Raw genomic sequence first — 57,671 nt, 5'->3', positions numbered from 1 at the left:
TAGGTATTTACTTAATGATATTTAATGTGTTAGGGTTTATTGCATTGGCATTTTTAGTCAAGACTCGAACTCCTATTTTGTTAATAACGAACTTATATGTCTTGGTTGGAGGGGTAGCAGTGGTTGCATTGACATACTTTTCAGGAGGCATTTGGTCAGCCATTTACCCATGGATAATATCTATTCCAGTACTCGCATTGTTGGTTGTCAATAGAAATTTTGGAATAGCCTGGGGCATACTTTCTTTTTTAATTATGGTGTGGTTCGGTTGGCTAGAGTTACAGGGAGTACAATTACCTATACACTACAATGCTGATTTAAAATCAGAATGGTTTGTCTCAGTTTTGCCGGGACTACTTTTGATTATTCTGGTAATCTCTGTCGTTTTTGAATCTACCCAAACAAGTGCTTTAAAAAACCTACACATTCAAAATAAGCAGCTTGCTCAACAAAAACAGACAATTAGTGATCAATCTAAAAAATTAGAAAAGCTCATAGATGATAAGGATCATATTATACGGATTTTGGCCCATGATCTGAAAAACCCGCTGGCCAGTATCACTACTATCTCAAATATTCTTAAGGAAGAACATGCCGCAGATCAGCAAAGGAAGTTTATTGAAATGATAGAAAAAGTTTCAGCGCAGGCACAGGGACTGGTCAATAACGTTCTTGATTTGGCAACCATGGAACAAGGAGCTATTCGGCTGAAAACTGAAGTGTTGTCAATAAAGTCAGTAGTTAATAAGGCTCTGGATGTTTTATCTGAGCAGGCAAAACAAAAGGATATTAGCTTATCGATCTCTGGAGAAGATGCCAACGTCAACACAGATCAAACCTACTTACAGTTGATTTTTGAGAACCTGATTTCCAATGCAGTAAAGTTTACACCTCCCGGGAAAAGTGTGAAAATTAACATTGATGTTAATAAAGGAAGTGTTCAAGTTAAAATCATGGATGAAGGCCCTGGTGTTTTACCGGAGGAGGAAGATAAATTATTCATGAAATTTGCAAAACTTAGCGCCAGACCTACCGGTCAGGAAAGTTCCTCTGGTCTTGGTCTCGCTTTAGTAAAAAGGTATGTGGAAGAAATAGGGGGTAAGGTATGGTTTGAAAGAGGGTTCTCTTCAGGAGCAACATTTATTGTTGAATTGCCTACAGTTTGAGTTTTTGAATTGATGGTTTAGTTTTTGCCATAAACTTTTTTACAGGTTAAATGTTTAATCAATAGAATAGGAATTTGGGGCTTATGAAGCTTAGAATCACATGTGTATCCTTACTTGTTCTAAGCACTATATCAATTGCTGTTTCACAACCGGTCAAAAGACAAAAGCTGGTAGCGGCCTACATTTACTCTTTTGCTCAAAATATAGAATGGCCCACTGATGATGATTCATTTAGAATTCATGCCATTACTAACGATGGTATGATCATCGATGAACTCAATAATTTAAGCAGAAAAAGAGAAGTAAACGGACGACCAATAACGATAAGCACCTCTACAGGTTTAGTATCATTTAATGATATCGATCTTGTCTATGTTTCTCCGGAATTTCGATCGTTGCAGCGTGCCATTTTAAATCGAATTGAAGAAAGGCCAGTGCTGATTGTCAGTGACGGATATAATGATCAGCGATATGTAATGATTAATTTTTTCTCCTCAGAAAACCAACTAGTGTTTGAAATCAATCGGGCCAACATTCTAAACCAAAATTTGAGTATCGATGAAAATATGGTATTACTAGGAGGAAGTGAGATAGATGTCGCTCGACTATACAAAGAGGCTCAGGTATCTGTTATCGAAATGGAAAACAAAATCATCGATCTCCAAAAAAAATATGATGAGCTTGACTCTAAAGTCCAAGAAACAGAAGATATCATTAATGATCAGCAACAGATCATTTTGAGTCAGACAAATGAGATTGAGTTGAAGCAAAAGACAGTCAGTCTACAAAAGCAGTATTTAGATAGTTTACAATATCAATTTTCGTCCACAAAGAATCAGTTTGATAGTTTAAGGGGATTGTATGATCGACTTCAAACCGGTGTTGCATCTTTGGAGGAAGAAATACAATCTCAACGTCAAAGACTAGATGAGGGTCGACAGAAATTGGAATCCCAAGATGATTTGATCGTCCAGAAAGAAGAAGAAATACAACAGCGAGAAAAAAGTTTAGAGGAGATGGGATCAATAGTTGATTCACAAAAGAATACACTTTTTTCTCTTACTATATTCCTGGCCTTATTCACCATTTTTTTAGTTTTCTTAATAATGGCTTACCGAGCCAGAAAAAGGGATGCAGTTAAGCTTGCAAAGCTTCTTAGCGAATTGAAAGATACTCAATCACAACTCGTTCAATCTGAAAAAATGGCTTCCTTAGGGGTGCTTACTGCTGGAATTGCACATGAGATTAACAATGCAATAAACTTTGTTTATTCAGGGATTCATATTCTTAATGATAAGTTTAGAGAAATAAAGCCAGTGATGAATAAAGTGAAGAAGCTTAAAAAAGTTAAGGCCGATTCTAATCAACTAGATACGATCATTGATGAAAAAGAAAAGGTAGGATATGATGAGGCAGAATCCACGATCGAGTTAATGATGAAAAATATTCAGATAGGTGCAGAACGAACTGCTGAGATTGTTAAGGGTTTGAGAACTTTTTCTCGATTTGATTCTGAGAAAATCTCAAAAGTGAATGTGCATAAAGACATTGAGGTGGCGTTGTTGCTTTTGCAAAGCAGATATAAGGATATCGTAAAAGTTGAAAAAAAACTCATGAACAATATCCCGGAGATTGAGGGTTATAAAGGGGAGTTGAGTCAGGCATTTCTCAATATTATTGGTAACGCTCTCGATGCACTTGAAACAACACAAGCTAAAGGAATAATTGTCATTAAGACCGCCAAGGTTAAAAACGGAGTTAAGATTACCATCAAGGATAATGGAGAAGGAATAGAGGAGGAAAAGCTAGAGAAGATATTTGATCCATTTTTTACAACCAAAAAAGTTGGTTCAGGAACCGGACTGGGTCTTTCAATCACATATGGAATTGTTGAAAAACATGAAGGAACTATTGATGTGAAGTCTACACGGGGTAAAGGAACCGAATTCACCATAATACTTCCACTTACATTAAATAAGCAAATGGAAGCAGCTATAGCTTAAAAGAAATACCCCCTGTGATTCTAATTGGATTTTGTGGCGCACCACCGGAGAATTCAACCGATCCTGATCCTGTGCCGCCATCATCTTCTGGACTGGCTCCTATATTGATATTCCTGTATTTCTGATTGGTTATATTCCTTCCTGAGATAGAAAAAGTTATTCGATCAGAAAGAATGTATCTAAGATGCGCATTAAGCAGTAGGTACCCATCAATTTCTTGATAAACAGAGGGGTCTGATTGCTTCACCGTACTTGGACCAATGGTGTGCTGTTTTGAAACAATATTTAATCGAGTATCTAAATGCAAGCTGCCAAATCTCAATGTGGATCCAATTTTCACCATGTGCGGAGAAACCCCAGGTAAATTTCTCTTTTGAATAGGACCTTCTTCATCTATGTCAAGCGTCCCTGTTATGTAGCTATAGTTGACAAAAGCATGATTCAATACACCTATTGGATTTTTATAGTTGAGGCTTATTGATGATCCTATAATAATAGATTCACCGAGATTGTCATTGATTTCAATTAGATCAATTGGATAGCTCTGTCCGGCAATTTCATATTCGTTGTTAGGGTAAAGTGTCATTATACGATCAGGATGTTCACCACTGTTAATTTGTGTAATTAGGTTTTTAACATCAGAATAATAGGCTGAAGCATCTACCGTGAAGTTTTCATCCAAAAATATTTTACCGCTCAATTCTACTGTTGAAACAGTCTGAGGTTTCAGGTTTGGGTTAGGTAAATGATAGAAACTTGCAGCATAAGTCTGACCATCGTCCTGTGTGCTAAATGTTCCAAATCGGTCGAAAATATTCTGCGGTGATGGTGCTAAGAATGCTCGCCCAAAAGTTCCTTTCACGACATAGCTTTTTCCATCCGGATGATAAACAAATCCAAGCCGAGGATTAAAGGTTGCAGAAAACCTATCGTCACGATCTAGTCGACCACCTACAATAGCATCCCAGTTTGTCATATTCCATCTAAACTGTACCAACCCACCGATGTTAGTATAAGTTGTTTCAATAAGTTCTGCAGGTATTCCATCAGGATTATTTGGAGCAATGCTGTTTACAATTATGGCATCTTCAAGATTGTCCATAGATATCGGAAACTGGAGATCGCCACTTCTGGGGATTGAATGAAATCTTTCATAGGTTGCTCCGGATGTAATTTTAAAATTCGAATTAATACTCCATGTCAGCAACTGTTCAAATTTTAACTTGTTGCTAGCGGAAAACTTATATGCCGGTTCCATGGCAGTAAAAACGTTTCTGAAATTGGAATTTTGGTCAAGGTCATAGTCGCTATAAGTCGCTTGTGAATTGGATAAGATTTTATCATTTAAGTTCAGTTTATAATTCGCAGTAACCATTTTAATATCATGTCCAAAAAATTGTTCTTCATTGTAGACAGCATTGCTTGGTGAATTAGCTGTAGTGGATGGTACATGAATATGATTCATAAATCCGCCAATGGATAGATTTTTATACCCTATTCGTGCGTTCAGTGCCCTTGCTTCTATTGGGTATGCTTTTTCTGGATCTACCGGTGTTGAAGGTGTAATAGGTCCAAAGATTGTATTAAAAGTGCCATTTTTTAATTCATTTTCCATACCTAAATATTCGGATTTATAAACTTTTGCTAGGTCGGGTTGTTCGTCTACGTGACCATGCATTCCAACAGTAATACTTAAGTCATCATTCAGTTCTTTAGAAAGGTAAAGATTGACAGTGCCAGTGTTGTACATTCCTCCGTTAATTGAACCTGACACTTCATTTTTAGAGGTTCTTGTAATTATATTGATTACACCAGCAAATGCATCTGCGCCATAAAGAGCAGACGCTGGCCCTTTTATGATTTCGATTTGCCTGGCATGATGAATCGGATAATTATGTGATACAGGAACAATTTCGTTTGTTGGAGAGGAAATACGGATTCCATCCTGAAGAATGATTAATTTATCCATGTACCTGATGCCCCTGAGCGTAATGTCATTCAGCCACCTTGGGTCAACATTGCGATCAATTTTAAAGTCCGGTAAGTCTTCTAAAACATCAATTATGTTCTCATAACCTCTTCGTTTTATTTGTTCCTGAGTGATGATTGTAATATTGGCTGCTGCATATCTTGCATTCTGGAATTCAGTTCTTGAAGTTGAAAAAACCTCAAGTTGGCTGAGCTGCTCCAGGGAAAGGTCATAGATATCCAGAGAGTCAGCATCCTGGCTGTATGCGTATCTCAAGAAGGCCACAAAGGTGAAGAAGTATGTGAGAAATTTAATCATACACTTATATCTTAAAATAATAGATTTTATTTAAGACATGTGCATACTTCATTCATTAAATCATTAAAAAAGGATATAGAACAACTATTCTATAAAATGCTGATCGATGATGTGTTCAATTGTACGGTCAATGAATTCTTTTTTGAAAGCCATATTTTCAGAAGGATTTAAAATGGTACTAGAGGCCCTCCAAATTACCGTCTCTTCATTTTCTTCATGCTTTTCCTTCAGATCATAGAGTGATCCTATCATGAAATACTTGTCAGGCCTTTCATAGTAATTTGAATTATATGTATGAAATGACCTCCTTCTGAAATACAATTTTTTGAATTTTTTATAGTCCTCCGGCATCATGTAATCATCGTCATTTTCATGTAGAATTTTTATTACCAATACGGCATCCACATTATTCGCAACGATAAGATGAGAAATGCTGTCCTGATTATGATCCAATTCTGTTACCTCTTGAGGAAATATAGAGAGTCCTTCAATGGCTTCAAATCCAGCTTTTCTCAATTCTGCTACAGCTTCTTTTTCATAGAATTTACGAGTGTCTAAATCATGGGAAAGGCCTACTACAACAAGTTTTTTGAAATGTGAACCTTCATACGGAATCCTTTTCCACTCATTATCGAAATCAGATGAACATGATGCTAGGGATAGAATAAGGGTGATGAACAAGAACCGGCGTATCATATTGAAAAATTATAAAATTTCACTTAATTGTATGTTAATATCAAGTAATACTCAAAAAGTTACCAATTACACGCCTGATGAGACTCTTACTTTATTTCCTCCTTTTTTCTTCTATATCCCTCATTTCTGCTCAAAACCTACTTGAAACTGAAAAGTTTAAGAAATTTTTCTCTGAACGTCTTTTTTTGACCAAAGCGGTAGAAATCAATGATGAGACATTTTGGGATGTGGATTCAAGATACACTTATTATACCTCTTATCCTGTCTTACTAATCTATGCTGATGGAGGAACAAGAGAAATCAATTGGTCCTATAGTGGACTTCCTAGTCTTATCAATAAAAAAGAAGCTTTTGAAGATGTAAATTTCGAGCGATACGAAAAGGAGAACGTCCTTTATATAGTCTTTGATGGCTTTTTATTTAAAAATCCTGAAATAGAAAATGCAATAGAAGGAGACTTTATGCTGGTGTATGAAAAAGGTCCACTTAGTGTCTATCGGGAGTACATAACCAATCCAATTACCCGGGATAATCTGGAATCAATCTTTGTGTTTTACAAGGAAGGGCAGAGAGACGATACTTTCTATTTAGGAAAATTTGAAAAAAAGGCCGCTAAACTGGTGGATGATTATCCAATTCTGGCTCAAAAAATAGAGGATCGCATTATCGGATATAGATTCGAAGAAGATGATATGGTTAGGATTGCTAAAGAGTACAATACATTCGTTAAAGAGAACAATCCTTATCGGCACGATGATTATTTTCTGTTTTTTTGGCAGAGTTGGTATTAAGCTATAAATGCAAAATTGCATTCACTTTGTCGAAGAAGGTTTTGTATTTGTACCTGTTTTTAGAAATACTAACAGTTAAAAAAATGATATCTTAGATGCAATCATGAAATACACACTCTTTTTGATATTTATCGTTTCTGGTTTTTTTTCTCAAAGCCAAGAGAATGTTGATATAGTACAAGTAATCGATGATTTGACTGTCAAATGGGACATGACAGCCATCAAGATGAAAAACTACCAGGGAATTCAGGAATTCTGCCTTACAGAAGATTATAAGACAGAAACCATTGAGCTATTGGATAACATTCATCATTGGGATACCACCCTCTATTTTATCGTTCAGGAAAAGTTCGATACCAATAGTGACAAAGAGGTGGCAGCAACACTTGAAGATATTGAAAAATTAGAAACAGAATATTCTACGGAGAACTTTAAGGACTTTATTGTGGCTGAGTGTGATATGCTAAAAGTGATCGAAGAAAGCTTTGATGCTGAAACAGTCAAGCAATACGAAAAAGATATTAAGAAATTCGAAAAGGAATTAGTCAAGTACCTCAATAGTATTACTTATCGTATTGATATTATTGATGAACACATTCATCACTTGAACTTTGATTGAAAATACTAACGAATCAGCATTGCTCCCATTTTTTCAGAATGTCTTTTTGCTCTAGGTTATAAAGTGAAGATTATCTTGAAATAATTTTTAGGATTTAAATTGCTTAGAGTGGAGTAGAATTTTGACAATCGCATGAGCGCAAGAACATTGGTAATGGGTGATATTCATGGAAATTTCAAAGCCATGATGCAATGTTTCGAGAGATGCGATTTCGATCAATCAAAAGACGTCTTGATTCAACTTGGAGATGTATGTGATAGACATTCAGATACAGCATTAGTAATAGAAACACTACTGTCTATTCCATCCTTAATAGCACTTCGCGGGAATCATGATCCATGGTTGGCACATTGGCTTAAGAATAATGGAATGAAGGCAGGATGGGCCGAAAATGGTGGTATATCGACCGTCCAATCATACATTGATATGGGGGATAAAATAGATAGAAGTAAACACTTGACCTTTTTAGAAGATGTTCAAGGGGACTTTCACATTGATGATCATAACAGGCTATTTGTCCATGCTGGATATACTCATCCGGATGGACCGGTAAACGAAGAACCATCCAGTAATTGCTATTGGGATAGGAGTTTATGGACTGAAACATTAGATGCGCTTAAAATTAATCGTGCACCGGAACGAACTCAGCAATTCAATGAGATATTCATTGGTCATACACCTACCATAAAGGAAGATACTCCAATGCAGGCGTTTAATGTCTGGAACATCGACACAGGTGCTGGTTGGAACGGTAAGTTGACTATTATGGATATAGAAACAAAAGAGTATTGGCAGTCTGATGCTACTGACAAACTCTATTAGTCTACTTTAGTTGCTCTTCAAAAAAGGTGATCGTTCTTTTCCAGGCCAACTCAGCCGCTTCCTTATCAAACCTTCCAGTTGTATCATTGTGAAATCCGTGATTTGCATTGGGATACATATGAGCGGTATACGCTTTACCATTTGCTTTTAAAGCCTCCTCGTAGGCAGGCCATCCAGCATTTACACGTTTATCCAATTCTCCAAAATGCAACAATAGCGGAGCGTTAATATTTGGTACCATTTCGGCAGAAGGTTGGTCACCATAAAATGGAACTACTGCCTTAAGATTCGGTACTTTCACTGCCATCATATTGGAGATCCAACCTCCAAAACAAAAACCAACCACTCCAACATTTCCGGAACACTCTGAATGAGTTCTTAAATACTCGAATCCGGCGATGAAATCTTCCAGCATTTCGTTTCGATCCCTTTGTCTTTGTAAAGCTCTACCCTCATCATCATTTCCCGGATATCCTCCTAGAGGAGTTAAAGCGTCTGGTGATAAAGAGATAAAACCAGCCATCGCAGCACGTCTGCCTACATCTGCAATATGAGGGTTCAGTCCTCTGTTTTCATGTACCACTACGATTCCCGGTAATTTTCCTTTTGCGTCTTTAGGTCTGGATAGTTGTCCCTTGATCGTCCCACCACCTTTTGATGACTCATAGGATATCGTTTCTGTATTGAGGTTTGGATTGTCTTGTGAAATCTGAATGGCCGAATAATCCGGCATAATTGAGCTCATGAGCGAGGTGAGAGTTAGTCCACCGACAGCATAAATGGATAGCTTTTCAATAAACTCCCGACGCTCCATCCGATTGTGTGCATAATCATCATACAATCTAAATACTTGAGGATCTATCTCCTCTTTGTTGATTTTTTTCATGGTGAGAAGGTCTTATTCCTATTAAAGATAATCAGGAAAGACTATCTCAGCGCCAATCATGTTTTTTCAAGACTTAGTTGCAAGCGATTTTGAACATAATCAATTTCCTCGTCTGTGAGTCGTGTTGAGCGTTTCTTTATGATGGAATTGACTTTGGCTAAGTCTTCGTAATATGACGATTCTACTCCATATTCCTCTTTTTTCAGAACAAAATCATAAGGGCCCCTCTGAGAAATTAGTTTCACGAATACAGGAGCAGTTTCTACCGCTAGAAATAGGAGAATAATAAAAATATGAGCTGCCCAGATAGCACTACTTTTATTTGTCAGTCGATCCAGCGCTTCGATTCTTGAAGCCAGTCCGGTTAGTTCACTTTTCTGCATTTGGCTGAGTTCATCACTCTCTTGTTGTGCTAATTCTGTCAGACTTTTTTCTTTGCTAGTGATCAGTTCCCCATTCTGAACCAGAAGTACTTGCAATTCTTCATCGACACGGTCAGCATCTGCTTTCTTGATTGCATAAATTGGCCCTGCGTTTCTTTGCCTGGTTCCCCCAGTTCCATCAGCTTCTTTTTGAGCGATATCTCTTAGCTCGTCTCGCTTAGCTGTCTTCTGAATAACTTCATTCTTAAGCATTTGAATCTCATCATTGAGACGATTTCTATCCGCTTGAAATCTGGCCTTTACTGTGGATTCCTGATTGGCTAGATCCTCCTGGATCATGTGTGATATTTCTGCATTCACTTCTTTCTCAAAGACTTTCAGTTCCAGAGGCTTTGCAATCACAATAGAGATAATGATTGCCAGAATCAATCTGGGAATAGCACTCATCCATTCCTGCTTCGCATCCCCATTTTTTCGCATACTGGAAACGATAAATCGATCCAGATTAAAAATCATTAGTCCCCATATAATGGCAAAGAATGAGGCTATCAAATAGTTGTCAAAGATGGTATAGAGTGCATATCCACCTGCTAAAGCTGCAAATATTCCCGTGAAGAATATGGTGGCTCCAATGCCTACGTATTTACTGGATTCAGAGGGGCAATTTTGAAGGATAGATTTATTTACTCCGGCACATAGCCAGAAAAATTCTTTTAAGCGATTCATAAAAATTTCAACGCTGAGGCTGAATGAATGTTATCAAGTGGGGTGAATTTGCCATCACTCCACTTTATATTAAACTATTTTTTAGGCCTGCTCGGATAATTTTTAGTGGCAAGAATTGAAGGGGATAAGTCGAAGTACGCTTTGACTTCCTCATAGTTGGAATAATCTATGCGCCCGGAAAATTGTGCCGGTACAACCACTACCCTTGCAATCCAATTATCTGTGAGATCAGCACCTAGTCCATTCAAATTGACAGTTCCATCTAAAAAGACGTTTGCGTCAAACTTTGTGAAGTCATAATTGTATGCCAACAGTCCATCAGAGAAGTAGAGTGTCTGTGGTAGTGCTCTCCATACTTCTACATTTTCTTCAGTTATCTCCCAAAGGAAATAAACCAACATGACGTCAGAGTCACGCATTTCAAAGTCATTAGGAAGCAATAGAAGCTGACTGTAGTCTGGTGCTGTAAAGCTGAATTGATATTCAAAAACGTATCCTTCCTCACCATTTATTCCATCAATTCCGTCTCGTCCATCAAAACCTCTTGGACCAATAGGCCCCTGGCAGCCAAATAAAACAAGACCTGATAATAAGAGTGTGTATAGCCTTTTCATATGCATTCATTTTTGATCCTGATGACATAAAAGGAAAAATGATGCCAGAAATGAATTTGTAGATTAAAATAGGTGTGATATCATTATGTTATTTGGGGCTCTCAATTAGATCAAAAACTACTCCGATCGTAGACTATTCACTGGATTTGAAGTGGCAGCTTTTATTGAATGATAGCTGACTGTAGAAATGGCGATCACTCCTGCAATAAAGCTTCCGACAACAAAAAAGGACCAACTTAGATCTATTCTAAAAGCAAAATTTGAAAGCCACTCGCTCATGAAATAGTAGGCAATTGGAATACCAATGAGTGTGGCAATCCCAACCAATCGCAGGAAGTCTTTGGATAGCATTCCAATAATGGAACGCTCGTGAGCTCCCAACACTTTCCTTACAGCGATTTCTTTGATTCGTTGCTCCGCCACAAAAGCTGATAGTCCATACAGGCCTAGGCATGCGATGGCTATGGCTAACATGCAAAAGATGATGATGAATTGATTGAACTGTTCTTCATCCTTATAGGCCTCCTCAAAGTATTCGTCCAGAAATTGATAATTAAAATCAGATGGTGCGTTCCATTTTACCCACAATTCTTCAATGCCAGATAGCACTTCATTGGTTTTATCCGCTTGTACTTTTACCATTAACTTCCGGCTTGGCGAATGATGGATTACAAGGGGATCGATGGGTTGCTCGAGTGAATGATGATGAAAATCTTTAACGATTCCAATAACGACTCCCCTCTTATCCATTGCCCAATCTCCACTATGAGTGGTATAATATTCAATCGATTTACCAATTGGATCATTCCAACTTTCTCCATATTCTTCAATGGCTCTTTTCCATCCACTTTCGTTGAGGATAAATGCGGAACTGTCTGTCGGAATATCTTCTGAAAAAGTTCTGCCAAGCACCATCTCAACCCCAAGCGCATCAAGTGTGTTATGCCCAACATAGTACCCTAACCAAGCATCTCCGTAAGGGTCTTCATAATCAGAAAAATCTTCAAACTTGTAACCCCAATAGAATGCATTATCCCCGGGGATATGCCTACTTGCCATGACAGATTTTACGCCTTGAACAGACTGAACCTGATCTTTGATGATGTTCCATTTTCTTTGAAGTGCATCCGAACTGCCAAAATTCATCACGATCGTATTTTCAGGTTCAAAACCCAAATCTTTTTGTTTGACAAAAAGCATTTGTTTGTACACAACAAGAGCTCCAATTATTAATGCTATTGAAATGGTAAACTGAAAAATGACCAATGATTTGCGAACCCAACCTTTACCTCCTCGCACCGCATTATTCCCAGATAAAATTGAAATAGGCTGGAATGATGAAAGAAAAAGAGCAGGATAACTCCCTGTAATTAAAACAGTGATGAGGGTAAAAAAAATGCAACTGGCCACCACCAGCACAATATCATTTAGGCCTAGAAGCAGATCAATTTCAGCCAATCGATTGATTGGAGGAATAGCTACCACCAGAATGGCTATTGCTAAAATGACCGCTATGAATGTCATGATTGCAGATTCTGCAAAAAATTGAATAATTAATTGCTTACGAAATGCGCCCATCACCTTACGAACACCTACTTCCTTGGAGCGCTTAGAGGCTCGTGCTGTAGCCAGGTTCATAAAATTGATGCAGGCAATGAGAAGGATGATCACTGCAATAGCAGAAAAGATACGAACCTGATTGATGTTACCATGCGCCGTGTAATCTGACCTCAAATCATATGACTCCAAATAAAGATCTTCCAATGGCATGAAATCGATATTGATCGAGTCGGCTTCTGCATCATAATATTTGTTCCACATTTCCTGATACTTCTCTTCCATCAGTTGTGGATCAGTACCTGGTTTAAGTTTTACATAACTTCCAATCCAATCATTTGGCCACAATTTCATGATGTTAAGTGAACGATCGTCATGCAGTAATTCAAATGGTAAAACAATATCAAACTGAAGGTGAGAATTAAACGGAATATCTTCGAAAACAGCAGTTACCTTAAAAGGTAATTCTTCATCGCTGATGACATTATCAATATTCAACACCTGGCCAATGGGGTCATCGTTTCCAAAGAATTTTTTAGCATAAGATTGAGAAATAACTACACTGTTTTTATCCTTTAGGCAGGTATGTTTTTGGCCTCTAATGAGTGGGAAGGAAAAAAAGGTAAAGAAGTTAGAATCTACAACCAAAAGGTCCTCATAGTAGACCTCATCATTTGATAGAGAAACTCTTCTGTCTGTTTTCCAGAAATTGATTCTGTTAAAACTTTCCACTTCTGAATAATCACTTGCATAGGTAGGAGCTGCCTGGGCATTAATGTATCCATAGACATGTTGTAAACGATAAATGTCCTCTCCATCTGCATGAAACTTATCATAGCTGGTCTCTATTTTGATGAATAGAAAAATCATGAAAACACAAGCCAGACCTATACCTAAACCACTAATATTGATGATAGAATAGCTTTTATGTTTTAGCAGATTTCTAAAAGCAATTTTGATATAATTTTGAAGCATACTTATTGAGTTAGTGGATTGTCGGGCTCTTTCTGAGCGATACATTCTGGAATATCGGATTACCTCAAGGAGATATATGGCATTGGCATAAAACCTTCCTTTTGTCTTTACATATTCGTGATAATCTTCAGCTAGATCACCGGATACCTCTTCATAAAATTCTTCGCTTATTAGAAACGAGAGGAGGCTGTTTGCGAATTTGGGTGGGCTAACTGACATCCTATTGAAGATTTGGCATTAATTGTAACATGTTACCCCAAAGGGCATCTCGTTTTGACTTAAGAGATTCTAATGCTTTAAAACCTTCTAGAGTTACTTCGAAGAGTCGCTTTCGCTTTCCACCTCGTTCTGGAGTTGAATCACCAAACCTACTGTAGACAAACTGTTTGTTTTCAAGTCGGGTCAGTACCGTATGAATGGAGCTCATCACCACTTTTCGGTCCATTTTTTCAGCCAATTCTTTTTTGATTACTGGTGCGTAAGCCTCAGGGTAAAGTGATCCAACAGTGAGTAAAACTAATTCTTCAAGTTCTCCTAGATTTTCTCCTCGCATGTAAAATTCTGATTTGTCGACTTAATGATACGAAGATTTAATTATAATGTTCTGATTTGTAGAAATAATTACTTTGACTAAAAATCCGAGCCAGATATACTATTAGAATTTGATGTCTTATTGTCGATTGAAGTGCGGATTGATTATCTTGATAAAAACAAATCCTTCTACTATGCCAACAATAAACACTTACCTAACCTTTAATGGAAATTGTGAAGAAGCTTTCAATTTCTATAAATCTGTTTTTGGTGGAGAGTTCACATTCATGGGTAGATTTACGGATATTCCTTCTGATGCTGGGGGTGATTCCATTCCAGAAGATCAAAAAAATAGAGTTATGCATGTCAGCTTGCCAATAAGCAAAGAAACGATTTTGCTAGGAAGTGATACAGGAGGTGAGTGGGGTGCGGATTTCAAAGCAGGAAATAATTTTTCAATATCGATAACTGCTGACTCAAAAGAACAAGCAGACCAATTTTTCGAAAAGCTCTCTTCAGGAGGGAATGTAACCATGCCTTTGTCTGATACTTTTTGGGGTGACTATTTCGGATCATTTACGGATCAATTTGGAATCAATTGGATGGTTGGCTTTAATGATCAGCAGAATCAGGGCTAGTTTATCGAGCCACCGGTCTGACTAAAATAGTCTCTGATTTTAGCTCGAAATTGATTGAGGGTCATCTTGTCTGCTGTCTCAACCCTGGTGTATAAATGCTTAGTTTTATGCGACTCACGTAAAATCTCCTCCAGTTTATTCTTGATTATTCCTGGCCCCAAGATCAGGACTTCCTGGTAGTGCTCGATTCGTTCCATGATTTCTGAGAAGTAGGTTCTAAGCGTGTTTTTTCTTTTCTCTAGCACTTTGCTTTCAGATACGGAATCCTGTGGACCATATGGTGTAGCAGATCCTGATCCACCTTTTGCATTACCTATTGTGAACTCTGATGTTACCACATCTATAATTTCATTCCCCGTTGCAATGATGGCTTCATTTAAATCTATCCAGATTCCAATTTGAGTTTCTGCTTTCATTAAACAAATTTGTTGAGCTTTACAGATATCTGTAATGATGATAAGCAGTCCGCTCTTTGATGTTTGTCATCTGGAAAGGACAGTTTAGCTAAAAATTTTTGCCTTTCAGCAAATAATTATGCAACTCTTTTGGTGGTTTTCGTATTAGAAATACACAGGACTAATAATAAACGAGAACTCATGAAGGCAAAACAAATTCTGCTAGTCGTATATCTGGTACTACTTGCGATCACAATAGTGATTGGATGATAGCTATCACTTTAAATTCCCATTAAATTTCTGGCTAGCATTTGACCGATTGCTAGTTGCACTATTATTTTTTGTTCATCTTCGATATTCTGCGGAAGTAGTAGATATGGAGATATCCGGTACTTTTTTGACAACATATTCACGTAAGGCTTGTCTTGCCATATTCCCATAATCTCATCATTTTGTAGCAATGCCTGTCTAAAGTATCTGCCACTGTAAATCAGTAAAAAAGATTCATCATTGAAAGAACCTCTTACCAGGAAATCATATGAGTTTTCGTAAAGTCCATATTTCTTTAGTTTAGACTTTAGCCATCCGATGTTGGTATCAGTATAGTTCCAATACCCCTCTGGATCTGATGGAATTGTTCTAATCTCTACTTCATAGCTTCCCAAAGTATCTAATCCTTCAATAATCCATCCCCATGCACCTTCTTCTAATTTGAACTCAATTGATTCGGTAGTTTCTACTGACTGATAACCATCGGAATCTCTAACTCTGTCTCGATCTTTGTGATAAGTTCCGTTTACCATTACAGGAATATCCAGTTGTCTGTCAGAAAGTAAAAGTCGATTGTTTAGAATCCAGGCAGATTCTGCCATTGAGCTGGTCGACATACCTGTTAAAAGTGTCCAAACTCCCTCAGCGAAATTTCCATCTGTTTTGAGTTCAGTCTTATCAAATGGAACAGGCTGAGCCGATTGTAGAATTATTTCATCTATTGCCATTTGATTTAGTGCATAAATTCCTTTTGACATGTTAATTTTTCCAAAGGAAACCGAGTCTAATGCTTGACTTTTTAGGTGAGATATAATCCCATTAAAAAGTAGTAGGAAAAGCACTATCTTGTTATTCATAAGTTTAGAGTGATGTGATTTTGCTATAAAAATTAATTCAAAATTATGACCATCCATTACCATTCATCTTAATTTTTTTCAATGAAAACCGGAGAACGATTTAATAATTATGACTTAGAGGGAAATCTTATTTCTTACCTGCGTATGATCGATGATCGACAGTTTCATATTTATGATAAAAATGGAGATCAGCAAGGCTATGGTAAAACGATAGATGACATGAGATTCAATATATACGATATGCAAGGAAAGCTAATTTCCCATGGTAAATTAATGGAAGGTCCTGCCTACAATCTCTTCGATAATGAGGGTGATCAGATTGGGTATGGGAATCCTGCCTAAGTATAATTTTTTAAAACCTGATTTTTATCAGTTAAGATGATGTAACTCATCAGCTTCGTTTAGTCCACTTCTAACAAGATTTGGGACATGAAGCAGCTCATTCTCACCTTCCTGGTTGGCCTGCCATTTGTATGTCTGGCACAGTTCAAACTTTCCGGTGAAATTCGTCCACGCTCTGAATACAGACATGGTTTTCAATTATTGGTAACGCCTGACCAGGATCCGGCATTTTTTACAGAACAACGGACAAGATTGAATGCAGAATATTGGAAAGAACAGTATTCGATGAAGATCGTACTTCAAGACATCCGCGTTTGGGGAAGTCAAAGTCAGCTTGTGAATAATGGGGGAGCCCTAACCGCCATCCATGAGGCCTGGGCTAAAGTCAAACTGAGCGATGTGTCCTCATTGAAGCTCGGCAGACAGGAAATCATTCTTGATGATTCTCGAATTTTCGGCAATGTAGCTTGGGCCCAACAAGCAAGAAGCCACGACGCTGTATTGTTTGAGATGAAAAAAAATGACTTCACATTGAAGTTAGCAGCAGCGTACAATCAGGATGGTGTTCAGTCTACAACCAATTTCTACACCGTTCCAAGAAGTTATAAAACGCTTCAGTTCCTATGGGTACAAAAGCAGATGGGGCAGGTGAAATCCTCATTTCTTTTTCTCAATAATGGATTGCAAGGAGGAACACCTATAGATGGTGAAACCTATTTCAGTCAGACGCTAGGAGTCAGATTCGTTAGCAGCAGCGGTAATCTACAGCCAAGTGGTGCATTCTATTATCAAACAGGAGATGATGGTAGTGGGACCAGTTTATCTGCGTACGATCTGCAGCTTGATCTAACTTACAAAATGAGTGAGAAAACAAGTTTGACGCTTGGCTTTGAATCCCTCTCAGGTAATGATGAAGTCAACCCTACTTCTGATAACAAAGCGTTCAATCCTTTTTTTGGGACCAATCACAAATTCAATGGGCTCATGGATTATTTCTATGTGGGTAATCACATTGGCAGTGTAGGATTGAATGATTTATATCTTCAGTTGTCATCACCAATTGCCACCTGGAGTTCCAGTCTTGCGGTCCATTACTTTGCATCTCAATCGGACCAACTTGATCCAACAACTAATGAAGCGGCTGATAAGTACCTGGGTACAGAAATCGATTGGGTGCTGACCAAAAAGATATCCGATGAAATCAAATTTAATTTCGGGTATTCGCAAATGTTGAGTTCATCCTCAATGGAGTTGCTAAAAGGTGGAGATGCAAACGCCAATAATAACTGGGCCTGGATGATGCTGACCATCAAGCCAACCTTTTTTCAGATTGAATCTAAATAGTGGGAGTATGATAAATGTCATTTTATAACTAGTCAATCATCTGCAACTTGAATATAAATTAAATCCATGCCGATAAAGAGCTATATAATAATTCCTCAGTCAGATCAAAAGCAGCGATTAGTTGAAGAGATAAGTCAATTGGATGGGTGTGAAATACATCCTGCAGAAAATCAGGAAGTATTGGTACTCGTCACAGATACAGATAGTGAGAATGAAGATAAAAGGCTCTTTACTCAAATCGAGTCCAATCAAAACATTAAACATATTTCATTAGTGTCCGGATATGAATGAATTAATAGAAGATAAAGACCTGAGCAGACGCCAATTTTTACGAATGGCTGCCCGTGCATCTGCCATTGCCACAGCTGCAGCTATGTTTCCCGGAATTGTCTTTGCGGAAGAGCAAAATCGAATGATAGAGAAACTTGGTGCACTTGATGTAAAGTGGACGAAGACCCCTTGTCGTTTTTGCGGAGTTGGTTGTGGACTTAAAGTGGGTATTTCGGATGGCAAAGCTGTGGCTGTCAAAGGTGATCCGAATAGCTCTGTGAATAAAGGGCTTTGTTGTGTAAAAGGGTATCATTCTGTTTTGGCACTGTATGGAAATGATCGACTCACAAAGCCTTTAATTCGAAAAAATGGTAGGCTGGAGGAATCCACTATGGAAGAGGCATTGGATTTGGTGGCTTCAAAATTGAAATCAACCATTGAAGAAACCGGAAAGGATTCAGTATCTATTTATGGTTCAGGTCAATGGACGATTCCTGATGGATATGTAGCTTCCAAGCTATTTAAAGGAGGGATAGGAACGAACAATGTAGAGGCAAATGCCCGGCTATGTATGGCAAGTGCAGTCACAGGCTTCCTTACTTCATTTGGATTGGATGAGCCAATGGGTTGCTATGAAGACATTGATCATGCTGATGTGTTTGTCTTGTGGGGAAATAACATGGCAGAAATGCATCCGGTGTTGTTTTCAAGAATTCTGGACAATCGATTGAAACGTCCGGTTAAAATCATCGATCTGGCCACCCGTACCACTCGTACCTCTCATGCGTCTGATAAATCCATATTATTCAAGCCTCAAACTGACCTTGCTATCGCCAATGCGATTTGCTATGAGATCATTAAAAACAGATGGGTAAATAAGACCTTTGTTGAGAAGCATTGCGCTTTAAAGGAAGGAAAAACCAATATCGGATATGGATTGGAAGAAAACTTCCAGTTTAAGGATGAACCAAAAGACATTACTTTCGAAGCGTTTGAAGCGTTTTTGGAGGACTATGCTCCGGTGAAAGTAGCTGAGTATACGGGTGTTCCAGTGAAGGATATTAAATACCTGGCATCTCTTTATGGTAATCCGAATAACAAAGTGATGTCGTTGTGGTGCATGGGAGCAAATCAGCATACCAGAGGCACCTGGATCAATAACCTGATTTACAACATCCACTTGTTGACAGGAAAAATTTCTACACCGGGTAATAGTCCATTTTCACTTACTGGTCAGCCAAGTGCCTGTGGTACTGTACGTGAAGTTGGAACACTTACGCATAAGCTACCACATGGGGTGGTGATGAATGAGAAAGATCGAAAGATGGCAGCTGAGATTTGGAAGGTTCCCGTTGAGAACATTCCTTCCAAGCCCACCCACCATACCGTGTCGATGTTTAGAGCTTTGGACCGTGGTGATATCAAGTTCATGTGGGTTCAGGTGACCAACCCAATGGTGACCATGCCACATCTAAACAGGTATCGTAACGGAGCAAAAAAGGACGGGCGATTCATTGTTGTTTCAGATGTATATCCAACACCTACGACAGACATTGCCGATGTGGTCCTCCCTTCGGCCATGTGGATCGAGCGGGAAGGGATGTACGGAAATTCTGAGCGTAGAACCCAGCATTTCAATCAGCTGCTTCAACCTCCTGGAGAAGCAATGAGCGACACCTGGCAGCTAATTGAAGTGGCTAAAAGGATTGGTTATGGAGATCTATTTCCATGGGATGAGTCCAATCACATAGAAGAAATCTGGAAAGAATATAGCCGCTTTCATGCCGGAAAAAAACATGCAATGGCACCTTACGAGGTTTTGAAATCTCAAGCGGGTGCCCAATGGCCGTTTGTGGATGGGAAAGAGACAAAATGGCGCTATCACGGGAAGTATGACCCTGCATGTGAGGGAGATACGTTTGATTTTTATGGAAAACCGGAAGGGAAAGCATGGATATGGGCTCGTCCGTATGAGCCTGCTCCAGAGATTCCGGATACCGATTATCCATTCTGGTTGTGCACCGGACGTGTGCTGGAGCATTGGCATACCGGATCCATGACCAGGAGAGTGCCTATTCTTCATCAGGCAGTGCCAAAAAGTTATGTGGAGTTAAATCCGGGTGATGCCAAGCGGTTAAATATTAGAAACGGTGATCAGGTAAAGCTGGTCTCTCGCAGAGGAGAGATTGTCATGGATGCGTCTGTCAATGAACGGGGCAAGCCTGTTTCGGGTCATGTTTTTGTACCATTCTTTGATGAGTCGTTTTTAATCAATGATCTGACACTGGATGCGTATTGTCCCATTTCAAAACAACCGGACTATAAGAAGTGTGCGGTACGAATCGAAAAGGTATGAAATGAGCGGAATTAGTAACTATATCGGTCAGATGATGAATAAAAATATAGCGAATTCCATATGCACCTTTGAAAATAAATCCAAAGGCATATGAAGGGAAAAGCAATCATTTCCTTCATCATCTTGCTTATGGTATCGGCCATAGTGGTTTTCGATTTGAGCATCAGTCAGTCAAAAACTGAGGCGGAAATTACAACAGCATCTACTGAGCCTGTAGTCCAAGAGGCCATGCAGGAAGAGGAGGTATTTAACTTTCAGGACCTGGCCATCGAATTCAAAGCATTGCAGTCTATCGAAAGTGAAAAGACACTGGATGATTACTATAAAAACAGAGCATATGATGGTGCACCACCTATGATTCCGCACCCAATGCTTAGTAAAAAAGGAATAGGAGGTAAATCATGTCTACAGTGTCACTCCACTGGGGGATATGTGGATCGATTCAAGGCTCATGCTCCAATCACTCCGCATCCGGATTTCCTGAATTGTGTCCAATGTCATGTTCCAAAGAACACCGATAAGCTTTTTGTTGCCAATCAATTCACTAGATCTAAACCGAAGCGAATTGGCGCAGGAGTGCTTGACGGTAGCCCTCCACCTATACCACACGATTTTCAAGTTCGAGGAAGCTGCCTTTCTTGCCATGGAGCGCCTTCTGCACCCAAAGAAATTCGAGTGACTCATCCGGAGCGGGTGAATTGCCTGCAATGTCATGCACCAACTAATGGTCGTAAGATCACATGGGAACGAAAGTCAACAGAAGAGAAAGGAGGGACAGAATGAAAAACGGAGTAAAAATATTTTCTTTTGCATTCATAAGTGTCTTCCTTTTCAGTTGCTCTGGCGGGCATAAGGAATCCAATTTGGAATTGATTGCCAGGCATACTGATACGATATCTTACAATTTTGACAGCTTTGAACGCCTTGAAGATTTAGAGGTAGCAATCGTATTGACCCAGCTTCAAGAGCGGGATTCTCAATTCCTGGTCCCGTCAAGAATTCAGCAGATTACTAAATACCCATGCTCCAACTGCCACACTCAACCGGTAGATCAATTGAAGAAGCTCAATGAGGGCAAAGACGCTCATTGGGATATTGAATTGTCACATGCTAATCCAATTTCCATGAATTGCATGACGTGTCACAACACGGACAAGCCAGATGACCTCACTTCCCTCACCAAGACAAGCATAAGTTTTGAACATTCGTATCAGCAGTGTGCGCAATGCCATTCCACCCAGTTTAAAGACTGGCAGGGTGGAGCGCATGGAAAACGATTGAAAGGATGGCTTCCCCCGAGGATATCTCAAACCTGTGTAGGATGTCACAATCCGCATAAGCCCGCCTTCGAGAAAAGGTGGCCATCTCGTTTGAATACAGAAAAAATTAAAGCACAAAATCACTAGATCATGGAAGAGAATAATTCATGTGGGCATAACTGTAGTTGCGGAAGCAATCAATCAGCTGCCCCAACTCCGGATGCTGGATTTGGCCAGATAGGGGATGCGAAAACCAGCAGGAGAGGAGCATTAAAAAAATTGACGCTGGGACTCTTGACAGGTGCAGGAATGGCATCTACCTCATGCAGTGTGATCGGAGATGATGATGTAAAAGAGAAAAATAGTCTGAAATGGGACGAGTTCTTTAAAAAGAACTATCGAGTCATGACCGACAAAGAACAAAAAGAGACCGTACAGCGACTGGAACGCTTGTATGAGCTGAATACAGGAAAAAAAATCAGCGTTTCTACAACAGGCGCCACGGAAAATGTACTGTATGGATATGCTTTCAACATCTCCAAATGCCAGGGGTACATGGATTGTGTAAATGCATGCGTGGAGGAAAACAATCAGGATCGCAGCTCTGAAATGCAATATATCCGTATCCACGAACACAAGAATGGGCAGATCAATTTTGAATTGGCGGAGGATGATTATTTCCATGAGGTTCCGGCTGAAGGGCATTTCTACATGGGTACCCAATGCTTTCATTGTGAAAATCCTCCATGCGTTGATGTATGTCCAGTGAAGGCGACCTGGAAAGAAGAAGATGGAATTGTGGTGATTGATTACGACTGGTGTATTGGATGTCGGTATTGCATGGCAGCTTGTCCATACGATGGTAGGAGATTCAATTGGCAGCAACCACAAGTGCCTGAAGAAGAAGTGAATAAGGATCAACATTACCTGGGCAATCGGTTGAGAAAAAACGGGGTGATGGAAAAATGCACGTTCTGTATTCAGCGGTCCAGAAATGGTAAGAATCCTGCATGCGTGGAAGCATGCCCAACCGGAGCACGAATCTTTGGTAATATCCTAGACCCCAACAGCGAGATTAGGTGGGTGCTGGAAAATAAGAAGGTATTTAGACTCAAGGAAGATCTGGGCACTGAACCTAAGTTTTGGTATTTCATGGATTAAGTAATGATGAATCAACTAAGAATATTCGGCTCACTCGTTAGGGATAGCATTTCTAATTCAATGCAAGGCTCCAGATCTTATCACATTTGGATGGGGGTGCTCACCTTTCTCATGTTGTTAGGAGCTTATTGCTACTACCAGCAATTAAGCCAGGGGTTGGTGGTAACGGGCATGCATGACAATGTGAGCTGGGGGTTGTACATTTCCAACTTTACTTTCCTTGTGGGGGTAGCGGCTGCAGCGGTCATGCTGGTGATGCCAACCTATGTGCTGAAAGACGTTGATTTCTCGAAGGCCGTTTTGATTGGAGAGGGATTAGCAGTAGCTGCATTGATCATGTGTTTAGCTTTCGTAACTGTTGATTTGGGAGGACCCGGAAGAGCCTGGCATCTCATTCCCGGCATTGGGTTATTCAACTTTCCACAATCCATGCTGGCCTGGGATGTGATTGTTTTGAATGGTTACTTATTCATCAATATTACCATACCACTCTACATCCTGATGTCGAGGTATCAAAATCGGGAACCGAATAAGAAATTTTATATTCCTGGAGCGATGATCTCCGTTTTCTGGGCTGTAGGTATCCACATGGTGACAGCCTTTCTGTATGCAGGATTACCAGCACGACCATTCTGGAACAGCTCCCTGCTGGGCCCAAGATTTCTCGCTTCAGCGTTCGCTGCAGGACCTGCACTTATTATCATCATTTTAGAGGTGATAAATCGATACACAGATTATAAAATTGCTGATAAGTCTTTTGGTAAATTGGCCATGGTAGTGACCATTGCAGCACAGGTAAATCTCATCATGCTGATATCTGAGCTCTTTAAAGAGTTTTATGCTCAGACCCACCACAGCTTAAGTGCGGTTTATTTGTTTTTTGGGCTACATGGAAAAACAGGGTTGGTTCCATGGACCTATGCTTCATTGATATTAAATGTGGTGGCCACAGGAATCCTGACCATGCACCTCATTCTAAAAAGCTATCGTTGGCTTACTGTAGCGTGTGTTTGCTTGTTTGTGGGAATCTGGATCGAAAAAGGAATGGGGTTAATCATACCGGGTTTTATCCCTGGTTCGTGGGGAGATATTGTGGAGTATGTACCCTCCTGGATAGAAATCGGAGTGACGATTGGAATCTGGGCTATGGGCGCATTTATATTCACTATTCTGGCAAAATCAGCGATTTCCATTGAGATGGGTAGAATGCGGTATGTAGAAAGGAAAGTAGCAACTACTGATTAATACCCTGCCCCTGCCTCAATTTCACTTGCTTCATTGAATTGAGATGCTTTGCCTAAAGATTATTAATATTAGACCAGCAAAAATGAAAACCATTACAATTAACGTAGTATTGTTATTCAAAATATGAGACATTCATTAATCTTATTTTTTAGCATTTCTTGGATATTGCTGTCAGCTCAAGACAAGCAAGACCTTTCTGATCTTTCTCCGGAAGAATTTTATACCTTCATTTTTGAAACTAAAATCACTGAAGAAGAAGATTTCCAAAAAGGTATTCCTAATGGGGAGATATTTTCTGATTCAACTTTTCTTACAATAAATGGAGATGAACTTTCATTTATTGATACGGAATATGAGCTAACAGTGGTTGATTTTTGGTTTAAAGGGTGCAGTGGCTGCAAGCAGGAAAAAGAGTTTGTTAAACAGGTTATTGAAAAATATGAAGATGATCCTAGGATAAGATTTGTGGCAATTACTCCAACTGATGAAAAAGGGATTGAAAGGGTTATTAAGAAGCATGGAGATTATTACAAGGATATCATATCAGTGGGAGGATTTAAAAATTGTGAACTCCTTTTTAAGTTTAAAGGATTTCCCCGGCATGTTTTGGTTGATAATAATGGTAGGGTACTTGCGACTTATTTTGTGCCAATATTTAATGCTGGAATTCAAAAAGAGTATGAAAAACGAATTTTATCCTTTTTAAGATAAAAAATTGATGATTTGAAGCATTGACAATTATTTTCGGTTCAAAAATCAAAACAGCTCGTTATGGGATGAGATTGTCAAATTTCTTTTAATCATTGTAGAGGAAACCTTAAACCTTTCTAATATTCACTCCCACCGACTTAGAAGCCGGAGTGTGACTTTTTCTTGCGATTAAATGCAGAGGTACCAATGGATTAGCTTCAGGAAAATAGGTCGCTACACAACCCTGAGGTATTTCATAAGGCACTACGGTAAATCCGGCGACCTTCCGTTCCAGTCCGTAATGGTTGGATAGTTCCACAACGTCTTCTTTTTCAAGACCTTCGTCTTTCATATCATCTTCGTTCATGAAGATGACATTGCGGCTACCAAAGATGCCACGATAACGATCGTCTAATCCATATACGGTGGTATTGAACTGGTCATGACTTCTGATGGTCATCATCACATATTTATGTCCTTCCGGTATGGATTCGGCCAGTTGATTGATGGAGAAAACTGCTTTTTTAGAAGGCGTATTGAATTCTCCTTTTCGAGCACCATTTGGTAGCTCAAACCCGTTATCCCTTTTTAGTCGTTCATTATAATTTTCAAATCCCTGAATGGCCTTCGCAATCAAATCACGGATGTTGTCATAGTCTTCAATCAATCCCGACCAGTTGATATCATCGTTACCCAATGTAGATGCTGCGACAGAAGCCACAATTTCCGGTTCACTTTTCAAATGCTTGGATGGAGGAGTAAGGCTGCCATGAGAACCATGTACTACTCCCATAGAGTTTTCAACGGTTACGACCTGTTCTTTTCCATTTTGAATGTGTTTGTCCGTTCTACCCAGGCAAGGCAAGATCAACGAAGTTTTGCCAGGCGCTAAGTGTGTTCGATTGAGTTTGGTGCTGATATGCACGGTCAACTCACATTTTTTTAAGGCCTGCTCCGTGAGCAAGGTATCTGGTGCTGCAGGAAGGAGATTCCCACCCAGTGCCATGAAAAACTTCACTTTTCCATCATTCATGGCTTGAATGGCTTCCACCACATTATATCCTGGCGACTCAGGCGGATCAAAATTGAAAGCATCTTTCAGTTTATTCGTCCAGGCTTTAGTAGGTCGTTCCCAGATACCCATGGTGCGATCACCCTGCACATTGCTGTGTCCTCTGACCGGACAGGTGCCAGCTCCTTTTTTACCAATACTTCCTTTCAGCAAAAGCAGATTTACAATCTCGCGGATGTTATCCACTGCATTGACGTGTTGAGTGAGCCCCATTGCCCAGCAGGCTATTATCTTCTTACTGGCTGCCAGCCAATGAGAACTTAAGAGTACATCTTCTTTAGAGAGTCCCGTTTGACTAATCAGATCATCCAATGAATACTGTTCCAGATCGGCTTTCAAGGCTTCAAATCCTTCCGTGTTAGCAGCAATGAATTTTCGGTCCAAACATCTTTCATCTACCAAAAGCAGCTTCAGCCACGCTTTGAGCAGGGCCACATCCTGATTAATCTTGATCTGTAGATATAAGTCAGCGATATCGGTTCCCTTGCTGATCCAACCCTTGATTTTTTGGGGATTTTTGAACTTCATCAATGCCACTTCCTTCAAAGGGTTGATGACAATGATCTTCGCACCATTGCGTTTTGCCTTTTCTAATGAATTCAGCATTCTGGGATGATTGGTGCCCGGATTTTGTCCAAAAATCAAAATGACTTCTGCATGCTTAAAATCTTCGAGTGTCACGGATCCTTTACCAATGCCTAAGGTTTCACTTAGGCCAATCCCACTCGATTCGTGGCACATGTTGGAGCAGTCGGGAAGGTTGTTGGTTCCGAACTTACGTACGAAGAGCTGGTAGAGAAAAGCAGCCTCATTGCTGGTTCGTCCGGAAGTATAAAACACAGATTCATCTGGATGTGGGAGAGATTTTAAGTGATTTCCAATTAGCTCAAAAGCATCATCCCATTCAATCGGTTCGTAGCGTGGACTGCCTTCTTTTTTGATTACCGGTTGGGCAAGTCGTCCTTGCTGACCTAACCAATAGTCGCTTTGCTTTCTGAGGGAATCAATCGTATGCTGTTTGAAAAATGCTTCGCCTGCCAACTTATGCTGTGCTTCCTCCGCGATGGCTTTTACCCCGTTTTCACAGAATTCGCCCAATTTCGATCGCTTATCTGGATCGGGCCATGCACATCCCGGGCAGTCAATGCCCTTTTTTTGATTTAGTCTACTCAAAAGCTTCAATGCTTTCCATGGAGGCATGGCCTTCAGGATCATGCGGCTCGCGTTGGCCACTGATGTTGGTCCTACCGAGACTTTGGGCTTGTTTTTTATGTGTAGATGGTTGTGCGCTGGCATAGAAGATAAAGATAGGAAGGACATCTGATAAATTTATGCGATGAATTTTTCTCTCCGCATTCCCTTGGGAAAATGGCGTCAGCCATTTGAGTCATGGGAATCTCTTTAGATGATAGATATGGATTTATGGATATTCCCAATATCGCTGGTTCCCTAGCAAGTCTGCAAGTGGTAGACATGGGAATAAGTAGGCAAGCAAAGTTTCATGGGTTCAAAAGAAAATGATGAAAACGTACTAGACTATTTCCAATGCAAGTCTGGCTGTGTTTTCTATGTCATTGGTTCGGCCTTCTGCGGAATTAAACTCTTTGGTGATCAGATTATCACTCACGGTTAGGATACTTAAGGCTCTGGTGTTAGTTCTGGCAGCCAGCGTGTATAGAATGGCTGACTCCATCTCTACTCCGAGTACCCCATGATTAGCCCAAACTTCGTAGCGATCAGGATTTTCATCATAGAAGAAGTCTGTGCTAAATATTCCTCCTACACGAACAGGAATGGATAGCTCCCTGGCTTGATGGTAGGCTTTATCCAGTAACTCAAAATCAGCTACAGGCGAATAATTCATCCCATTAAAAGTCGCCCGATTGATGTTGGAGTCAGTATTGGCACTCATGGCCAGTATCACCTCTCCAAGGCTTATTTCTCGTTTTAGGCTACCACAGGTACCCACCCGAATGATGGTCTTTACATCGTATTCCTTAATCAGTTCGTTGGCATAGATGGCTGTAGAGGGCATGCCCATGCCGCCACCCTGGACAGAGATACGCTTCCCTTTGTAAGTGCCTGTAAACCCGGACATGTTTCTGATATTCGAATATTGATAGACGTCCGTGAGGAAGGACTCAGCGATTAACTTAGCCCGGAGAGGATCTCCCGGTAATAAGACCGTTTCAGCGATTTCGCCTGCTTTAGCACCAATATGAAGGCTCATACTTCTGTAAGGTTATTTAATCCATCTGAAAATTAGGTTCAAATGCATTAAATGTTCAATTTGTAAGACACTAATAATGAAGATAAAGCCATTATCGGAATCCGAACTTATCCTGAATCCAGATGGAAGCGTGTATCACATTTGTTTACGTGATGAACATGTGGCGGATACCGTGCTCTTAGTCGGAGATCAGGATCGCGTGGCGCAGATAAGCAGACACTTCGATCATGTTGAATTTCAAAGAAAAAATCGTGAGTTTGTAACGCATACGGGTACTTATAAAGGCAATAGAATCACCGTTATATCCACTGGGATAGGTACTGAGAACATAGATATTGTGGTCAATGAGCTACATGCCGCGGTAAACATTGATTTAAAGACCAGAATTCCCAAAACCAATCAAAGAAGCTTGAATCTAATCCGCATAGGGACTTCAGGTGCACTTCAATCGGATATGCCCGTTGGATCTCATGTGGTTTCAAGCTATGGGCTAGGTTTTGATGGGGTCCTCTATTACTACAACTATGCGTTTGATAAAAAGGAAGCTGAAATCACAGACGCAGTGAGAAATCATCTTCAATTGGATGCTAAACACTCACTTCCCTATGTGGTGTCCGGATCTTCCGGATTGGTTCAGCAAATAGGGGCAGACATGCGAGAAGGAATCACTGCTACAGCAATCGGTTTTTATGGACCTCAGGGGAGGAGTATTGGTTTGAAATTGAGTATTGATGATCTACAAGGTATGTTACAGGCCTTCGAGTTTGAGGGTCTTCGCATCAACAATTTTGAGATGGAAACTTCTGCGTTGTTTGGGTTGGGCAGGCTCTTTGGCCATCATTGCTGCACATGTTGTGTGATTCTGGCAAACAGAATTACGAAAGACTTTCTGACAGATCATGATGCAGCCATTGATGGGCTTGTAGAAACTGTGCTGGATCGATTGTGATAATGAATCCTAAATTTCTTCCTTGCATATTCCCTTGAGACCGATTGCAAAGCGGTTGGGTCATGAGACTCACTTTCATGCGAGATATTAGATCCCCAAGTCTCCTTCCTTCGTCACTGGCAAGGGAATAGGGGAAGTGGTTATATGGTGCTCATTCTGCTCCCCCGTATTCCCTTGGGAAAATGGCGTTAGCCATTTGAGTCATGGGAATCTCCTTGATGATGCGTCTAATGGTTATAAGATTGCCAAGTCTCTCTCATACTTAACTCGCAAGGGAATAGGGACGTGCTTTCACAATGGTATAAAGGAAAGAATTTTTAGATTGAGGATACAAATGGTTAAAGGTGGATACGTTTATATCATGTCTAACAAAAGTCGAAGTGTGGTTTATGTCGGCTCCACGGATAACCTGTATAATCGAGCCTACCAACATAAAAATGGCTTTGGATCAGAATTTACAAAAAAGTATAACTGCACAGACCTAATCTATTATCAGTTTTATGAACGCATTGAAATAGCCAGGGAGCGGGAGCATAAGATCAAAAAGTGGAATCGCGTTTGGAAGGACAAATTAATTAGGGATTTCAATCCAACTCTTAAAGATCTTTTTGAGGAGGTAAGTGATCTGCAATAAACACCGTATTCCCTTGGGAGACCGACTGCAAGGAAGGTCGAGTCATGGGAATCTCTTAAGTCTGGATTGATGAGATTCCCAAGTCTCCTTCGTATCTCAGTCGCAAGGGAATAGGGGAAGTGTTTAAATAGTCCTTTCTGCTCCTCCGTATTCCCTTGAGAAATGGAGTTAGCCATTTGAGTCATGGGAATCTCTTCAAAGGATAGATGTGAAGATCCATTAAGATTCTAAAGTCTCGCTCGTCGCTCACATCGCAAGGGAATTGGGATGTTGTTTATAAAGTAAATACCTATTTTTACCTTATATGATAGTGGTGAAAGCTTTTGGTCATGTGAAGGAGGTATTGGGATCTGAGTTGTTGGTAAATAGGGAGTTGATCGATGTAAAATCACTGCGAGATTACTTAGGTAACGAGTACCCCACCATTGTATGGTCCACGGTTGCGATAGCTGTAAACAAGAAGTATGTGCAGGACCCGGACCCCATTAGCCCCGGCGATGAAATCGCCCTGATACCACCAGTATCCGGAGGGTAAAAATTGGTACAATTAGTCGAACATATTGACCTCAATGAGGTGTATAAGCTGCTTGCTGATACAAAAGCAGGTGGTACGTGCGTATTTATAGGCACGGTGAGAAACCACACCCCGCAACGCGAAGATGCGGAGGTGACTGATTTGCGTTTTGAAGCGTATGATGAAATGGCACTGGCTGAGATGGAAAAGATCCGGCTACAAGCCATCGGAAAATGGGGACTACATAAAGCAGTCATGATTCATGCCGTGGGTAAAAAGGAAGTTGGAGAACCGGTGGTGGCAGTGGGAGTCGCATCGTCACATCGGAAGGAAGCCTTTCCAGCCTGTCAGTTCCTGATTGATGAATTAAAGAAATCAGTTCCCATCTGGAAGAAAGAATTTTTCACCGACAGTAGTCACTGGGTCTCACCTACACCTTGAATTACCTGAGTGCCATGAAGCAAACACAAAAAACCGTTAACTCGTCACTCAGAGCCCTCTTACCCTCTAAGAGCTGTAATAAAAGAGGGCGTGGAGCCTGCCTGACCGGCAGGCAGGTCCCCTTATTCGGGAGATTCCTACTGCTTTCCTACCCAAATGCCTTGCTAAAGCCTCTGAATGACGGTTTTTTGTTTAGGTATTCAGACTTTTTAAATCGAGTTATGGGATGAAGAAGCTACAAGACAAATTTGGAAGAGATATTAACTATCTCCGGCTATCGGTGACCGATAGGTGTAACCTGAGGTGCACCTATTGCATGCCTGAACGTGGGATGACCTTCGAACCTAAGGAGCATCTGTTGTCCTATGAAGAATTGCTGAAACTTGTGGATGTGGTGGGTGAAATGGGGATCAATAAAATCAGATTGACAGGAGGGGAACCGTTTGTTCGAGCCGATCTGATGTATTTTATCAATGAGCTGTCTAAAAAGTCTTTTCTCGATAAAATTAGCATCACTTCTAATCTGACATTGATTCGTCCTCACTTGGATGAGTTGGAAAGCCTTCGGGTTAAGGACATCAATGTGAGTCTGGATTGCATGGATCGGCAAAAGTTTAAAGAGATCACCCGAAGAGATGAATACGAAGAGGTTTCGGCTGCTTTAAATGAAATGATAGCCAGGGATTTTAATCTGAAGGTGAATTGTGTGGTGATGAAGGGAGTGAATGAGGATCAAATCCTTCCATTGCTTGACCTGGCAAAGGACAACCCAATTTCCGTTCGATTCCTGGAAGAAATGCCATTCAATGGCTCAGGAGGCAAGGTGGAAACCCCAATGAATTATAAAGATATTCTTTCAGTCATAGAGAAGGAGGAACACGATTTTACAAAAATGATCGATGGTCCACATTCTACTTCTCAGAATTATCAAATCGCAGGATTCAAAGGTTCATTTGGTGTGATCCCATCTTTTAGTCGAACGTTCTGTGGGGATTGCAATCGATTGAGGATGTCGGCAACCGGAGAGATCCGCACCTGTCTGTATGGACATAGCCAGTTGAATTTGAAAGATTTACTGCGATCCGGAGCTACTACTGAAGAATTGAAAGAAGTGTTGAGGGTAGCGGTGGCCAATAAACCCAAGGATGGATTCGCTGCTGCAGAGGAAAATGAAAAAGAGTATTTATCCATGACCAAATTAGGAGGATGAGCGAGTTAACACATATCAACAAAGAAGGGGATGTCCACATGGTGGATGTGAGTGGAAAGGAAATCACTGAGCGAATTGCTGTGGCTAATTCCCATGTTGAATTTCCAGTAGAAGCGTTTGCAACCATCAAAGCGAATGGGTTCAACACTAAAAAAGGAAGTCTGATCCAGACGGCCATATTAGCCGGGATTGGAGCGGTCAAGAAAACGTCTGATTTGATTCCGCTGTGCCACAATATTCCCATTTCAAAAGTAGATATTGATATTCAGCCAACCGATAATGGATTTGAGATTAGCTGCCTGGTGAAAACGACCGGGCAAACAGGCGTGGAAATGGAGGCTTTAACGGGTGCTTCGATTGCCGGATTGTGCATCTATGATATGTGCAAGGCACTTTCTCATGACATCATCATTGGGCCAACGCAATTACAGGAAAAGAAAGGAGGGAAGCGTGACTTCAAACGATGAACTATATGGATTGGTATTGATGGGCGGCCAAAGCTCCCGCATGGGGACGGATAAATCCGTGCTGAATTATCATGGCAAGCCACAGGTAGAATACCTATTTGACTTACTTGGGGCTAAGCTTTCCAAAGCCTTCGTTTCGGTTCGGAAGGGACAATCTGTTGCATTTACTGATCGTATAATTGAGGACAGTCTGGATACCAAAGGACCGATCAATGGCATCATTAGTGCCATGCGTGCACATCCGAATAAGTCATGGCTGGTGCTCGCGGTAGATCTACCTTTTCTGACTGAGCAGACAATAGATCAGCTGATCAAAAATCGTGATCAAACTGCCCTGGGAACTTCTTTGGCGACTAAAGAGACCGGATTGCCAGAGCCTTTAATAGCCATTTGGGAAGCACATGCTCGTCCGGTTTTGGAGGAATTTCATATCGAACAAGACATGAGGTGTCCACGCAAATTCATGATGAACCATGAAGTTCATCTGGCACATCCACAGGATGATCAGGAGCTTTATAATGCCAATAATCTGGACGAATACGAGTTTGCCAAGTCATTAATTCAATGAACGCTGAGCGTTACCAACGGCAGATTGTGCTCCCTGACTTTGGAGCAGAGGGACAACAGAAACTGTTGGATGCCAAAGTGGTAGTGGTTGGAGCCGGAGGGCTTGGTGTTCCCGTTCTTCAATACTTGGTGGGTATGGGCGTTGGAACTATCCTAATCGTTGACGGAGATGATATTTCGCTAAGCAATTTGCAGCGTCAAATACTTTACTCCACTGCTGATGTGGGGAAGAAAAAAGCAGAGGTGGCGAAGGAGCGGTTACGTGGCTTGAATCCTGAAGTGTCCATTGAAGTGACGACTCAAATGTTCGATGGAAACAATGCGAAAGACTTGATTTCAGGGTGTGACCTAGTGATTGATTGCACCGATAACATTGAAACACGATACATCATCAATGATAATTGCGTAACCAATGAAATTCCATTCGTTTATGGAGCGCTTTACAAACATGAGGGTCATGTGAGTGTGTTCAACTACCAAGGCAGTCTCAGCTATCGGGACGTATATCCAGATGATTCAGCGAAAGTGGATAATTGCAATGAGATCGGAGTGCTGGGTGTGTTGCCGGGAATCATTGGCACGTATCAGGCCATGGAGGCGGTGAAAGTACTGACAGGGATTGGTGAACCTTTAGCTGGGAAATTATTGGTGGTGGATGCCATCAATACCGAGCATCATGTATTTGAATTGGCCCCCATCACCAAACCGGAAAAGAAAAAGAACAATCACCAAGAATCCTGGCTGACCTGGCATGAACTAACCGAAATGGACCTTGAACGGTATCATTTAATTGATGTGCGATCAGAGGTTGAGTACAGTCAAAACCACGATGATCGTTTTGAGAATCGACCAATAAATGAGCTGACTACTTTCAAGGCTGATAAAGAAGTGATCCTGGTTTGTAATAAAGGGAATGCTACACGGCAGGCTGCTGCGTTGATAGCAGCTCAAAATCAGGAAATCAAAGTGTTTCAAATGAAAGGAGGGTACAGTACACAATGAACGAGTATGTACTGCTGGGACTGTTCTTTCTGATTGCACTATTTTATTCCTCCATTGGGTTTGGAGGAGGCTCCAGCTACCTGGCCATTTTGAGTTTAGTGCTGACGAATTTTTATGAAATCAGGACCCTGGCACTGGTGCTTAATGTGATCGTGGTGACGATAGGAACAATCGTTTTTCTTCGTAAAAGAGTGTTCAAATGGTCACTTTTCTGGCCGTTCCTGTTGCTAAGCATTCCAATGGCCTTTTTTGGTGCACAGCTTAGGCTAACGGAGCAAACATTTTTCATCATTTTGGGAATCGCATTGATCCTTGCAGCTTTTGCCATGCTCGCTCAGTCCATTATTAAAAAAGAAAAGTCAACAAACCTCAATACTTCTAAAAGCATGGTTTTAGGTGGAGGCATTGGCATGTTGTCCGGTTTGGTAGGAATAGGGGGAGGGATCTTTTTATCACCTACCCTTAATTTGATGAAATGGCAGAATGCGATGACGGTTGCATCTCTGGCTTCTTTCTTCATTTTGGTCAATTCTTTGGCCGGAATTACGGGGTTGGTGGTTAATGATACGTTTCGGTTGAATGCCTCATTTGCTAGTGGAATTATCATTGCAGTGATGCTTGGAGGCTTAGTTGGTTCTCAGCTTTCCATCAAAATGAACCTCAACATCATTCGAAGGCTTACGGCTATTCTTGTTTTGTATGTGGGGGTGAGGATTGTGTTGTTATATGGTTTTGGAATTACGATTTGACTTGGAATGTTAGGAACCGCAGCGGTGGGTTTGAAAACTATTGTTTTGGATCATTTCAAACCAGAAACCCACCCCTAACCCCTCCAAGGAGGGGAATAAATAATTGAAATAAGATAAAATGATACCAGTAAAAGAAGCATTAGCCATCATTGAACAACACAAAGGATCCTTTGGATCGGAGGTGATTACGTTTGACCAGTCGGTGGGCCGGATATTGGATGAGGATGTGACGGCAGATCGGGATTTTCCTCCTTTCAATCGGGCGGCCATGGATGGGATAGCGATTTCATTTGTTGACTGGGAAAAGGGAATGCGATCGTTTCCGGTGAGTGGTGAGCAATTTGCCGGTGCACCTCAGCAGGAATTAACTCCACGATCTTGTTTAGAAATTATGACCGGGGCAGTGGTGCCAAAAGGTGCTGATATAGTGATCAGATATGAAGATGTCACCATTGAAGATGGAAAGGCATCTGTTAATATTGAAGAGGTAAGCCAAGGCCAAAACATCCATCCACAGGGTGTGGATTCAGAAGCTGGAACAATACTGATTCCAGCCGGAAAGCAACTCACCATTGGCGATGTAGGTATTTTGACTTCTGTTGGAAAAGTGGAAGTAAAGGTCAGGCGATTACCCAAGGCAGCCCTGATCTCTACGGGAGATGAATTGGTAGAGCCTCATGAAACACCTTTACCACACCAGATTCGCAAATCAAATATTTATACCCTCGCCATGCTATTGGAGAAAGCAGGCATTGATTTCACCATCTTTCACATCAATGATTCCAAGGAGGAAATCACACGTGAGATTGGTGAGATACTGAAAACCTATAACCTTATTCTGATGAGTGGGGGTGTCTCTAAAGGTAAAAGGGATTATATCCCGGAAGTGCTAGAAGAACTAGGTGTGAAAAAGCATTTTCATCGGGTAATGCAGCGACCGGGAAAACCGCTTTGGTTTGGCAGCAACGATTCCGCTACCGTATTCGGATTCCCGGGGAATCCAGTGTCTACACTCGCCTGTTTCATGGTCTACTGCAGGCATTGGTTGAACCGTTCGCTAGGTATTTCAATTGAGGAGCAGCATGCGAAACTGGGTAAAGAAATCAAGTTCGAAAAAGAACTGACATTTTTTGCTTCGGTCTCTGTGAAAAACGAAATGGGTGAACTGATCGCCAGACCCATAAAGGGTAATGGATCGGGGGATCTCGTCAGCCTTTCGTTAGCAGATGGCTTCATTGAATTGCCGGCTGAGAAGTCCGTTTTTAAGGAAGGAGAAGTGTATCGTATTCATTTGTTTTGATCAAAATTGAGTATTTGGAAATGATACAAACGATACCAATAATCTCCTCTTGGGAGGAGTTAGAGGTGGGTATTAAAGGAGTTTCGTTTGTATCATTATAGTTTGAGAATTTGTTAGTAACCCACCCCTTGCCCCTCCAGGGAGGGGAGTTGTATAAAGTATGAAACTAAGAATCAATCAATCGTCCATTCGTATTCGCTTAGGTAAACAGGACATTCAGGAACTGAAAGAACAACGGCAGGTAAAGAACGAGCTCCTTTTTCCTGGTGGACAGAAGCTGATTTATCAACTTGAAATAGGTGCATCCTTTCATGCTTCTTTTGACAAGAAAAGACTCAATGTAACCATTCCAGAAAAGGAATCTAACAACTGGTTGAATTCTGATAAACTCGCAATAGAGACTAAACTGTCAAGAAAAGGGAAGGGTGAATTGGTCCTCTTTATCGAGAAGGATTTACACGATCTTTAATCCTAACTTCATCAAGTTTGCGCTTGGAAGATACTGAAACAAGTTCAGTATGACTTCTTGATTTAGATAGTAGAAATATGAATACTAGTCATTCTGAATTTATTTCAGAATCTAAACTTGATAAAGTTAGAATCAGGATTCATTCCAGCTTCCCCAAATCTTCAGGAGTATCTATATCAATGACTCCTTTGGAGAAAGGGATCGTTCGGACATGATCCAATTGCTGTTGGATCAGCTTTCTAGCCCCCAGATCTCCTTTCAACTTCATCAAATCTTTAAAAAAATGATGACTAAAAATTGCCGGAACACCCATTTGATTGGCGTATGAGCAAGTCGTTATACATGGTTTAGTTGCATCCTGACTCGCTATCAATTGATTAATTATTTCTACACTCACATAAGGTTGATCGGATAGCATGATGATCACATGTCTAAGGTCCGTACATTTACTTTGAAGGCTTTTAAGCCCGGTATGAATGGAAGTACTCATGCCTTTTTGCCATTCATAATTATGAATCATGCTAAATGTTCCCGGAATTATAACCTCTTGAATGAGCTCGCTTTTTGCACCAAGAACAAGCACGCGTTCCTTCACATGAACTTCCTGTCCGATATCTAAGATGTGCTGGAGTAGTGGCTTATCTTCAAATTTGACCAATTGCTTTGGTTGACCCAACCTACTGGAAGCACCAGCAGCCAAAACCATAAGCCCGATATTCTCATTGGCTTTCAAATCTTCAGGGTGTCAAATTGGGTGTTCTCTTTCGTATGAATGGGTCCTTGCTTGTCTCGAAGGAAGGTTCCTTTGGTTCCATTCAAAACGGCATTGATTTCTGCAAGAACGGAGATGGCTATTTCTTCCGGAGTTTCTGCCCCGATTTCCAAGCCGATTGGCGCGTACATTCGATCCAGTTGACTTTGTGTGATTGTAACACCTTTATCTTTCAGATCATTTACCATACGATCGAACTTCTTTTTTGGACCTAAAATCCCAATGTAAGGTACTTGTTCATATGGAAGAATACATTCCAGAATAGACAAATCATACTGATAATTGTGCGTCATCAATACAAAAACCGTCTGTTCATTAATGGGGATGTTTTGAAGTGCTTCTTCCGGTTTCGCCACAATGATTTGACAAGAGGAGGTAAATCGGGATTCAGACGCATGGGATGGTCTGCCATCCACGATATAGATGTTCCATCCAAGCGTTTCGGCCATAAGTGCCAGTCCCTGGGTGTCATTCCCGGCACCCACAATAATAAGCGAAACGGCAGGGGGGAAGTACTCAATAAAGGCATTATGCGTTACTTGGTCTTCCTCATAGGCTCTGAATAGCGATCGCTTTTCTTCAAAGACAGTCGCGGCATCTTTTAGAATGGCTTCTTGTAATGACGAATCACCAATCGATCCAAGCGTTTTTGCTCCATCTTTTAACAGTAAAGTACACCCTGGCTGTTCTCCTCTTTTGACTTTCAGGTTAAATAGGGTAAGCATGACATATGGCTTATCTTCATTGATGATCTGCTCCAGGAGAGCAATTGGATTTATAGGATCGTCTTGATCGATCGGCTCAAACAGCACCTGAATGATTCCTTCACATCCAAGCTGAGCACCAACAACTGCATCTGCTTCATCACTGGTGTCATAAGAGATCAGCACATTTCTATTTTGAACCAACGCATGCAAGGCTTTTCTAAGCGCATCACCTTCCAAACAGCCGCCACTTATAGCGCCAGTCGTGATGCCATATTCGTCCACCAACATTCGTGCGCTAGGCCGTCGATACGACGAGCCATCCACATGAACTACCGTTGCAAGCACGGTCTTTATTCCCTCTGTGGTAGCTTTCTTGTATGCTTCGATGATGGTTTTTAATTCTCTCATGTCCTCAGCTTGTGAACTGCTGCTGTAACTTTTTGGATTGCAAAATCAATTTCTTCTTTGGTAGTAAATCTACCCAGACTGAAACGAAGTGATGAGTTTGCCAATTGATCCGGAATGCCCATGGCTTTTAAAACATGCGAGGGCTCGACCACCGCAGAAGTGCATGCCGATCCTTGAGAAACTGCCAGTCCATTGAGTGAAAGCAATAATCGCTCACCATCAACTCCTGAAAAAGCAATATTGGTAACATTGGGTAACCTGCTTTCAATTCCACCGTTCAGCTGCGCATCGTCGATGGATAGTAGGGATTGCTCCAGTTTATCTCTTAGAATTTTAATTCTACTACCCTCTTCTCTCATTTCCTGTTTACACAATTCACATGCCTTCCCGAATCCTACGATTGCCGGTACATTCAAAGTACCTGAACGGACTCCACGCTCATGTCCGCCTCCTTCAATGAGCGGCTTAACCTTCGACCCTTTTCGAATGTAAAGCGCTCCAATTCCTTTTGGGCCATACATCTTGTGACTTGAGAATGACATCAGGTCAATGCCTAATTCATTCACATCAACAGGTACTTTACCCACAGCCTGGGTTGCGTCGGTATGAAATAGCGTCTGATTGGAATGAGTGATCGTTGAAAGTTCTTTGATGGGTTGGATGCATCCTGTCTCATTATTAGCCATCATGATGCTGACCAATCTGGTGTGATCAGAAATTACATTTTTAAACGCATTGATTTCAAGCGATCCATCTGATTGTGCAGGTAGTATCTCAACATCAATTCCTTTAGCTGCTAATGATTCAGCCGGGTCAAGGATGGCCTTATGCTCGGTAGCACAGGTGATGAAATGATCCCCTTCATTCAGCAAGCCTTTCAGCGCCAGATTGTTGGATTCTGTAGCTCCCGAGGTAAAAATGATCTCACTTGGATTGGCGCCAATCAAATCGGAAACTTGTTCTCGTGCGTGATCCACGGCTTCTTTGGCTTCCCATCCGTACGCATGATTGCGACTGGAGGCATTCCCAAACTGCTCAGAAAAGTAAGGAAGCATTTCATCAACCACTCGTAGATCAGTGGGGGTAGTTGCATTATTGTCCAGATAGGCTCTTTGAATCATTGAAATTAAAATTAAGCTGAAATTATACAATTGATTAACCGTCCACATAAGTGGTCTGGACATTGGACTAGAAATTCACTAATTTGTATAGCCTTACCAAAAAATGATACCAACATGGCCGCTTTTTCAATCAAAGTAAATGGTAAAACCCATCAGGTAGACGTAGATTCGGATACCCCAGTACTATGGGTTTTGCGAGACCACCTCAAGCTTGTCGGAACAAAATTTGGGTGCGGAATAGCATCATGTGGTGCCTGCACCATTCATGCAGATGGCAATGCGATTCGCTCTTGTTCACTTCCAATCTCAGCAGTCAAGGACATGGAATTAACCACAATTGAAGGGCTATCCAAAGAGGGTGATCATCCGGTTCAGGAAGCGTGGCTGGAGCATGACGTGCCACAATGCGGCTATTGCCAGGCAGGTCAGATTATGAATGCAGCAGCGTTTCTCGAGAAAAATCCCAACCCTACAGACGAGGAAATATCTCAGGCGATGGATGGTAACATTTGCCGATGTGGCACCTACATCCGTATCAATCAGGCAATCAAGACGGCAGCCTCAAAAATGTCCTAACTCACTCAAAAGAAATTCATTATGACACTTATTAGAACACAAATCAATCGCCGTTCATTCATGAAGCTTTCTGCAGCAGCAGGGGGTGGGATGATGTTAGGATTCAGCTGGTTGGCTTCATGCTCATCACCTAAGGAGGAATACGCTCAAATTCCGGAAGAATGGTTCGATATCAATGCATTTATCAAAATAGGGGAGAATGGTACGGTCACCATCTATTCACCAAACCCTGAGATTGGACAAAATGTGAAGACCTCCATGCCGGTCATCGTAGCTGAGGAATTGGATATTGATTGGAAAAATGTAATCGTTGAGCAAGCGGATTTGAATACTGTGAAATACAATCGTCAATTAGCTGGTGGAAGTCAGTCCATTCGTCATGGATGGCAAAGCTTGCGTATGGCAGGAGCTACCGGGCGCAGGATGATGATGGAAGCAGCTGCGAAGCAATGGGAAGTTCCCGTGAGCGAATTAACGACCAGCATGGGTGAAGTCATTCATGCTGCCAGCGATAAAAAAATAGGTTATGGAGCGTTGGCTTCATTGGCCGCAACTTTAGAAATTCCTGCAGAGGTAGAATTAAAAGACAATGCAGATTTTAAGCTTATCGGTGGGAATATTAAGAATGTCGATGCAAAGAAAATAGTCACAGGGGAGCCACTTTTCGGATTGGATTACGAGCAAGAAGGTATGCTCACGGCCATGATCGTTCATCCACCAGCATTCGGTATGAAGATGACATCATTCGATGCTTCTGAGACTAAATCAATGCCCGGAATCAAGGATGTGATTGTGGTCAATACAGAACCAAAGGAAAAACAATGGTCAGATACGAATGCGTTTACTGAACTGATTGCTGTGGTGGGTGAATCTACCTGGCAGGTGATGAAAGCCAAGAAGGCATTGAAAGTAGAATGGGAGCAGGATACTCCGGCCGAAAATAGCGAAGATCATGTAAGATTGTTGACAGAGGCGATGGATAAGCCGGGAGAAGAAATAAGAAAAGATGGTGATCCGGAAAACGCTTCAAAGAATGCTTCAAATGTCGTAGAAAGCATTTACAGCGCACCATTCCTGGCTCACAATACGATGGAGCCGATGAATTTCTTTGCAAACGTGACTGCAGATAAAGCTGAGCTCGTTGGTCCAATCCAAACACCGGAATACCTACGCTTGTCAGCAATGGATCTGTTAGGGATGACAGAAGATCAGGTTTCAATACAGATGACCCGCATGGGAGGAGGTTTTGGAAGAAGACTGTATGGAAATTTCGGATTGGAAGCAGCAGCTATTTCACAAAAAATGCAGGCTCCAATTAAGCTGGTGTATACCCGAGAGGATGACATGACACAAGGCACCTATCGTCCAGCCTATCGAGTGGCATATAAAGCAGCATTAGATGTGAATGGCGATGTGCTTAGCTGGCAAGTGAAAGGTGCAGGAATCCCAAGTGATCCATTATTTCCGAACCGTTTTCCAGCAGGAACCATCGACAATTTCAAAATAGAGCGTGTAAGAATACCAACTAATATTTCTACCGGAGCATGGCGTGCTCCACGTTCTAATTTCATTGCAGGAGCAGAGCAATCCTTTATTGATGAGGTAGCAGAAGCTGCAGGCAAGGATCCGATTGAGTTTAGACTCAATTTATTTGATCGAGCGATGAAAGATCCGGTGGGAGAGGTGAATGATTATGATGCAGAGCGATATGCCGGTGTATTGAAGCTTGTCCGTGAGAAATCAAATTGGGGAACTGAGATGCCCGGAGTATTTAGAGGCGTGTCTGCTTATTACTGCCATAACTCCTATGTGGCACAGGTCGTGGATCTTGAAAAGAAAGACAATGACCTCAAGATCAAGAAGGTCTGGTGTGCAGTGGATTGTGGCATTGTGGTGAATGTGGAAGGTGCCCTGAATCAAATACAAGGAGGTATCATTGATGGGATTGGACATGCAATGTATAGCACGTTGACATTCAAAGATGGAAAGCCTCAGCAGGAAAACTTCAATGGGTACCGACTCATTCGAAACAGCGAAGCACCTTTAGAAATTGAGACACACTTTGTTGAGAATGGAATTGATCCAACGGGACTTGGGGAGCCATCCTTACCGCCAATATCAGCGGCATTGGCTAATGCATTGTATCAAGCTACAGGCCAGCGCTATTATCATCAGCCGTTTTCAAGTGCTGAGCAGGTACAGGTTGAGATGGTGGGATAATTCAGTTAGGAATCGTACTATCAATTCACTAAAATGGATTAGTGAAACAGTTAGTCTTTAGATACTTTTACGGCATCATGAACATCTCAGGTTCTTGTCGTAAAATATTATTAATTCTGGTTGGTGGTTTTCTGATCTTTGGTCCAACCAGATATACTTACGCTCAAAAAGGGGATAGTCTAATTGCAAGCCTTCCTGCATCAATGGAAATTATTGATCAGGTTGATACATTGAACGCTTTGGGATTTGGCTTGATCTTCACAGACCCAACAGAATCAAGAACTGTCTTTAACGAAGCTATTGCACTTTCAACTTCTGCAGACTATAAAATGGGTTTGGCCAACGCATTGAAAAACAAAGCCATTTCATATGATATTCAAGGCAATTCGAATCAAGCAATCATTCACTATCAGGAATCATTGAGCATACTTGAAAGTCTGCAGGATACACTAGGCATCTCCAGACTTAAAAATAATCTCGGGATAGCCTTCAAGAATTTGGGAGATCTAGAAACATCCAGGAATTTTTATAATGAGTCAATTGAGTTGAAAAAGACCATTGGTGATCTAAGAGGTGTTGCCTATGGGTTGAACAATGTAGGAGAGTTATTCCAAAAAGAGATGGCCTATGAAATAGCGCTGGAGTATTTCGAAAAGGCATATGCTATTGTTGATTCCTTAGGAGATGATAGGGGACGTTCAATAACACTATCTAACCTGGCTATATCATATCTCGAGCTTGGTGATTACTCAAAAGCGATAGCCAATCTTGAACAATCCATGAAGCTGGATGAGGCATCCCAGGATTTGTATAGTTTATCCTACTCTTATATTCTGCTTGCCAAAGCTTATTCAAACACTGGTAGAATTTCTGAAGGGTTGAGATCCTTAGAAAAAGCAGAAGAAATAGCCGGAAATATTGGCGCGCTTAAAGTTTATTATGACAGCCAGATCTTAAAAGCTCAATTACTGAAAAAGGCAAATCAATTGGAACGGTTGCCTATGCTATATGAAGAGATTCTGGTGTTAAATGATAGTCTAGCCAAGATCAATATGGCTGAGGAGACGGCAAAAATGAAAGCCATTTATGAGAGTAGGGAGAAAGAGATTATTATAGAGGATTTAAAAAAAGAATCCGAGCTTAATCAGGAGCTATTTACTGCGCAGGAGAGGCTATTTCGATTAACATTAGTGATTGCGATTTTATTGGTGATTTTACTCATAGTGGTATATAGCTTTTACAAAAAAGTTACAAGTAAGAAGAAGGAGTTAGAGATAAGAATTATTGAACGCAATAAAGCTAAAGAGGAAGCTGAACACGCTAGCCAGGCAAAGTCTCAGTTTTTAGCTCAAATGAGTCATGAGATTAGAACCCCTTTAAATGCAATCATCGGATACACTGATCAAATAATTGAAACAAATTTGGATGATATCCAACGAAAACATTTGGATATCGTCAATCAGTCAGCATTGGGATTATTAGGTATTATCAATGGAATTCTAGATCTATCTAAGCTGGAGGCTGGGAAGCTGGAGTTGGTTGTAGAGCACACAGATCTTTTTGAGCTGTGCAATCACGTAGTACAGATGACCAGCTATAAAGCCAATCGAAAGAATATTGAGTTGAAATTAACACTCATGGATCAGAAATATCAGTATGTCTTAGCTGATGATATTAGATTAAGACAGGTGCTTGTAAATCTTTTAGCTAATGCTGTAAAGTTTACGAATGAAGGACTGATTGAACTGAAAGTTGAAGTGTTGGGAGAGTTAGAAGATGGTAAAATCCATTTTAAGTTTTCAGTGCTAGATACTGGAATAGGTATCAAACCTGAAAATGTAGAGAAGATATTTGAAGCATTCTCTCAAGAAGATCCGTCTACAACAAGAAAATATGGAGGTACCGGATTAGGACTTTCGATTTCTAATACACTTTTATCCCTGATGAACAGTCAACTTGAAGTGAAAAGCACATTTAGAGAAGGTAGTACTTTCTTTTTTGAGGTTGCATTCGAGCGCTCAACTCAAGCAAGAACAAGTAGTATAGAACCAAATACACCTAAAAAGGTAGTATCTACTAATGATAAGTTGAAAGTGCTTATTGCAGAAGATAATGCCAATAACATGGTAATTGCTAAAGCCATGCTAAAAAAAGCGCTACCTAATGCGAAAGTAATTGAGGCAGCAAACGGGATAGAAGCATTTGAGAAATTTTCGTTTGAGAAACCAGACATTGTAATAATGGATGTTCAGATGCCTGAAATGGATGGTTTTGATGCTACGCGTAAAATTCGAAAAGCAGAGAATGGCAGTAGAATTCCCATCATCGCTTTAACTGCAGGATCTATGCTTGCTGATAAAGAAAAATGCTATGAAGCAGGAATGGATGATTTTGTAAGCAAACCCATTATTAACAATGCTCTTGCTAATGTGCTGGAAAAATGGATTAAAGACTAAAGGCATTAAATAGCAACCTTATCTTCAATTAAATCCTCATACAAATGATGGATATCAAACATCTGTTGTGCTCCTAGTTTCTGTCCGGCCTGTGCAGAGAAGTAAAGTATTAAGGCTAAAACGGCAAAGACGGGGATAGACCAAAGTATTGAGGAATCAAGACCAAGGCTCCACTTTGTAAGCCCCCACATACCAAGAAAAAGAGTAAATAGCCCTAAAGCCACATAGCTAAAGAAAAAGATGGCCCAGACAGTTGGATTGGGACCATACAATCCGCGAATTATCACATGATCTTCTTCCTGCTCAAACGTCAGATGCAGTTGTGGTGACCAAAAGTGTTGTTCGTTTGGGTGGATTTTGATGTACAAATGTCCAGGAAGGTAATTTGAGATAAATGTATCAGTTTTTTCTTCTATACCTCGCAAAAGACGTTTTTCCAATTCCTCTTTCTTACCTTGAACGATGTGTCTGAACCGGGGACGTATCTTAAAACTGGACATGGTTATGCTAATGAAATCTGATGCTGTAGTTTCTCCACTTTTGATTGCTTTGAGGTAAGCTCTTTTCTTTGCTTATCCAGTGGTCTACCCTTCATTTCATCAAGTTGAAGAGATAATTTATACATCATGTCTTCCAGCGCTTCCAGTAAAATGGTTTTGTTTTCAGCGTTTAATTCTATCATCAAAATAAGGCTTTTAGGAAAGATAAAAAGCATTGACCAGAACCTTCCTATATCGAAATAAAAAGTCATTTATTGTTAACAGAATTGACCTAACAGTTATCGACATTGATTAATCCTGTAAGCTTAAATCAGTCATGCTTTATTCTTGGTGAATTCAGGATTGATTTATTGAAAAGTTTAAAATAGCATTCCTTTTATTTCATCAATCTCCTAAATAAAAGAATTATCTAATCGCACTTAATTTATTTAATCAATTGATAATCAGTTTATTACAAGTTGTGGCATGCCCTTTGGAAAGCCGGTAAGCAATTAATCGTTTTATTAAAAAAATAGAAATGAAGAAAATCGTGTATTTACTGGTCGGGGTTACAACTCTGACATTTGGTGTGATCTTTCTGAGAGGAGCGGATCACGTAGATGCTCCGGCAGTCGGCTCACTTTCTAGTGGATCTTCTGTAGCGGACATTGCAGACTTATTTGCATTTGAAAGCCCTTCAAATTCGCAGAATTATGTTTTTATTGGAACTGTCAATGGTTTACTTGCTCCATCCGCTACATCTGATGCCCAATTTGATGAGGAAGTTATGTATGAATTCAACATTGATAATGATGGTGACCTGGTAGAAGATCAGGTAATTCAAGTGTATTTTGAGAATGGAAATGCAATCACTTATGGTGTTGTAACTCCTTCACAAACCGGCCTTTCAAGTATCCTTGAAAAGGATGGTGTTGAAGTAAAGGTGGAAGTAACACCACATGGACAAAATGCTAAAATTGGAAGCAATGATGGAACTAAACTTTTTGCCGGTGCAACAGACGATCCCTTCTATTTTGATCTTTTTCAATTTAGAAGCATTGTAAATGGTCTCGGTGCTGCACTTAGCGATGAGAACAATACAGGAGTATATAGCGGTGACCGATTAAATTCGGATACAAATGAGCCTTATCCAGCCGCATTTAATAACCCAGGACAAGATGCACTTGCAGGTACTAATGTGTTGTCGTTTGTTGTGGAAGTTCCAAAGTCAATGCTCTCTACTAGTTCAACATTTAATGTATGGCTAGAAAGCAAAATGGTTCAACAATAAAATTTTAGAAAATATGAAAAGTATAAAATTAATTCTAATCTCTCTCGCATTTATTTCTTTATCAGCGTGTGGGGATGATGACCAGCCCATCATTGAGGAACCGAAAGTTTATCATACGGTTGATCAAATGGGGAGACCAGCCATTAATACAGTTTTTAATTTTTTTGGAAATTCTGATGTTAAAAACGGATTCAATGAAATTTTACCATCCGAAGGAAAGTCTAAAAATTCAAATCATTTCAAAGGGATTCTCGATGCTTTACAAACATATATTTTCTTAGATCCGAATTCTTATGAAAATATACTGGGAGCAAATAATCAGACATTGGCTGAAATACTTGCAGCTGATGTTTTATCCTGTGACTTATCAAAGAGCCCTTCGTCATATGGAACCCTTAATGGAAGAACACTCGATGATGATGTAATAGACATCACATTGACACTTGCATTTTCTGATCAATCATCAGAGGGTGCTGATAACCCGGTAAAGGATGGAGTTTCTACAGACAATGTAGATAGTAATGATAGGACGCATAGTAATAGCTTCCCATACATTGCATCTTCACATAGTAATTAGGTTGAATAGTATATCGGGATTAGGCCTATGCCTGGTCTCGATTTTTTACTTTTTTGATATGAGACTTATTTTGAATATTGTATTGTGTGCATCAATTTTTGTCGGATGTCAGCCAAAGTCTGACGACATAATTCGAATTGTTGATGATTCAGATTTGAAGACTTTTTGGAAAATTGATTTACAAAAGGAATTCATCGGAGCTCAAGAGGAGTTAGAATTTTGGCTACAAAAAGCCTCCAAAAACTCAAACGGACATATTTACCTTCAGCAGGCGGCCAAAGCTTCTATAAAGCTTTATAGAGTTACCGGAAAAGCTAAGTATTTAAATCTTAATAAGACCCTTCTAGAAAAGGCTAATGGACTTGTACAAGGAAATCATAAGGTCAATAACCTCCTTCTTTTGAGTCATTCAGAAATGATGCTACACAATTTTGAATCAGCAGTAAACTATGCGGTTAAGGCAGCATCATTAACAAAAGAAAAATATGGCCCTTTATTGATGCAGTTTGATGGTGAGCTAGAGCTCGCGAACTATAACGCGTGCAAACGACTATTAGAAAAAACCAAGCGAGATGATTCATTCTCCTATTTCGTTCGAATAGCTAAGTTCAAGGATCATGAAGGACATCTCGATTCTGCTATTTATTATACTGAGAAGGCTATAAAACATGTCACATCACCTTCAGAAAGAAATTGGTTATTGAGTCATTTAGGAGATTTATACGGCCATGATGGTATGATCAATAAATCATATGAAACTTATCTGAAATCATTGTCATTTGATGCTAATAACCATCATACGTTAAAAGGGATTGCCTGGATTGCCTTTTCACACGATAAGAATTTTGATTTAGCAAAGAGGCTAAGCGAATATTTAGTAAGTAACTATGGCAATCCTGAATACTTATTATTGTTGGCTGACATTGAAGAAACGATGGGAAATTTGAAACGAGCTGAATTACATAGAGAACATTTCATCAGTAAAGCAAAGTCACCAATTTACAATAGCTATCTGATTCCACTTTTAGCTTCCAATGACGCTAAAGAAGCGATCAGAATTGCGACGACAGAAATACATAGGAGGCCCACACCTGAAATATTCAGTCTTTTAGCATGGGCATATTTTAATGATGACCAAAAGAAGAAAGCTCTTGAGATTATTGAAAGTGAAGTGCTAGGTAAAACATACGAACCGATGGCACTTTACCAAGCGGCTGAAATTTATTATGGTTCAGGTTACCATTCAAAAGGAGTTGCTATAGCGAAGAATTTGATGGAGTCTGAATTTGAACTTGGACCACTAGTTATAAATAGAATACGAATCATTAGCGAATCATAAAGATTGATTAGATGGACCTTTTAAGGTCCGGTGGATGATGGTGGTGATTAGCCTCAGCTCCCCGCTGAGGTTATTTTATATAAAAAAGTTGTAACTTAATGTAAAGCCTGGAATGATGAGCAAAGATCGATTGGAAGTTGTTGATGACAATTTGATCATTAAGCTGAATGAAGCAGGATCGAAAATAAAAGAGCTGGAGGATGCATTTCATCAAACACAAACAGGTATATGGGAGTATGATCTTGATACGGAATACATCAAGTGGTCAAAGGAAGTTTATGATATTTATGGCCTACCTGAAGGATTAAAGCCTCCTAAGCTTGAGGAAATCATAAAGTTTTCCTCAGAAGAAGAGCAAGCAGAGGCTTACAATAAAATAAACAATGCGATAGCAAACGGAAATCCGTACATTGTATACTGTGATATCGAAGATCACAATGGGATCCGCAAACATGTAAGAGCAACAGGTGCAGCATCAAAAGATGATCTTGGGCGTGTGAAGCGATTATATGGAACAATTTGTGATATATCAGAATATCATATAGAAAAACAGAATCTTCAATTTTCAGATTTTACCATCGAGAGCATTTCTGATGGAGTCTATTGGTTTGATAATGACTTGAGATTTATCCGAGTGAATCAGGCAGCTGCAGATCTATTGGGCTATGCAAAAGAAGAACTGATTGGAAAGAGAGGAAGTGATGTAAACCCAAAATTCACTTACGAAAAATCAAAAGCTTTGTGGGATGAAACAAAAGAAAAGGGAACCTTAACTTTTGTAACAAAACATCGAAGAAGAGATGGAACAGAATTCCCAGTTGAAATTACCAACAATATCATCCGTTGGCAGGGGCAGGAGTTTAAGTGCAGTATTGTAAGAGATATAACAATACGGAAAAAAAATGAGGAGTTATTACTTGAGGCACTCAGCGAAATAAAAGAACTCAAGAATAAGCTGGAAAATGAAAATGAATACTTGCGTGATGAGATAAATGTAGAATACAACTTCGATGAAATAGTTGCTGAAAACAAGAATTTTCAAAAACTACTAAAGAAAGTAGAACAGGTCAGTAAAACCTCAAGTACCGTTTTGATAATAGGTGAGACCGGGACAGGTAAAGAACTCTTCGCACGAGCCATTCATAACCTGAGTAGTAGAAATGCCAATGCATTAATAAAAATCAATTGTGCAGCATTACCTTCTCAACTTGCTGAAAGCGAGCTTTTTGGTCACGAAAAAGGAGCATTTACTGGAGCGGTTGCAAAAAAAATAGGAAAATTTGAGCTGGCAGATAAGAGTACTATTTTCTTAGACGAGGTGGGTGAGCTTTCGCTGGAAATTCAAGCAAAACTTCTTAGAGTACTTCAAGAGGGAGAATTTGAACGGGTTGGTGGTAACGAAACTATAAAGGTAGACGTTCGGGTAATCGCCGCTACAAACAAGAATCTTTCTCTTGCAATAGAAGAAAAAGAATTTAGAGAAGACTTATTCTATCGATTAAATGTATTTCCAATCTATCCCACTCCATTGAGAGAACGAAAATCTGATATTCAAGCACTAGTTGCCCATTTTTTAAAAAAATTCGAAAACACTATGGGTAAACGTATCTCTTCCATTCCTGAAGATACAATGAGGAAGTTGATGAATTATGATTGGCCGGGAAATGTTCGGGAACTTGAAAACGTGATTGAAAGAGCCATGATCACATCTAATAATCAACTAATTATTGAGGATCCATTGATCAATAAAAGATCATCATTACCACACGGAAACAGATTAGTGGATTCTGAAAGACAAGCAATCATTGACGTATTGATTTCAACAGAAGGTAAAGTAAGTGGGGCAGGAGGTGCCGCAGAGGTGTTGGGAATTAATGCGAAAACATTGGAGTCTAAGATTCGCAAATTGAAAATTGATAAGCGTAAACTCTATTGATTAAATTTCATCAATTGCTGAAATTTAGGATTAAAAATTAATTCTAAGATTCAGTTAATCATCTGAAAATCATATACTTATAATCATTGGCATGGAGTTTAATGCGTCATTAGTCTCAACCTTGAGATTATGACACTACATTCAATTCTACAGACCGATATTGATGAAGAATCAAATCGAATTAAAGATCTGGATAGCTATGGGTTATTAGATTCTTTACCTGATAATAAGTATGACGACATTGCAAAACTTGCATCGTTTATTTGCGGAACTGAGGTGTCTCTTATCACACTCATGGATTCCGAAAGAAACTGGTTCAAGTCCATTCAAGGAGATGAATCTATTAAAGAAAAGGAAATCCCGAGAGACATTTCGTTTTGCAAAATTACTATTAAGGGTAATGGAATCTATGAAATTCCAGATACCTCGCTCGATGAAGAGTGGAAAGACAATTATGTTGTTAAAAAACACAAGGTAAAATTTTATGCCGGATACCCGCTTGTAAGCCCAAAAGGATACAAATTAGGTACGCTATGTGTAATAGACAGGGTCCCGCAAAAATTGAACTTAGCACAAAAAAATGCACTAAGGACATTAGCGAACTCAGTAGTCTCTGAATTTGAATTAGAAAGAAATCAAAGAGATTTAAGTGCTCAAAATAAAGAGCTTGCAGAAATAAATGCTCGACTGCTTCAGTTCGCACGAATGATCGCTCACGACCTCAAAAGCCCCCTGCAGAGCATGCGTTCGCTTTATGAGCTAATCAAATATGATCCTGAGAATTTTCTTGTTTACGAAGAGAAAATGGGGTCGTTCATTGATCGAATGACTCAAATGATCGATGGGTTGTTAGCTTTTGCCAGAAACAAGTTGAATTCGCTTAAAAAAGAGAAAGTAGTTGTGAAAAATTTACTTGTATCACTGATAGAACGACTGAACGTCAGGGAAATGAATTTTTCGTTTTCTAATGATCTACCTGTCCTTCACACTGAAGGAATATTACTGGAGATCGTCTTTCAGAATCTCATCACCAACGCAATCAAGTACTGTAACTGTGATAGGGCTCACATTGAAATCGGAGTAATTGATGGATCATCGAATACCTTTTTTGTAAAAGATAATGGAGAAGGAATTGCCCCAGACGTTGGTGATAGAATTTTTGACCCATTTGAAAGATTACATGAAAATGAGATTGATGGGTGTGGAATCGGTCTCTATACTGTTAAAACCATTTTGATACAACGAGGTGGTGAGATTTGGTACGACTCAAAACCAGGGAAGGGTACCACATTCTATTTTGAATGGAATGCATGAAATAACCATAAACCCCCAGCAAGATGAAAATTTACATAATTGATGATGATGAATTAGTGCATAAACTGTACGGCCTCTATCTAAATGAGGTAGTAAGCGGATTCCAAAAAGAATCATTTTACAATGGTTTTGATGCTATGAAGTATTTAGTAGACCATCAAGAGGATGGCAACATAGTGCCTGATATTATCCTACTTGATATCAACATGCCGATCATGGACGGCATTGAATTTTTAGAGCATTTCGAAAGATTGGTTCCAACATTGGAGAAAGTGCCCTCAATATTTATTGTGACATCATGCCTTCTTGATGAATATTTTTTGAAGAACAGGAAAAATGTGACAGGTGTCTACTCAAAGCCTCTGACCAAAAATGTACTTAAAGAGATGATTTTTAATCAACTGGCCTATGAATAAGATCAACAGATATTACAAGCTAATGTGCCATCCAGCACAGGAAGATTGGCACAAGCGTAAAGTTTTGATTGAGGTGCTAATACTCTCCATGTTAGTTCTCCTCGTAACCAGCCTTAGTTTTTATGTGATTGATTTCAAAATCGCGGCATACATGGGGTTGTTCGGAGTATTAGGTACGATTCACATTGCAGCTAATTTGTATGTTAGAAAGCGATTAATTGAATCAGTCAATCTATTAGCTGTGTATGCCAACATCGTATTTTTAGTTGAGATTCTCTTTAGTGGTGGTATAACCTCGCCAGCTATATACTGGCTCATGATTTCTCCTTTCTTCTTGCTGATTTTTTCAGATTATGAAATGAATAAAAGCAGCATCATGTGGATTATCATTTCATTTAGTGAATTTGTGATTTTATACATATTGAATGAACTGGAAATTGGTTTTTCAATCGGATATCCAATTGAATGGTTTGAAGAATTACAAGTTGTATTTGTAATCACATTCATGTGCTTTTGTGCAACGGTGATGCTCCTCGATGTGAAAAGGCGGAAGGAGGCGGGATTAAGTGATTATGCACCTAATGTGTTAATTAAAAATAATGATGAAAATACATCTCATGACGAAATAGCAGAAGTATCAAAAACGGCAAATAAATTACATCGAAGATTGGTATGGATCGCGGTAATATTAATACCAATCTTTCCAGATTACCTTTTCTTTGAAGAAACTTGGAAGTCTGTATTTGCAATAAGAGTTGGGCTGGTTCTTTACTTTATCATGGCAAACTATGCAAATGCTGTAGGTAAATTATCAGCTCGTGCGCTGGCATACATGTGCCTTATACCAATAGTTATTTTCCTTTCTTTTGCGACATCTCAGGTTCCTTTAGAAAATGCCCTCATCTATAACATCAATTACTCTGCTGTTTTTATTATTTCCGCCATATTTCTTTTGTGGGAATGGAAAAATTCGCTGATAGTCGTTCTTATATCGTTGTTTTCCTATTTGACTTTTTCAATAATTTATGGTCGATTGGATTTCCACTGCTTTGTTGAAGACGGTGCATGGTTACTTTTTTCTATCGGATTTGCCAGTATTTGGCTCATTAGATTTCGTTATAAATATTCATTAAAGGAGGTTTCGTTCAGAAAGGATTTAGAAAAGTCCAATAGGAAGTTGTCTTATCATAATAACGAATTAAAACTGCTTAATAAGAAACTACTGAGGTCCGAAGAAAAACTGAAGCAGTCCTCTCTAGTTAAGGATAAGTTTTTCTCAATCATTTCTCATGATTTAAGATCTCCAATTGGTACAGTAAGCAGTTTTATAAGAATTTTAAATGATGACTCAATTGAATTAAGTAGAGAAAAAGAAAGAGAGATATTGGATCGATTAGAAGAATCACTTAATAACGTGGAAATTCTTATTGATAATCTCCTCAATTGGGCTAAATCTCAGATGGGTACTTTAAAAGTTAATCACCGTTATTTTGAAATCAACGAGGTGATAAATAGATGCTTACGATTGTTCAAAGAGGATTTAGAGCGTAAAAACATAGCAATTGAATTTAAGCAGAAAAATGATTTTTCCGTATTCGGAGATGTTCGAATAGCAGAATTTGTGGTTCGAAATATACTGGCCAATGCCATTAAGTTTAGTTATGAAGGCAGATCTATAGCTGTCCAATATTCGAAAGATGAGAATTATTTATTTGTTTCAATCATTGATTCAGGTACCGGCATGTCCGATGAAGACATCAAGAAGTTACTAGATACTTCCACACATTTTACAAAGCCCGGTACCAATCGGGAAATGGGAACAGGACTTGGCATGCAATTATGTCTTGATTTTATCAGAAAAAATAAAGGCGAATTAAAGATTGAATCACAGATTGGTGTGGGATCAAAATTCACATTCTCAATACCTCTCTTTCGTAGTGGAAAAGCATCCATAGAGGTATCCGAATCAATGCTTAATATAAACTACAATTGATTTATGAGGGGCGGAGTATTTGTGCTTCTTTACTCATTGAGTATATGCATGCATGCTCAATCATTCAATGTAAAAATCATAGATGAGCAGAACCAACCAATAATTGGAGCTCATGTATTGAATGCAACTCAGCAATTGCATGCACATAGTGATCAACAAGGACAGGTTCATTTTATAGAAATAAACCTCGCAGACTCATTGATTTTCAGTCACATAGGATTTGAGCCATATGTGCATATTGTCGAATTCACTGATGGTACATTGTCAATCCAATTGAAATCCAATATTACTTCTCTAGAAGAAATAGTAATCAGTTCTCAGAGAAATGTTTTAGATGACCTTGTACAGGTGGATATTTCCTTAGACCCGGTGAATTCATCCCAGGAAGTTTTGACCAGAGTTCCTGGTTTGTTCGTTGGGCAGCATGCCGGAGGTGGAAAGGCAGAGCAAATATTTCTTCGTGGTTTCGACGTTGATCATGGAACCGATGTAGCGATAGCAGTTGATGGCCTTCCCGTCAATCTGGTATCTCATGCCCATGGGCAAGGATATGCAGATTTACATTTTCTTATTCCTGAAACGATCGATCAGATCAGATATGGAAAAGGACCGTACTACAGCTCAGAAGGTAACTTTAATACTGCAGGCTATGTGAATTTTGAATCCAAAGAATACTTGAACGAGAGTGAAATCAAAATTGAGAGAGGCCAATTCAATACCAATCGATTCCTGGGATTGTTTAAGCTAGTTAGCGAAAGCAAGAACAAGAGCTACATAGCATCTGAATTACTACAGACAGATGGTCCTTTTGAGAGTCCTCAGAATTTTCTGAGAGTAAATATTTTCGGAAAGTATTCACATCAAAGTGAAAGTAATAAATGGAATATTTTATTATCTCATTTTAAAAGTCAATGGAATGCTTCCGGTCAAATACCAGAGCGATCTGTTAATAATGGCGCGATTGGTAGGTTTGGAGCAATCGATGATACAGAGGGTGGATTCACCAGTAGAACCAATGCTTCTTTAAGTTATAAATCACAATTAAGCCATTCCAGATTCTTTTCCAGTCAGCTATATTTCAGCCACTATGATTTTGACTTATACTCCAATTTTACCTTTTTCCTATTAGATCCAGTTAATGGAGATCAAATCAGGCAGAAAGAAGAAAGAGAGCTACTTGGTTTTAAGGCAGATTTTGAAAATTATTTCACGCAAGGATCCTTAGATGGTGATTTCAAGCTTGGGATAGCGCTTCGAAATGACCTTATTTCAAATAATGAATTAAGTAGTACTAAAAATAGAAGAGAGATATTGAAACGAATCCGGTTAGGAGATATAAATGAAACAAGTATCTCTGCATATTTTCAGTCAAATCTGGACATAAGAAAGTGGCGAATAAACCCAGGTTTGAGGTTTGATTGGTTTGAATTTCTTTATATCGATTTAATTGACACTTCGTACCAATCTGCGGATAGAAGTGCTTCAATTATTAGTCCGAAAATCAGTATTGAGTACAATCACTCGTCATTATTGCAGCTTTTTTTAAAGGCTGGTAAGGGATTTCATACCAACGATAGTCGTTTGGTTTCCGAAAGTTATACTTCCAATATTTTACCTGCCGCTTATGGTTTCGATGTAGGTTCGATATGGAAACCGGTTGAAAACCTGCTGATTAATACAGCAATCTGGTATTTATATCTGGAGCAAGAATTTGTATATGTAGGTGATGCGGGTATAGTAGAACCAAGTGGGCGCTCAAAGCGAAAGGGCTTAGATCTTGGATTTCGTTATCAACCAATTAAGGCAATTGTATTTGATACTGATATTACGTACACCTCCGCACGACAGGCAGATAATTTAGAAAACGCAAACCTGATTCCTCTTGCTCCAAATTTTACGTTAACGAGTGGAGTAAGTTTTAATGATGATAAGGGTCTTTTTGGAGGGATTCATCTCAGATGGCTGGGAGATCGCCCAGCAAATGAAGATGGCTCCATTACCGCAGAAGGTTATAAAATAACAGATCTCAATTTAGGATATGTATGGGATAAGCTTGAATTAAACCTTCAGGCTCAGAACGTTTTTAATGTGGAATGGAAGGAAACACAGTTCGCCACAGAGTCTAGGCTTAGTAATGAAAGTGAACCTATAGAGGAGATACATTTCACGCCAGGCACCCCGAGGTTTATAAAAGCATCCCTATCCTTTTCTTTCTAACCAAAAAATACCCTATAGAAATTGTCGCCTTATTCTCATAAATATTAGTAATCAATTAGAGTTTAATGAATAGTGAAAATAAATTTTATCAAAGGTTTGTTATAAAATCAGCTTCAATTCTGTTTTTTCTGGGATTGCTTACGGGCATTTATGTCACTATAGTGGCTACAGGCAAAATGGAAGGAAACCTTAGCGCTAGCTTAGCTGCACACTTAAACGGAATTATTGGTTCATTAATTATACTAAGCTTGATACTAATAATTCCGTATACAAAGTACGGTCATACGTACAAGGTGATCATGATTGCCATGTTCATCGTATCAAATTATGCCAATTGGATAATAACACTGATTAAATCATACCTGCAAGTAGTTGGCCTTGAGATAATAGAAAATTCGATTTCCAATAACCTTATTCATATTTTGTTGGTGGTTATGGTTGTAATTCCCTCTTTGACAGGAGCTATTATGTGGATTTTGGGAGTTACTTCATTGAAAACATCATCAAAAATGAATATTAAGCGCATGTTATTCATTGATTAACCTCACTTCCTTAAATCGATTATGTCTCATTCGATAAGCGTTCATAGCTGTCTTGCCAAGCTTATTGGTGAGTTTGTGATTGACCAAAGCTCCTGCAATAGCACCTACACCTGGAATCAACTGCAAGAGTTTGGCAAGATCAATGTAATCCCTGTATTCAAGTTGAAAGGTGCGCCAATCGAAGGCATTCATATCATCAGGTAGTTGATCTTTAGTGATTGTCCAGTTTTCCATCTTTTCGAAAATCATGTTTCGATGCTGCTGACTGGAAAAGGTGAGTTGGAAGATATACAGGATATATACACGTTCTTTGTAGTCTTTCGTGTCATAGCCATAACGAGAGGCAATTTCAAATAACATCTTCATCTTTAAAGTCAACCACAAAGGAAAATCTGCCAGACTTAATAAGAAGCCACCAAATCCTGTAGCAGCCCCTTCCACTGCTGCAGAAGAGGAGTAGAAGTTGATCCGTTCTTTTACTTTGGATTCAATTTCTTCCAAGGAAGGAACCTCTATTCTTTTTTTGGTAGTAAACCCTGAGCCAGAGATCACTCCTCTGGTGATCTCTTTTATGGCTTTAGTGATGGCGCGATGTACTTTTTCCGGTATGATGTTATTGATTTTCTTCTGTACTTTCTTGGTAGTCTTATTCCAAAAAGAAGGTTTTTTGCGCATGGTGTGTTTCCATTGCTCTAGTTCAGACTCGACTAGTTGGTAATAAACGGAGTTGGACATGATGGAAATATATAACTAAATGTTGCTATTTCAGTTCAAGTCAATTATTTGCTGCTAAAATTGGAACGTATTTATCTTTTTCGAA

General features: G+C 39.8%; 56 protein-coding genes (2 of these 56 only partly in view). 39 read left to right on the top strand and 17 right to left on the bottom strand.

Features of this window, described 5'->3' with window-relative positions:
* Positions 1–1,166: the 3' portion of a sensor histidine kinase gene (locus ACOMC3_RS12180; protein ID WP_420316164.1), read on the top strand. 157 nt of this gene lie to the left of the window's left edge; 1,166 of the gene's 1,323 nt are visible here — the last part of the coding sequence; its start codon lies off the left edge, out of view; its stop codon occupies positions 1,164–1,166.
* A gap of 83 nt (positions 1,167–1,249) precedes the next feature.
* Positions 1,250–3,169: a YfiR/HmsC family protein gene (locus tag ACOMC3_RS12175; RefSeq protein WP_420316163.1), complete on the top strand. Its 1,920-nt coding sequence runs from the start codon at positions 1,250–1,252 to the stop codon at positions 3,167–3,169.
* On the opposite strand, the gene ACOMC3_RS12170 is transcribed toward ACOMC3_RS12175, so the two are convergent.
* Positions 3,159–5,456 (bottom strand): TonB-dependent receptor plug domain-containing protein, encoded by a 2,298-nt coding sequence (locus tag ACOMC3_RS12170; protein WP_420316162.1) that lies wholly within the window; start codon positions 5,454–5,456, stop codon positions 3,159–3,161. The genes ACOMC3_RS12175 and ACOMC3_RS12170 overlap by 11 nt on opposite strands.
* Before the next feature lie 84 nt (positions 5,457–5,540).
* Entirely contained in the window at positions 5,541–6,152 is a 612-nt protein-coding gene (locus ACOMC3_RS12165) for a hypothetical protein (RefSeq protein ID WP_420316161.1), read from the bottom strand.
* 77 nt (positions 6,153–6,229) lie between these two features.
* Between ACOMC3_RS12165 and ACOMC3_RS12160 the strand changes: the two genes are divergently transcribed.
* The 3 genes from ACOMC3_RS12160 to ACOMC3_RS12150 all read left to right on the top strand — a co-directional run bounded on the left by ACOMC3_RS12160 (position 6,230) and on the right by ACOMC3_RS12150 (position 8,384).
* Positions 6,230–6,943, top strand: a complete 714-nt coding sequence (locus ACOMC3_RS12160; RefSeq protein WP_420316160.1) for a hypothetical protein — start codon at positions 6,230–6,232, stop codon at positions 6,941–6,943.
* A gap of 103 nt (positions 6,944–7,046) precedes the next feature.
* Positions 7,047–7,562 carry a hypothetical protein gene (locus tag ACOMC3_RS12155; protein WP_420316159.1) on the top strand — a complete coding sequence of 172 codons (516 nt, stop codon included), beginning with the start codon at positions 7,047–7,049 and terminating at the stop codon, positions 7,560–7,562.
* 132 nt (positions 7,563–7,694) lie between these two features.
* On the top strand, positions 7,695–8,384 hold the full coding sequence (locus ACOMC3_RS12150) for a metallophosphoesterase (protein ID WP_420316158.1): 690 nt from the start codon (positions 7,695–7,697) through the stop codon (positions 8,382–8,384).
* A gap of 1 nt (position 8,385) precedes the next feature.
* Here the strand turns inward: ACOMC3_RS12150 and ACOMC3_RS12145 are convergent, their stop codons facing one another.
* The 5 genes from ACOMC3_RS12145 to ACOMC3_RS12125 form a co-directional block, all read right to left on the bottom strand.
* The gene (locus tag ACOMC3_RS12145; protein WP_420316157.1) at positions 8,386–9,270 is read right to left on the bottom strand and encodes a dienelactone hydrolase family protein; all 885 of its coding nucleotides are present in this window, start codon (positions 9,268–9,270) and stop codon (positions 8,386–8,388) included.
* Positions 9,271–9,326: 56 nt separating this feature from the next.
* Positions 9,327–10,379: a DUF4407 domain-containing protein gene (locus ACOMC3_RS12140; protein ID WP_420316156.1), complete on the bottom strand. Its 1,053-nt coding sequence runs from the start codon at positions 10,377–10,379 to the stop codon at positions 9,327–9,329.
* Between the two features lie 74 nt (positions 10,380–10,453).
* Positions 10,454–10,993 (bottom strand): hypothetical protein, encoded by a 540-nt coding sequence (locus ACOMC3_RS12135; protein WP_420316155.1) that lies wholly within the window; start codon positions 10,991–10,993, stop codon positions 10,454–10,456.
* A gap of 117 nt (positions 10,994–11,110) precedes the next feature.
* Complete coding sequence (locus tag ACOMC3_RS12130) at positions 11,111–13,744, bottom strand: ABC transporter permease (RefSeq protein ID WP_420316154.1); 2,634 nt, start codon at positions 13,742–13,744, stop codon at positions 11,111–11,113.
* A gap of 1 nt (position 13,745) precedes the next feature.
* Entirely contained in the window at positions 13,746–14,078 is a 333-nt protein-coding gene (locus tag ACOMC3_RS12125) for a PadR family transcriptional regulator (protein ID WP_420316153.1), read from the bottom strand.
* A gap of 172 nt (positions 14,079–14,250) precedes the next feature.
* Here ACOMC3_RS12125 and ACOMC3_RS12120 point away from each other — a divergent pair, with 172 nt between their 5' ends.
* Positions 14,251–14,694 carry a VOC family protein gene (locus tag ACOMC3_RS12120; RefSeq protein ID WP_420316152.1) on the top strand — a complete coding sequence of 148 codons (444 nt, stop codon included), beginning with the start codon at positions 14,251–14,253 and terminating at the stop codon, positions 14,692–14,694.
* On the opposite strand, the gene ACOMC3_RS12115 is transcribed toward ACOMC3_RS12120, so the two are convergent.
* Entirely contained in the window at positions 14,691–15,110 is a 420-nt protein-coding gene (locus ACOMC3_RS12115) for a hypothetical protein (protein WP_420316151.1), read from the bottom strand. The two genes, ACOMC3_RS12120 and ACOMC3_RS12115, sit on opposite strands and share 4 nt — an antisense overlap.
* A 260-nt stretch (positions 15,111–15,370) precedes the next feature.
* Positions 15,371–16,216, bottom strand: coding sequence for a hypothetical protein (locus ACOMC3_RS12110; RefSeq protein WP_420316150.1), 846 nt, complete (start codon positions 16,214–16,216; stop codon positions 15,371–15,373).
* A gap of 81 nt (positions 16,217–16,297) precedes the next feature.
* On the opposite strand from ACOMC3_RS12110, the gene ACOMC3_RS12105 reads away from it, so the two are divergent.
* The 9 genes from ACOMC3_RS12105 (at position 16,298) to ACOMC3_RS12065 (ending at position 24,904) form a co-directional block, all read left to right on the top strand.
* A complete protein-coding gene (locus ACOMC3_RS12105; RefSeq protein ID WP_420316149.1) occupies positions 16,298–16,558 on the top strand; it encodes a hypothetical protein in 261 nt (86 codons plus the stop codon).
* Between the two features lie 87 nt (positions 16,559–16,645).
* Entirely contained in the window at positions 16,646–17,902 is a 1,257-nt protein-coding gene (locus tag ACOMC3_RS12100; RefSeq protein WP_420316148.1) for an alginate export family protein, read from the top strand.
* A 66-nt stretch (positions 17,903–17,968) separates the two neighbouring features.
* On the top strand, positions 17,969–18,193 hold the full coding sequence (locus ACOMC3_RS12095) for a chaperone NapD (RefSeq protein ID WP_420316147.1): 225 nt from the start codon (positions 17,969–17,971) through the stop codon (positions 18,191–18,193).
* Positions 18,186–20,528 carry a molybdopterin-dependent oxidoreductase gene (locus ACOMC3_RS12090; RefSeq protein WP_420316146.1) on the top strand — a complete coding sequence of 781 codons (2,343 nt, stop codon included), beginning with the start codon at positions 18,186–18,188 and terminating at the stop codon, positions 20,526–20,528. Before ACOMC3_RS12095 ends, ACOMC3_RS12090 begins: the two co-directional genes overlap by 8 nt.
* A gap of 90 nt (positions 20,529–20,618) precedes the next feature.
* A complete protein-coding gene (locus ACOMC3_RS12085) occupies positions 20,619–21,311 on the top strand; it encodes a hypothetical protein (RefSeq protein ID WP_420316145.1) in 693 nt (230 codons plus the stop codon).
* The gene (locus ACOMC3_RS12080; RefSeq protein WP_420316144.1) at positions 21,308–21,934 is read left to right on the top strand and encodes a hypothetical protein; all 627 of its coding nucleotides are present in this window, start codon (positions 21,308–21,310) and stop codon (positions 21,932–21,934) included. Before ACOMC3_RS12085 ends, ACOMC3_RS12080 begins: the two co-directional genes overlap by 4 nt.
* A 3-nt stretch (positions 21,935–21,937) precedes the next feature.
* Positions 21,938–22,948, top strand: a complete 1,011-nt coding sequence (locus ACOMC3_RS12075) for a 4Fe-4S dicluster domain-containing protein (protein WP_420316143.1) — start codon at positions 21,938–21,940, stop codon at positions 22,946–22,948.
* Positions 22,949–22,951: 3 nt separating this feature from the next.
* Entirely contained in the window at positions 22,952–24,193 is a 1,242-nt protein-coding gene (dsrP, locus tag ACOMC3_RS12070; RefSeq protein WP_420316142.1) for a sulfate reduction electron transfer complex DsrMKJOP subunit DsrP, read from the top strand.
* A gap of 123 nt (positions 24,194–24,316) precedes the next feature.
* Positions 24,317–24,904 carry a TlpA family protein disulfide reductase gene (locus ACOMC3_RS12065; protein WP_420316141.1) on the top strand — a complete coding sequence of 196 codons (588 nt, stop codon included), beginning with the start codon at positions 24,317–24,319 and terminating at the stop codon, positions 24,902–24,904.
* 106 nt (positions 24,905–25,010) lie between these two features.
* Here the strand turns inward: ACOMC3_RS12065 and ACOMC3_RS12060 are convergent, their stop codons facing one another.
* Positions 25,011–27,251, bottom strand: a complete 2,241-nt coding sequence (locus ACOMC3_RS12060; RefSeq protein WP_420316140.1) for an FdhF/YdeP family oxidoreductase — start codon at positions 27,249–27,251, stop codon at positions 25,011–25,013.
* A gap of 235 nt (positions 27,252–27,486) precedes the next feature.
* Entirely contained in the window at positions 27,487–28,185 is a 699-nt protein-coding gene (gene deoD / locus ACOMC3_RS12055; protein ID WP_420316139.1) for a purine-nucleoside phosphorylase, read from the bottom strand.
* A 76-nt stretch (positions 28,186–28,261) separates the two neighbouring features.
* Between deoD and ACOMC3_RS12050 the strand changes: the two genes are divergently transcribed.
* The 11 genes from ACOMC3_RS12050 (at position 28,262) to ACOMC3_RS12000 (ending at position 36,487) form a co-directional block, all read left to right on the top strand.
* Positions 28,262–29,134, top strand: a complete 873-nt coding sequence (locus ACOMC3_RS12050) for a nucleoside phosphorylase (RefSeq protein WP_420316138.1) — start codon at positions 28,262–28,264, stop codon at positions 29,132–29,134.
* Positions 29,135–29,468: 334 nt separating this feature from the next.
* Positions 29,469–29,768, top strand: coding sequence for a GIY-YIG nuclease family protein (locus tag ACOMC3_RS12045; RefSeq protein WP_420316137.1), 300 nt, complete (start codon positions 29,469–29,471; stop codon positions 29,766–29,768).
* A gap of 304 nt (positions 29,769–30,072) precedes the next feature.
* Positions 30,073–30,303 (top strand): MoaD/ThiS family protein, encoded by a 231-nt coding sequence (locus ACOMC3_RS12040; protein WP_348284750.1) that lies wholly within the window; start codon positions 30,073–30,075, stop codon positions 30,301–30,303.
* 3 nt (positions 30,304–30,306) lie between these two features.
* Positions 30,307–30,723, top strand: a complete 417-nt coding sequence (locus tag ACOMC3_RS12035) for a molybdenum cofactor biosynthesis protein MoaE (protein WP_420316136.1) — start codon at positions 30,307–30,309, stop codon at positions 30,721–30,723.
* Between the two features lie 226 nt (positions 30,724–30,949).
* Positions 30,950–31,933, top strand: a complete 984-nt coding sequence (moaA, locus tag ACOMC3_RS12030; protein WP_420316135.1) for a GTP 3',8-cyclase MoaA — start codon at positions 30,950–30,952, stop codon at positions 31,931–31,933.
* Positions 31,930–32,400 carry a cyclic pyranopterin monophosphate synthase MoaC gene (moaC, locus tag ACOMC3_RS12025; RefSeq protein ID WP_420316134.1) on the top strand — a complete coding sequence of 157 codons (471 nt, stop codon included), beginning with the start codon at positions 31,930–31,932 and terminating at the stop codon, positions 32,398–32,400. Before moaA ends, moaC begins: the two co-directional genes overlap by 4 nt.
* Positions 32,333–32,968, top strand: a complete 636-nt coding sequence (gene mobA, locus ACOMC3_RS12020; RefSeq protein WP_420316133.1) for a molybdenum cofactor guanylyltransferase — start codon at positions 32,333–32,335, stop codon at positions 32,966–32,968. Before moaC ends, mobA begins: the two co-directional genes overlap by 68 nt.
* Positions 32,965–33,969 (top strand): molybdopterin-synthase adenylyltransferase MoeB, encoded by a 1,005-nt coding sequence (moeB, locus tag ACOMC3_RS12015; protein WP_420316132.1) that lies wholly within the window; start codon positions 32,965–32,967, stop codon positions 33,967–33,969. Before mobA ends, moeB begins: the two co-directional genes overlap by 4 nt.
* Positions 33,966–34,718: a sulfite exporter TauE/SafE family protein gene (locus ACOMC3_RS12010; RefSeq protein ID WP_420316131.1), complete on the top strand. Its 753-nt coding sequence runs from the start codon at positions 33,966–33,968 to the stop codon at positions 34,716–34,718. The genes moeB and ACOMC3_RS12010 overlap by 4 nt, the downstream gene beginning before the upstream one ends.
* A 118-nt stretch (positions 34,719–34,836) precedes the next feature.
* Complete coding sequence (locus ACOMC3_RS12005) at positions 34,837–36,018, top strand: molybdopterin molybdotransferase MoeA (protein ID WP_420316130.1); 1,182 nt, start codon at positions 34,837–34,839, stop codon at positions 36,016–36,018.
* Positions 36,019–36,178: 160 nt separating this feature from the next.
* Positions 36,179–36,487 (top strand): DUF7009 family protein, encoded by a 309-nt coding sequence (locus ACOMC3_RS12000; RefSeq protein ID WP_420316129.1) that lies wholly within the window; start codon positions 36,179–36,181, stop codon positions 36,485–36,487.
* A gap of 139 nt (positions 36,488–36,626) precedes the next feature.
* Here the strand turns inward: ACOMC3_RS12000 and ACOMC3_RS11995 are convergent, their stop codons facing one another.
* From ACOMC3_RS11995 to ACOMC3_RS11985, 3 genes are read right to left on the bottom strand one after another with little or no spacing between them, the layout of a single operon-like run.
* A complete protein-coding gene (locus ACOMC3_RS11995; protein ID WP_420316128.1) occupies positions 36,627–37,220 on the bottom strand; it encodes a nucleotidyltransferase family protein in 594 nt (197 codons plus the stop codon).
* Positions 37,217–38,374 carry an XdhC family protein gene (locus tag ACOMC3_RS11990; protein WP_420316127.1) on the bottom strand — a complete coding sequence of 386 codons (1,158 nt, stop codon included), beginning with the start codon at positions 38,372–38,374 and terminating at the stop codon, positions 37,217–37,219. The genes ACOMC3_RS11995 and ACOMC3_RS11990 overlap by 4 nt, the downstream gene beginning before the upstream one ends.
* Entirely contained in the window at positions 38,371–39,495 is a 1,125-nt protein-coding gene (locus ACOMC3_RS11985; protein WP_420316126.1) for a cysteine desulfurase family protein, read from the bottom strand. The genes ACOMC3_RS11990 and ACOMC3_RS11985 overlap by 4 nt, the downstream gene beginning before the upstream one ends.
* Before the next feature lie 114 nt (positions 39,496–39,609).
* On the opposite strand from ACOMC3_RS11985, the gene ACOMC3_RS11980 reads away from it, so the two are divergent.
* From ACOMC3_RS11980 to ACOMC3_RS11970, 3 genes are read left to right on the top strand one after another with little or no spacing between them, the layout of a single operon-like run.
* Complete coding sequence (locus ACOMC3_RS11980) at positions 39,610–40,071, top strand: (2Fe-2S)-binding protein (RefSeq protein WP_420316125.1); 462 nt, start codon at positions 39,610–39,612, stop codon at positions 40,069–40,071.
* A 21-nt stretch (positions 40,072–40,092) separates the two neighbouring features.
* Entirely contained in the window at positions 40,093–42,291 is a 2,199-nt protein-coding gene (locus ACOMC3_RS11975) for a molybdopterin cofactor-binding domain-containing protein (protein ID WP_420316124.1), read from the top strand.
* Positions 42,292–42,332: 41 nt separating this feature from the next.
* Positions 42,333–44,747 carry a tetratricopeptide repeat protein gene (locus ACOMC3_RS11970; RefSeq protein ID WP_420316123.1) on the top strand — a complete coding sequence of 805 codons (2,415 nt, stop codon included), beginning with the start codon at positions 42,333–42,335 and terminating at the stop codon, positions 44,745–44,747.
* Between the two features lie 5 nt (positions 44,748–44,752).
* Here ACOMC3_RS11970 and ACOMC3_RS11965 read toward each other — a convergent pair whose 3' ends face one another.
* Complete coding sequence (locus ACOMC3_RS11965) at positions 44,753–45,247, bottom strand: hypothetical protein (protein WP_420316122.1); 495 nt, start codon at positions 45,245–45,247, stop codon at positions 44,753–44,755.
* A gap of 2 nt (positions 45,248–45,249) precedes the next feature.
* The gene (locus ACOMC3_RS11960) at positions 45,250–45,429 is read right to left on the bottom strand and encodes a hypothetical protein (RefSeq protein WP_420316121.1); all 180 of its coding nucleotides are present in this window, start codon (positions 45,427–45,429) and stop codon (positions 45,250–45,252) included.
* 335 nt (positions 45,430–45,764) lie between these two features.
* Here ACOMC3_RS11960 and ACOMC3_RS11955 point away from each other — a divergent pair, with 335 nt between their 5' ends.
* The 9 genes from ACOMC3_RS11955 to ACOMC3_RS11915 all read left to right on the top strand — a co-directional run bounded on the left by ACOMC3_RS11955 (position 45,765) and on the right by ACOMC3_RS11915 (position 56,851).
* Positions 45,765–46,517, top strand: coding sequence for a DUF4331 family protein (locus tag ACOMC3_RS11955; RefSeq protein ID WP_420316120.1), 753 nt, complete (start codon positions 45,765–45,767; stop codon positions 46,515–46,517).
* A gap of 13 nt (positions 46,518–46,530) precedes the next feature.
* Complete coding sequence (locus ACOMC3_RS11950) at positions 46,531–47,094, top strand: DUF4331 family protein (protein WP_420316119.1); 564 nt, start codon at positions 46,531–46,533, stop codon at positions 47,092–47,094.
* Positions 47,095–47,152: 58 nt separating this feature from the next.
* The gene (locus ACOMC3_RS11945) at positions 47,153–48,433 is read left to right on the top strand and encodes a tetratricopeptide repeat protein (RefSeq protein ID WP_420316118.1); all 1,281 of its coding nucleotides are present in this window, start codon (positions 47,153–47,155) and stop codon (positions 48,431–48,433) included.
* Positions 48,434–48,545: 112 nt separating this feature from the next.
* Complete coding sequence (locus tag ACOMC3_RS11940; protein WP_420316117.1) at positions 48,546–50,369, top strand: sigma 54-interacting transcriptional regulator; 1,824 nt, start codon at positions 48,546–48,548, stop codon at positions 50,367–50,369.
* A gap of 129 nt (positions 50,370–50,498) precedes the next feature.
* The gene (locus tag ACOMC3_RS11935; RefSeq protein ID WP_420316116.1) at positions 50,499–51,683 is read left to right on the top strand and encodes an ATP-binding protein; all 1,185 of its coding nucleotides are present in this window, start codon (positions 50,499–50,501) and stop codon (positions 51,681–51,683) included.
* 23 nt (positions 51,684–51,706) lie between these two features.
* Positions 51,707–52,099 (top strand): response regulator, encoded by a 393-nt coding sequence (locus ACOMC3_RS11930; RefSeq protein WP_420316115.1) that lies wholly within the window; start codon positions 51,707–51,709, stop codon positions 52,097–52,099.
* Positions 52,092–54,092, top strand: coding sequence for a sensor histidine kinase (locus ACOMC3_RS11925; RefSeq protein WP_420316114.1), 2,001 nt, complete (start codon positions 52,092–52,094; stop codon positions 54,090–54,092). Before ACOMC3_RS11930 ends, ACOMC3_RS11925 begins: the two co-directional genes overlap by 8 nt.
* A gap of 3 nt (positions 54,093–54,095) precedes the next feature.
* The gene (locus ACOMC3_RS11920) at positions 54,096–56,309 is read left to right on the top strand and encodes a TonB-dependent receptor (protein ID WP_420316113.1); all 2,214 of its coding nucleotides are present in this window, start codon (positions 54,096–54,098) and stop codon (positions 56,307–56,309) included.
* Positions 56,310–56,374: 65 nt separating this feature from the next.
* On the top strand, positions 56,375–56,851 hold the full coding sequence (locus tag ACOMC3_RS11915) for a hypothetical protein (RefSeq protein WP_420316112.1): 477 nt from the start codon (positions 56,375–56,377) through the stop codon (positions 56,849–56,851).
* On the opposite strand, the gene ACOMC3_RS11910 is transcribed toward ACOMC3_RS11915, so the two are convergent.
* Positions 56,837–57,586, bottom strand: coding sequence for an EcsC family protein (locus ACOMC3_RS11910; RefSeq protein ID WP_420316111.1), 750 nt, complete (start codon positions 57,584–57,586; stop codon positions 56,837–56,839). The two genes, ACOMC3_RS11915 and ACOMC3_RS11910, sit on opposite strands and share 15 nt — an antisense overlap.
* A gap of 60 nt (positions 57,587–57,646) precedes the next feature.
* Between ACOMC3_RS11910 and ACOMC3_RS11905 the strand changes: the two genes are divergently transcribed.
* Positions 57,647–57,671, top strand: the beginning of a protein-coding gene (locus ACOMC3_RS11905) for a BamA/TamA family outer membrane protein (protein ID WP_420316110.1). The gene runs 1,145 nt beyond the window's last position; the window shows 25 of its 1,170 coding nt (coding positions 1–25); it begins with the start codon at positions 57,647–57,649; its stop codon lies beyond the right edge, outside the window.

Origin of the sequence: Ekhidna sp. (genome assembly GCF_965212185.1) — a bacterium.
Taxonomy (GTDB): domain Bacteria; phylum Bacteroidota; class Bacteroidia; order Cytophagales; family Cyclobacteriaceae; genus Ekhidna.
The sequence above is the reverse complement of the archived record's forward strand: the minus strand, read 5'-3'. Positions and strand labels throughout refer to the sequence as shown.

Excerpts from the sequence above, each read along its gene's own strand:
- ACOMC3_RS11990 (WP_420316127.1), bottom strand. The coding sequence starts at position 38,374 with ATGAGAGAATTAAAAACCATCATCGAAGCATACAAGAAAGCTACCACA.
- ACOMC3_RS12165 (WP_420316161.1), bottom strand. The coding sequence starts at position 6,152 with ATGATACGCCGGTTCTTGTTCATCACCCTTATTCTATCCCTAGCATCA.
- ACOMC3_RS12045 (WP_420316137.1), top strand. The coding sequence starts at position 29,469 with ATGGTTAAAGGTGGATACGTTTATATCATGTCTAACAAAAGTCGAAGT.
- ACOMC3_RS12140 (WP_420316156.1), bottom strand. The coding sequence starts at position 10,379 with ATGAATCGCTTAAAAGAATTTTTCTGGCTATGTGCCGGAGTAAATAAA.
- ACOMC3_RS12060 (WP_420316140.1), bottom strand. The coding sequence starts at position 27,251 with ATGCCAGCGCACAACCATCTACACATAAAAAACAAGCCCAAAGTCTCG.
- ACOMC3_RS11945 (WP_420316118.1), top strand. The coding sequence starts at position 47,153 with ATGAGACTTATTTTGAATATTGTATTGTGTGCATCAATTTTTGTCGGA.
- mobA (WP_420316133.1), top strand. The coding sequence starts at position 32,333 with ATGACATCATCATTGGGCCAACGCAATTACAGGAAAAGAAAGGAGGGA.
- ACOMC3_RS11930 (WP_420316115.1), top strand. The coding sequence starts at position 51,707 with ATGAAAATTTACATAATTGATGATGATGAATTAGTGCATAAACTGTAC.
- ACOMC3_RS12110 (WP_420316150.1), bottom strand. The coding sequence starts at position 16,216 with ATGAATAACAAGATAGTGCTTTTCCTACTACTTTTTAATGGGATTATA.
- dsrP (WP_420316142.1), top strand. The coding sequence starts at position 22,952 with ATGATGAATCAACTAAGAATATTCGGCTCACTCGTTAGGGATAGCATT.
- ACOMC3_RS12040 (WP_348284750.1), top strand. The coding sequence starts at position 30,073 with ATGATAGTGGTGAAAGCTTTTGGTCATGTGAAGGAGGTATTGGGATCT.
- ACOMC3_RS12100 (WP_420316148.1), top strand. The coding sequence starts at position 16,646 with ATGAAGCAGCTCATTCTCACCTTCCTGGTTGGCCTGCCATTTGTATGT.
- moaC (WP_420316134.1), top strand. The coding sequence starts at position 31,930 with ATGAGCGAGTTAACACATATCAACAAAGAAGGGGATGTCCACATGGTG.
- ACOMC3_RS12130 (WP_420316154.1), bottom strand. The coding sequence starts at position 13,744 with ATGTCAGTTAGCCCACCCAAATTCGCAAACAGCCTCCTCTCGTTTCTA.
- moeB (WP_420316132.1), top strand. The coding sequence starts at position 32,965 with ATGAACGCTGAGCGTTACCAACGGCAGATTGTGCTCCCTGACTTTGGA.
- ACOMC3_RS12085 (WP_420316145.1), top strand. The coding sequence starts at position 20,619 with ATGAAGGGAAAAGCAATCATTTCCTTCATCATCTTGCTTATGGTATCG.
- ACOMC3_RS12005 (WP_420316130.1), top strand. The coding sequence starts at position 34,837 with ATGATACCAGTAAAAGAAGCATTAGCCATCATTGAACAACACAAAGGA.
- ACOMC3_RS12160 (WP_420316160.1), top strand. The coding sequence starts at position 6,230 with ATGAGACTCTTACTTTATTTCCTCCTTTTTTCTTCTATATCCCTCATT.
- ACOMC3_RS11935 (WP_420316116.1), top strand. The coding sequence starts at position 50,499 with ATGACACTACATTCAATTCTACAGACCGATATTGATGAAGAATCAAAT.
- ACOMC3_RS11950 (WP_420316119.1), top strand. The coding sequence starts at position 46,531 with ATGAAAAGTATAAAATTAATTCTAATCTCTCTCGCATTTATTTCTTTA.
- ACOMC3_RS12170 (WP_420316162.1), bottom strand. The coding sequence starts at position 5,456 with ATGATTAAATTTCTCACATACTTCTTCACCTTTGTGGCCTTCTTGAGA.
- ACOMC3_RS12105 (WP_420316149.1), top strand. The coding sequence starts at position 16,298 with ATGAAAACCGGAGAACGATTTAATAATTATGACTTAGAGGGAAATCTT.
- ACOMC3_RS11985 (WP_420316126.1), bottom strand. The coding sequence starts at position 39,495 with ATGATTCAAAGAGCCTATCTGGACAATAATGCAACTACCCCCACTGAT.
- ACOMC3_RS12145 (WP_420316157.1), bottom strand. The coding sequence starts at position 9,270 with ATGAAAAAAATCAACAAAGAGGAGATAGATCCTCAAGTATTTAGATTG.
- ACOMC3_RS12135 (WP_420316155.1), bottom strand. The coding sequence starts at position 10,993 with ATGAAAAGGCTATACACACTCTTATTATCAGGTCTTGTTTTATTTGGC.
- ACOMC3_RS11920 (WP_420316113.1), top strand. The coding sequence starts at position 54,096 with ATGAGGGGCGGAGTATTTGTGCTTCTTTACTCATTGAGTATATGCATG.
- ACOMC3_RS12075 (WP_420316143.1), top strand. The coding sequence starts at position 21,938 with ATGGAAGAGAATAATTCATGTGGGCATAACTGTAGTTGCGGAAGCAAT.
- ACOMC3_RS11910 (WP_420316111.1), bottom strand. The coding sequence starts at position 57,586 with ATGTCCAACTCCGTTTATTACCAACTAGTCGAGTCTGAACTAGAGCAA.
- deoD (WP_420316139.1), bottom strand. The coding sequence starts at position 28,185 with ATGAGCCTTCATATTGGTGCTAAAGCAGGCGAAATCGCTGAAACGGTC.
- ACOMC3_RS12095 (WP_420316147.1), top strand. The coding sequence starts at position 17,969 with ATGCCGATAAAGAGCTATATAATAATTCCTCAGTCAGATCAAAAGCAG.
- ACOMC3_RS11975 (WP_420316124.1), top strand. The coding sequence starts at position 40,093 with ATGACACTTATTAGAACACAAATCAATCGCCGTTCATTCATGAAGCTT.
- ACOMC3_RS11965 (WP_420316122.1), bottom strand. The coding sequence starts at position 45,247 with ATGTCCAGTTTTAAGATACGTCCCCGGTTCAGACACATCGTTCAAGGT.
- ACOMC3_RS11940 (WP_420316117.1), top strand. The coding sequence starts at position 48,546 with ATGATGAGCAAAGATCGATTGGAAGTTGTTGATGACAATTTGATCATT.
- ACOMC3_RS12090 (WP_420316146.1), top strand. The coding sequence starts at position 18,186 with ATGAATGAATTAATAGAAGATAAAGACCTGAGCAGACGCCAATTTTTA.
- ACOMC3_RS11915 (WP_420316112.1), top strand. The coding sequence starts at position 56,375 with ATGAATAGTGAAAATAAATTTTATCAAAGGTTTGTTATAAAATCAGCT.
- ACOMC3_RS12010 (WP_420316131.1), top strand. The coding sequence starts at position 33,966 with ATGAACGAGTATGTACTGCTGGGACTGTTCTTTCTGATTGCACTATTT.
- ACOMC3_RS12125 (WP_420316153.1), bottom strand. The coding sequence starts at position 14,078 with ATGCGAGGAGAAAATCTAGGAGAACTTGAAGAATTAGTTTTACTCACT.
- ACOMC3_RS12000 (WP_420316129.1), top strand. The coding sequence starts at position 36,179 with ATGAAACTAAGAATCAATCAATCGTCCATTCGTATTCGCTTAGGTAAA.
- ACOMC3_RS12080 (WP_420316144.1), top strand. The coding sequence starts at position 21,308 with ATGAAAAACGGAGTAAAAATATTTTCTTTTGCATTCATAAGTGTCTTC.
- moaA (WP_420316135.1), top strand. The coding sequence starts at position 30,950 with ATGAAGAAGCTACAAGACAAATTTGGAAGAGATATTAACTATCTCCGG.
- ACOMC3_RS12115 (WP_420316151.1), bottom strand. The coding sequence starts at position 15,110 with ATGAAAGCAGAAACTCAAATTGGAATCTGGATAGATTTAAATGAAGCC.
- ACOMC3_RS12175 (WP_420316163.1), top strand. The coding sequence starts at position 1,250 with ATGAAGCTTAGAATCACATGTGTATCCTTACTTGTTCTAAGCACTATA.
- ACOMC3_RS12065 (WP_420316141.1), top strand. The coding sequence starts at position 24,317 with ATGAGACATTCATTAATCTTATTTTTTAGCATTTCTTGGATATTGCTG.
- ACOMC3_RS11925 (WP_420316114.1), top strand. The coding sequence starts at position 52,092 with ATGAATAAGATCAACAGATATTACAAGCTAATGTGCCATCCAGCACAG.
- ACOMC3_RS11960 (WP_420316121.1), bottom strand. The coding sequence starts at position 45,429 with ATGATAGAATTAAACGCTGAAAACAAAACCATTTTACTGGAAGCGCTG.
- ACOMC3_RS11980 (WP_420316125.1), top strand. The coding sequence starts at position 39,610 with ATGGCCGCTTTTTCAATCAAAGTAAATGGTAAAACCCATCAGGTAGAC.
- ACOMC3_RS12120 (WP_420316152.1), top strand. The coding sequence starts at position 14,251 with ATGCCAACAATAAACACTTACCTAACCTTTAATGGAAATTGTGAAGAA.
- ACOMC3_RS12155 (WP_420316159.1), top strand. The coding sequence starts at position 7,047 with ATGAAATACACACTCTTTTTGATATTTATCGTTTCTGGTTTTTTTTCT.
- ACOMC3_RS11955 (WP_420316120.1), top strand. The coding sequence starts at position 45,765 with ATGAAGAAAATCGTGTATTTACTGGTCGGGGTTACAACTCTGACATTT.
- ACOMC3_RS12150 (WP_420316158.1), top strand. The coding sequence starts at position 7,695 with ATGAGCGCAAGAACATTGGTAATGGGTGATATTCATGGAAATTTCAAA.
- ACOMC3_RS12050 (WP_420316138.1), top strand. The coding sequence starts at position 28,262 with ATGAAGATAAAGCCATTATCGGAATCCGAACTTATCCTGAATCCAGAT.